The sequence below is a fragment of the Streptacidiphilus sp. MAP12-16 genome (assembly GCF_041262165.1).
In the GTDB taxonomy this organism is placed as follows: domain Bacteria; phylum Actinomycetota; class Actinomycetes; order Streptomycetales; family Streptomycetaceae; genus Streptacidiphilus.
Genome location: NZ_JBGCBY010000012.1, coordinates 1 through 55,457 on the forward strand (window position 1 = coordinate 1; position 55,457 = coordinate 55,457).

A 55,457-nucleotide genomic window follows, 5' to 3' on the forward strand; every position below is an offset into this window, starting at 1 on the left:
ACCCCGAGGGGGTCCCGTTTCACGTGCTGCACGCTCCCCGGGGGGCGACCCCCGGACCCCCGGTGGGAAACCCCGAGGGGGTCCCGTTTCACGTGCTGCACGCTCCCCGGGGGGCGACCCCCGGACCCCCGGTGGGAAACCCCGAGGGGGTCCCGTTTCACGTGAAACGGGACCCCCTCGGGTGTGCGGAACACACCCGCAGGGTGTCACCTCGGCTCAGCGCCAAGCGTTCAGCGCTCGACCTCGCCGCGGATGAACTTCTCGACGTTGTCGCGGGCCTCGTCGTCGAAGAACTGCACCGGCGGGGACTTCATCAGGTAGGAGGACGCGGAGAGGATCGGTCCACCGATACCGCGGTCCTTGGCGATCTTCGCCGCCCGCACCGCGTCGATGATGACGCCGGCGGAGTTCGGGGAGTCCCAGACCTCGAGCTTGTACTCCAGGTTCAGCGGGACGTCGCCGAAGGCACGACCCTCGAGGCGCACATACGCCCACTTGCGGTCGTCCAGCCAGGCGACGTAGTCCGAGGGGCCGATGTGGACGTTCTTGGCGCCCAGGTCGCGGTCGACGATCTGGGAGGTGACGGCCTGGGTCTTGGAGATCTTCTTGGACTCCAGCCGGTCACGCTCGAGCATGTTCTTGAAGTCCATGTTGCCGCCGACGTTCAGCTGCATGGTGCGCTCCAGCAGGACACCACGGTCCTCGAAGAGCTTCGCCATCACGCGGTGCGTGATCGTCGCGCCGACCTGGGACTTGATGTCGTCACCGATGATCGGCACGCCGGCCTCGGTGAACTTGTCCGCCCACTCCTTGGTGCCGGCGATGAACACCGGGAGGGCGTTGACGAAGGCGACCTTGGCATCGATGGCGCACTGGGCGTAGAACCTGGCCGCGTCCTCGGAGCCGACCGGCAGGTAGCAGACCAGAACGTCGATCTTGCGGTCCTTCAGAACCTGGACGACGTCGACCGGCTCCTCGGAGGACTGCTCGATGGTCTCCAGGTAGTACTTGCCCAGACCGTCGAGGGTCGGGCCGCGCTGGACCATGACGCCGGTCGGCGGCACGTCGCAGATCTTGATGGTGTTGTTCTCGCTGGCGCCGATGGCGTGCGCGAGGTCCTGGCCGACCTTCTTGGCGTCGACGTCGAACGCGGCGTGGAACTCCACGTCGCGGACGTGATACTCACCGAACTGCACGTGCATGAGACCGGGCACGCGGCTGTTCGGGTCGGCGTCCTTGTAGTACTCGACGCCCTGGACAAGCGAGGCGGCACAGTTGCCCACACCCACGATGGCTACGCGAACCGAACTCATTCCGGCTGCTCCCTGTTGTGATCGTGAGGGCCGCGTGGTGAACGCGACTCCTCAGCTGGTTGCTTCAGCGGACGGTCCGGACCGGTGCGGCGTGGTCCGTCCTTGGATACGTCCTTGCGGAACGTCAATGCGTTTGCTGGGCAGTCCCCCTGCCGCCCGCGTGCGTGATCCGCGCCTGCTGTTGGAGCCGGCGGGGTCGCGCGAGGGTCAGCGCTCCGAGGAGGAGCGCCCCGGGCGGTGGGGTGGCTGTGCGGTGATGTCCGCGGGCCGGTCCCTGCCGTCCGAAGTCTGTGAGGTGGGAGTGAGGATGGGGCCGGAGCCTGAGCCGGGTGGTTCGCCCGGCGGCCCGGCGTCTCTGGCTCCTGCGTCGGAGCTGCGTCCGGTGCGATTGGCGCGCTCGGTCTCGATCAGCTCGTTGAGCCAACGGACCTCGCGCTCCACTGACTCCAGGCCGTGGCGCTGGAGTTCGAGGGTGTAACCGTCGAGCCGTTCCCGGGTGCGTGCCAGCGAGGTGCGCATGCGTTCCATCCGCTCCTCGAGCCTGCTGCGGCGCCCTTCCAGGACGCGCATCCGCACCGCCCGGTCGGTCTGGCCGAAGAAGGCGAAGTGCACCCCGAAGTGCTCGTCCTCCCAGGCGTCCGGGCCGGAGTCGGCGAGCAACTCCTCGAAGCGCTGCTTGCCCTCGGGAGTGAGCCGGTAGACGATCTTGGATCGCTTGCCGTTGAGCGCCGTGGCCGGAATGTACTCGGTGTCGGGATTGTCCTCGACCAGGAAACCCTGGGCGACCAGCCCCTTGAGGCAGGGGTAGAGCGTCCCGTAGGAGAAGGCACGGAAGGAACCAAGCAACACGTTGAGGCGTTTACGCAGTTCGTAGCCGTGCATGGGGGCGTCGTGGAGCAGGCCGAGGACGGCGAACTCAAGGATGCCGGAGCGTCTGCTCATGCTGTGCCGCCTCCTCTCGCTGCCGTCGCTATGCCGTCTCGATGTATCGAGTCGATACATCGAGACGATATGCCGCAAGCGGCTCACTAGCAAGGGGCGACTCGGTGAACGTGATCACAACCGGTTCCAGAGCCTGCCTTTCGTAAGTATCTGCGGGCAGTATGTCCGGATTGGTAGGTGACGCCCGGTTGGCTACCTACTACTGCTGCGTACTCTGTCGCCTATGCAGAATGCCGGGAACCGATGTGGCGCCTGGGACGTCCTCGTCCACGGTGCAGTGCGGCCTCTCCGGCCGGTGCCCCGGGGGACTCGCGCACAGGCCGAAAGACCTGTCGCGGATCGGAAGTGGACCACCGCCTTCAGGCCTAGCGGCCTGTCCGAGGAGCAGCTGGAAGCATGAGCGAACATCGGCGCAAGCAGTCGAACCCGGGAGGAACGTCCCCCGATCGTGGTGCGGGGCAGCCGCCGCCGCGCCCCCAGGGCGGTCCGCCGCCGCGCCGTACCGCGCGTCCGCAGGGACAGAACCAGACCACGGCGCAGCCCAGGATGACCCGCGCCGAGATGCGCAAGGCCGCCCAGTCCAAGGGCCGCCGTGGCGCCGGTGCCGCCAACGGTATGGAGGGCGGTCCGCCCGGCGGCGGTCGGGGCGGCAAGGGGCCGGCCGGGCCGAGCGGACCCCCGCCGAAGCGTTTCATCGACTACCCGCGCTGGGGCAAGGGCGGCGTCCGGCGCTGGTTGCCGTCGTTCAAGCAGATCCTGAGCGGCTGCCTGATGATGTTCGCCGCGGTCGTGGGTCTCGTCGGCTACGCGTACGCGACGACCACGGTGCCGCCGGTCAACCCCAGTACCCAGCAGCAGAACAACATCTTCTACTGGGCCGACGGCAAGACGATCATGGCGACGACCGGCACCGTGAACCGGCAGAACGTGCACCTCACGGATGTGCCAGTGGCGGTCCAGGAGGACTTCCAGGCAGCCGAGGACGAGACTTTCCGGACCAACTCGGGCGTCGACCCGATGAGCATCCTGCGCGCCGTGCGGAACATGGTGACGGGTGGCGCGGTGCAGTCGGGGTCGACCATCACCCAGCAGTGGGTGAAGAACAGCATCCTGGCGAACAGCAGCCAGACCGCGACCCGTAAGTTCAGCGAGATCATGATCTCGGTGAAGATCGGCCAGGGCTACTACACCAAGGACCAGGTCCTCGAGGGGTACCTCAACAGCAACTACTACGGGCGCGGCGCCAACGGCATCGAGGCCGCGGCGGAGGCCTACTACGGGGTCCATGCCCAGCAGTTGACCGTCTCCGAGGGCGCCTTCATCGCAGCGACCGTCAACCAGCCCAGCTTCTACCAGCAGATCGACACCGATCCCAATGTGAAGCCCCAGGCGATCGCCCGCTGGACCTACGTGCTCAACCGGATGGTCCACAACAACTGGATGACCGCGGCCGACCGGGCTCAGTACACCCCCGACAAGTTCCCCATGCCCATTGTGTGGAACCAGAACGCGTCGCTGAACGGTCAGGTCGGCTACCTCGTCGAGACCGCCCAGAACTACGTCGAGAGCCACACCAATCCCAAGGTGACGGACGCGGAGTTCGCCAAGGGGGGCTTCCGGGTCTACACGACCTTCGACAAGAAGAAGATCGCCGACATGTCCGCGGCCGTGGACAAGATGCAGAAGGATCACCTCGATCCCAAGAAGCGTCCCAAGACGGACACCTTCATCCAGACCGGTGCGGCCTCCATCGACCCGTCGACCGGGGCGGTGGTCGCGCTCTACGGTGGCCCGGGCATGGACAAGGGCCACTTCGTCAACAACGCCAACACCTCCGGCGTGCCGGTGGGATCGACCTTCAAGCCGATCGTGATGGCCGCCGCGCTGCAGAACGGCGCGATACTCACCCCAGGCGCCCAGTCCTCGCCGATCACGCCGGACAGCAAGTTCAACGGCGACAACGGGATCACCATCAAGAACCAGCAGGGCAATCTGCTGACGGACGCGGCGGATCCCACCGGGATCCTGCACCAGCAGAACGACGACAACACCAAGCGGGGCTTCATCACCCTGCGCACCGCGATGGACGACTCCGTCAACACGCCCTACGTGCAGTTGGGTGAGGACGTCGGTTACTCCAACGTCGAGAAGATGGCCACCGACCTGGGCCTCGACCACACGATCCTCACGCACGACACGGCCGGCTTCTACATCGGCACGTCCACTCCGAGTGCGATCCGGATGGCGAACGTCTATGCCACTTTCGCCAGCGGCGGCATCTACCACGACCCCTACTCGGTCGCCAAGCTCGACTACAGCGGAGCCGATCAACAGCCGGTGCTGAGCAAGCCGCTGATGAAGCCGGTCATGACCCCCTCGACCGCGAACACGATCAACAGCATGCTGCAGGACGTCATCAAGAACGGCACCGCAACTCCCGCGCAGGTGATCAACCGTCCCGCGGCCGGCAAGACCGGTACCACCGACGAGTACAAGTCCGCGTGGTTCATCGGATACACGCCGCAGCTCGCGACCGCGGTCACCATGTTCCGGGAGGACCCGGCCCACCCGACGCTGGTCAGCATGTCCGGCGCCGGTGGCTACCCCAAGTTCTTCGGTCGCGCGCTTCCGCTCCAGGTGTGGGTGAACTACATGTCCCAGGCCCTGAACGGACTGCCGGCCACGAGCTTCCCGCCCGCCCCCACCCTGGGGACCGGCTCCAACGAGTCGGGCGCACCGTCGCCCTCCGCGTCGGCCAGCGCGAGCGCAAGCAGCTCGGCGTCGGCGTCGCGGTCCGCGGCACCGTCGACGAGTCCGTCGGCGCCGCCGTCCAACAGTCCTTCGACCTCTCCCTCGGCGACGGACACCTGCCTCCTGTTCGCCTGCATCACGCCGAGCAGCTCGCCCACCGACACCGGCTCGGCATCGCCGAGCTCCAGTCGCACCAAGCGCGCAACCCCGACGTGGACCCCCTGATCCGACGTTCCTGAACCGACGATCGCCCGGCCCCGGTGCAACGCACCGGGGCCGGCGTCATGTGCGGCGCACAGCCGGCGCCGGCCCGGCGTCCGGCCCGCAGCCGGCCCGAAGCGGACAGTTAGCCCGTTCCGGGCGCTGGGTCCGGTCGAACTGCCGGGTGCCCGGTCCAGGAAAGGGAACGTGCGGCAGGATGTCCGGCATGACGTCGAGCGAGCGTGACGAGGCAGCGGCGCCCGAGCCGGACCGTACTCCCGGGGAGGGCACCCTGACGCTGCCCACGCCGCCGCCCGAGGACACCGTCGTCGTCCCCGCCGACGAGGACCCGGTCGCCGCCGCGAGCAGCGAGCTGCTAGGCGGTGCGCCCGGACGCCGCGCGCTGCTGGGGGTCAGCTGGTGGACGGCCGCCCGCGTGCTGGCCGTGTGCACGATCGTGGTCTTCGCCCTCGGCATGGTGCAGAAGATCCCCTGCTACAACAGCGGTTGGTTCTACGGCGCCACCGCGCAGTACGACCACGCTTGCTACAGCGACATCCCGCACCTCTTCACCCTGCGCGGCTTCTCCATCGGGAACGTCCCCTACCTGGACAAGCTCCCCGGCGCGACCGACCCGCACATGCAGTACCTGGAGTACCCGGTCGTCACCGGCCTGTTCATGTGGGTCGCGGGCTGGCTGACGCCGTCGAGCGGTGGCGACGTCCACCGCGAGCAGGCGTTCTGGCTGATCAACTCCGGCATGCTGATGGTGTGTGCGGTGGTGGCCGTGATCGCGCTGATGCGCACGCACCGCCGCCGCCCCTGGGACGCGCTGCTGTTCGCGCTGGCGCCGGTGCTCGCCCTGGACTCCACCATCAACTGGGACCTGCTGGCCGTCGCCCTCACCGCCGTGGGAATGGCCTGCTGGGCCAACCGCCGCGCCCCCTGGGCGGGCGCCTTCCTCGGCCTGGCCGTCGCCGCGAAGCTCTACCCGGTGTTCCTGCTCGGCCCGCTGCTGCTGCTCTGCTGGCGCGCCGGGCGGATGCGCGAGTTCGGCCAGGCCCTGGCCGGCGCGATCGTCGCCTGGCTGGTCGTGGACCTGCCGTTCATGCTGCTGAACTTCAGCGGATGGGCGACGTTCTACTCGTTCAGCCAGACGCGGGGGATCGACTACGGGTCGTTCTGGCTCATCCTCTCCCAGAACGGCCTGATCAACCTGTCGGTCTCGACGGTCAACACGGTGATCGCGCTGCTGCTCGCCGTGTGCTGCCTGGGCATCGCCTGGCTGGCCCTCGCCGCGCAGCGCCGCCCACGGCTCGCCCAGCTTGCCTTCCTGGTCGTCGCCGCGTTCGTCCTCACCAACAAGGTCTACTCGCCCCAGTACGTGCTGTGGCTGACCCCACTGGCCGCACTCGCCCGACCGCGCTGGCGGGACTTCCTGGTGTGGCAGAGCTGCGAGGTCATCTACTTCCTGGCGATCTGGTACAACTTCGCCTACACCTCCAGCACCAACCAGAAGGGGCTGCCCACGGACTGGTACCACGCGGCGATCGCCGTCCACATTCTGGGGACGCTCTACCTGTGTGTAATCGTCATCCGCGACGTGCTGCTGCCGGAGTTCGACGTGGTGCGCTGGGACGGAAGTGATGATCCGTCAGGAGGCGTATTGGACATGGCAGATGACGCTTTCGTCATCGGTGGAAAGTCCTACGACTCGCCCATGTACGCGGACGTGACGCCCAGTTGAGCCCTGTGGACAAGTGCCGCCGGGCCTGTGGATAACCCGCTGTCCACCGGCCCGCTCCACTGGGCCCCAACTCGACTCGAACGGACTTGAGTTGGGCGGGCGCGCGGCTGAGTCGACGGGCCGTCAGGTCCGAACTTCTGCGTGCGTGCGGGCCTGTCGGTCAGCCCCGGTCGGCGATGCGGTCGAACAGCGTGGTGGTGTGACGGAGCGTCGCCTTCAGCTCCTCGCCCACCTGCGGGGGCTGGACCTCGCCGGGGAGCCAGAGCAGGGAGACCTGCATGTGCGGGGGTTCGGCAAAGGCGACCTTCGCGCCGTTCCAGCTGAACGGCGAGGCGGTGCGGTTGAGGGTCGCCAGGCCGGCCCGGGCGAGGTTCTTGGCGCGGGGGGTGAGGCCGGTGAGGTACTTGGGGGCCTCCAGGCCCACACCGTGGGCCGTGCCGCCCGCCACCACGAGAAGGTGGCCGTCGCCCGCCGCGCGGTGCTGGCGGTAGCCGTAGCGCTCGCCCTTGGCCAGCGGGTGCGCCTCCATCACGGTGCCGCGGCACTCGATCACCCCGTGGTCGCCGAGCCACAGCTGCGTGCCGATCCGGGGCCGGAAGTGGATGTCCGGGTAGCGCTGCGAGAGCTCGGCGACCTCCGGTGCCCTCAGGTGGCTGACGAACATCCGCCGCACCGGCAGGCCGGCGGCGCGGAGCTGATCGACCCACTGCGCGGTCTCCCCGAGCGGGTCGACGCCCTCCGGCCGGTCCATGGGCAGGTGGACGGCGAAGCCCTCGACCCGGACGTCGTCGATGGCCATGCGCAGCTTGGGCAGGTCCTCGGGGGAGACCCCGTGCCGGCGCATGCTGGTCATGCACTCGATGATCACGCGTCCGCCGACCAGTCCCCGGACGCCCTCGATGGTGCCGACGGTGCGGATGACGCGCTGCGGCAGCGGCACCGTGTCCTCGCGGATGCGGTACGGGGTGAGGACGATCAGGTCGCGGCCGAAGTAGTCCTTCAGCTCGGCCGCCTCGTACGGGGTGCCGACGGCGAGGACGTCCGCGCCGAGGCGGGTGGCCTCCTCGGCGAGGCGGACGTTGCGGAATCCGTAGCCGTTGCCCTTGGCGACCGGGACCAGGCCGGGGAAGGACTCCACGACGGAGCGCTGGTGGGCACGCCAGCGGGGGGTGTCCACGTACAGGGTGAGCGCCATGAGGTGGGAGTGCCTTCCGTACCGGTTCGGGCGGGGACTGACTCGGCGGTGCGACGGGGTGTCAGCGCCGATTCATGTACATGTCGAGGGCCTTGTGCAGCAGCTTGTTGAGCGGGAAGTCCCACTCGCCCAGGTACTCGGCGGCCTGCCCGCCCGTGCCGACCTTGAAGCGGATGAGGCCGAACAGGTGATCGCTCTCGTCGAGGGTGTCGCTGATGCCGCGCAGGTCGTAGACGGTGGCGCCGAGCGCATAGGCGTCGCGCAGCATCCGCCACTGGATGGCGTTGTTGGGCTGCACCTCGCGCTTGTGGACGGTGGAGGCTCCGTAGGAGTACCACACGTGCTCGCCGACCGTGATCATGGTTGTTCCGGCCAGCGCGTCGCCCTCGTGGTAGGCGAGGTAGAGGCGCATCCGCTGCGGGTCCTCGTCGGTGAGGGCCTTCCACTGGCGCTGGAAGTAGGACAGCGGGCGCGGGATGAAGTGGTCGCGCTCCGCGGTCTCCAGGTAGAGCTGATGGAACACCGGCAGGTCGTCGTAGCCGCCCTGGACGATCTCGACCCCGGCCTTCTCGGCCTTCTTGATGTTGCGGCGCCAGAGCTGGTTGAAGCCCTTGAGCACGTCGTCGAGGGAACGGTTGGCCAGCGGCACCTGGTAGACGTACCGGGGCTGGACGTCGCCGAAGCCGGCGCCGCCGTCCTCGCCCTGCTGCCAGCCCATGCGGCGGAGCCGGTCGGCGGTGTCGATGGCGCGGGGCTCGTACCAGTCGGCCTCGACGTCGCGCAGACGCTTGGCCTCCTTGCCGGCGATGGCGTTCTTGATGGTCTCGGCCTGCCAGCGGCGGATTATCACCGGCGGGCCCATCTTCACGGTGAAGGCGCCCTGCGACTTGAGGTGGTCAAGCATCGGCTGCAGCCAGCGGTCGAGGCTGGGGTCGAACCAGTCGATGACCGGGCCCTCGGGGAGGTAGGCGAGGTAGCGCTTGACCTTGGGGATCTGCCGGTACAGCACGAGGCCCGCGCCGACGACGGCTCCGCGGTCGTCGAACCAGCCGATGCTCTCGGAGCGCCACTCAGCCTTGACGTCGCCCCAGGAGGGCACCTGCATGTGGCTTGCGGAGGGCAGGCTCCTGATGAAGGCCAGGTGCTCCTCCCGGCTGATGGTCCTCAGGCGCAGGCTCATGGTGGGGGTGCTCCTCGGGCTTCAGTTCGCGTCAGCGCGAAGCCTACTGCCCAGGTGGAGCACCCCCATAGGGAAGCTGGCCGGTGGATGTCCGGAAAGGGGTTCGGCAGGGGGCCTCAGGGGCGTCAGTAAGTGATCAGGCCACCGAAGAGCCCACCGTGGGCCAGGCCGATGCCGAAGCCGACCGCGCAGGCGCCGCCCGCGATGATCAGGACGAACCGCTCGGCGGTGGTGGCGGAGATGTACTGGCCCCAGCCGGCGGTGAAGATGCCGACCAGGCCGGTCCACGACGCGAGCAGGTGCAGCCCGCGGAACATGCAGGTCGAGATGGCGATGGCGCCCAGGACCACGGTGATGGCGGCCAGGGTGTCCTGGAGCGGATGGGCCTTCCCGTCGCTGTTGCGCTGGATGACGGAGGACAGCGGCGTCTTGTGATGGGCCGCTGTCTGAGCCCCGGGCTGTGCCTCGGAGGGACCGATCGATTGGGCCATGTAACCCGCCTCCTTGGGGAGGTGTCGGCGCACGCGGGCCGCTCACGGCGGTCGCGCGTGGCGCGGGTGGGCCGTCGGCCGGGTGGTGGCCGTGCGGCCACGGGCTGCCGGTGGCGCACTGTAGTGCACCCCGTACCCGATGTGTACAGATTGCGGCGATTGGGGGGTGGATTACAAGACCCCATTCGGGTGCCTGTAGGCTGGACCGTCTGCACCGGTGTGGCGCGGCTTGTTTGCCGCGACCTGTGCGCTGATCCTGATGGGTCCCGTCGGTTTCCGAGGGGCTTCCCGCCCAGTGTCGTAGCGGTTCTCCGCTCGTTGTCAGTGCCGACCACTACTGTTGCGACGCGTTCAAAAACCCTCCTGCCACGGAAAGACCGTGGCCGCTGAGTCCAGAGGAGGTGGGTTCCACATGCGTCATTACGAGGTCATGGTGATCCTCGACCCTGAGGTCGAGGAGCGCGCTGTCTCCCCCCTGATCGAGAACTTCCTCAATGTCGTCCGCACCGGCGGCGGCAATGTGGAGAAGGTCGACACCTGGGGCCGTCGTCGTCTGTCGTACGAGATCAACAAGAAGTCCGAGGGCATCTACTCGGTGATCGACCTCAAGGCTGAGCCTGCGGTCGTCAAGGAGCTCGACCGGCAGCTCAACCTGAGCGAGCAGGTCCTCCGCACCAAGGTGCTCCGCCCGGACACCCACTGAGGCATCCCCAAGCGCCTGCTCCTTGAGGCGCTGCACTGCTCGGCCGTCCGTACGGCCGCTGCGGTGAGCACTGCTTGAACGGAACCGCTCCCACCGAGAGGTCGAACACCACCATGGCAGGCGAGACCGTCATCACCCTCGTCGGCAACCTCGTCGACGACCCCGAGCTGCGTTTCACGCCGTCGGGTGCGGCCGTCGCGAAGTTCCGCATCGCGTCAACCCCCCGCACCTTCGACCGTCAGACGAACGAGTGGAAGGACGGCGAGAGCCTCTTCCTCACGTGCAACGTCTGGCGTCAGCCGGCTGAGAACTGCGCAGAGTCGTTGCAGCGCGGTATGCGCGTCATCGTCCAGGGTCGTCTGCGTCAGCGCACGTACGAGACCAAAGAGGGCGAGAAGCGGACCGTCTTCGAGGTCGAGGTCGACGAGGTCGGCCCGTCGCTGCGCTCCGCCACCGCGAAGGTCACCAAGGCCCAGCGGTCCGGCGGTCAGGGCGGCCCGGGCGGCGGCTTCGGCGGCAACGGCGGCGGTGGCTTCGGCGGCGGCGGCCAGCAGGGCGGCTCCGGCGGCGGCTGGGGCGGAAGCTCCGGCGGTGGCCAGTCCGCTCCGTCCGACGACCCCTGGGCGTCCAGCGCCCCGGCGAGCGGCGGACAGCAGGGCGGCTCCGGCGGCGGCTGGGGTGCCCCGGCCGGCGGTGGCGGCTTCTCGGAAGAGCCCCCGTTCTAGGCAGTGTGCTGGGCCGACCCCTCCGGGGCGAGGCCCGCTCAGACTTGATCCCGTGCGACCCGGTTGCTGCGTGAGCAACGGCCGGATCGTGAACACCAGTTGGAGTACATGATGGCGAAGCCGCCTGTACGCAAGCCTAAGAAGAAGGTTTGCGTGTTCTGCAAGGACAAGATCACCTACGTCGACTACAAGGACACGAACTTGCTCCGCAAGTTCATCTCCGACCGTGGGAAGATCCGCGCTCGCCGGGTCACCGGCAACTGCACCCAGCACCAGCGCGACGTGGCCACGGCTGTGAAGAACAGCCGCGAGGTCGCTCTGCTGCCCTACACCTCGACCGCTCGCTGAATAGGAGGGTGACCGAACCATGAAGATCATCCTCACGAACGAGGTCTCCGGCCTCGGTACCGCCGGCGACATCGTCGAGGTCAAGGACGGTTACGCCCGCAACTACCTGGTCCCGCGTGGCTTCGCCATCCGCTGGACCAAGGGCGGGCAGAAGGATGTGGACGCGATCCGTCGCGCCCGCAAGATCCACGAGATCCAGACCCTGGAGCAGGCCAACGAGGTCAAGGCCAAGCTTGAGGCCGTCTCCGTGAAGCTCGCCGTGCGTGCGGGCGACGCGGGTCGTCTCTTCGGCTCCGTGACCCCGAGCGACGTCGTCGCGGCCATCCAGGCCGTGGACGGACCGCTGGTCGACAAGCGCCGGGTCGAGATCGGCTCGCCGATCAAGACCACCGGTGCCCACCAGGTCACTGTCAAGCTGCACTCCGACGTGGTCGCCAAGATCAACGTCAACGTCGTCGCTGCCTGACGCGCTCTGAGGTGAGGCCGGACCCCTGCAGGGGTCCGGCCTTTCCGCGTGCTCAGGGGCGGATCTCATTCGAGGGAGCCCGGCGATGACCATCCAGGTCACCAAGGCGGGACTACCGGGGTTGCCCCCGGACCGCCTCAGGCCCGTACCGCGCCGGTGACCAGCCAGGCCCCGGTCCGGGCGCGCAGGCCGAGGAAGAGCAGCCGGACGACCATGCACAGCGCGATCGCTCCCCAGAGGGCGACCAGGCTGCCGCTGCCGATGGTGAGAGCGACGGGCGCGTAGGCGGCGAGAGTGGCGAGCATGGCCCAGGCCAGATACGGACCGTCGCCCGCGCCCATCAGCACGCCGTCCAGGACGAAGACCACGCCGCAGACGGGCTGGGTGGCGGCGGCGATGACCAGGACGGCGTCGAGCTGGTGCTGGACGGCGGGGTCGGCGGTGAACAGCGGGAGGTACAGCGGACGGGCGAGCAGCAGGAGCGCGCCCAGGACGATGCCGGTGCCGATCCCCCACTCGACCATGCGCCGGGTCGCGGCGCGGGCGCCCATGGCGTCGCTCGCGCCCAGGCAGCGGCCGATGATGGCCTGCCCGGCGATGGCGATGGCGTCCAGGGCGAAGGCCAGGAAGGTCCACAGGGACATGACGACCTGCTGGGACGCCATGGCGGTGTTGCCCAGCCGGGCCGCGACGGCGGTGGCGATGAGCAGGACCGCGCGCAGGCTGAGGGTGCGGACGAGCAGCGGCGCCCCGGCGGTGGCGCAGGCACGGATGCCGGCCAGGTCAGGGCTCAGGCTCGCGCCGGTACGGCGGGCGCCGCGGACGACGACGGTGAGGTAGGCGGCGGCCATGCCCCACTGGGCGAGGACGGTGCCCAGGGCCGAACCGGCGATGCCGAGGCCCGCACCGTAGACGAGGCCGATGTTCATGAGCAGGTTGGCGCCGAATCCGGCGACGGCCACGACCAGCGGGGTGCGGGTGTCCTGGAGGCCGCGCAGGACGCCGGTGGCGGCGAGGACGATCAGCATGGCGGGGATGCCGAGCGCGCTGATCCGCAAGTAGTCGACGGCGTAGGGGGTGGCGGTGGGCGACGCGCCGAAGAGGTGCACCAGCCCCGGCGCCAGGGTGGTCGCGGCGGCGACGACGGGTACGGAGAGGATCGAGGCGAGCCAGATGCCGTCGATGCCCTGCTGGACGGCCGCGCGCCGGTCACCCGAACCGACCCTGCGCGCCACGGCGGCGGTCGTCGCATAGGCGAGGAAGACGAAGACGTTGACGAGAGTGGCGAGGAGGGCGGCGGCGACGCCGAGTCCGGCGAGCTGGGCCGTGCCGAGGTGTCCGACGATCGCGGAGTCGGCCATCAGGAAGAGCGGTTCGGCGATGAGGGCGCCGAAGGCGGGCAGGGCGAGGGCGAGGATCTCCCGGTCGTTCCTGGTGCGGCGGCCGGGAGCGGGAGGCGCGTCCAGGCGGCGGGGAGAGGTCGGTCGCATGGTCCTACCGTAGTCATCCACAGGTAATGACTGCAACGGCATACTGCCTATTACTGGCAAGCGCTCCGTGTAGCTGGGCGTACACCCCTTGTTGTGATCTTTGCTCCATGTGGGAAGTTTTTCCCGTGCACAGGGAGTGGATGGCATCACTGCAGGTCAGCGTGTTGACGCCGGGAAGATCGTCAGGTTATCCACAGCTTGTCCCCCGCGCCGTGCACAGCTTGGGGCCAGTTCTCCACAGCCCACGGCCCGTCATCCACATGGCCTGTGGATAACCATCTTGGCCGATGGGCTGTTCCGCCCTTAGCGTGGGCGCTCTGCCGACGCGCCGCACCCGCGCGCACGTGCCCCGTGTCAGTGGGGTGCCGTATAGAAGATGGTGACGCGCACGTCCGTCCCGGACGCCCGCGCGGGAACGAAAAGCAGGGCTCGGCACAACGGGAGGCGCGGTATGGGCGAGGTACGCGAGAGGGCCTCCGGAGGCGGTTCCCGGTGACCGACGTGCCCTACGACGACCACGGCGAGCTAGACGTTCTCCCGCCCGACGAGGAGTGGCCTCCGCCTCCCTCGGACGGCCCGGGCGACCGCCTGCCGGTCAGCCGCAACCGCGGTGGGGGTGGCGGTGGGGGTGGTGGCAACCAGGCCGATCGTTCCTCCTACGCCAACGCGGGCGGCGACCGCAAGGACCGCAAGGGCGACACCCGCGGTTACGACGGTGGCGGCGACTCGTCCTACGAGCGCGTCCCGCCGCAGGACCTCGCCGCCGAGCAGTCCGTCCTCGGCGGGATGCTGCTCTCCAAGGACGCCATCGCCGACGTCGTCGAGGTGCTCAAGCCCGCCGACTACTACCGCCCCGCGCACGAGCTGATCCACAGCGCCATCCTCGACCTCTACGCGCGCGGCGAACCGGCCGACCCGATCACCGTCGCCAGCGAACTGGTCAAACGCGGCGAGATCACCCGCGTCGGCGGCCCCTCCTACCTGCACACCCTCGTCAACTCCGTGCCCACGGCAGCCAACGCCGAGTACTACGCGGAGATCGTCCACGAGCGCGCGGTGCTGCGCCGGCTGGTAGAGGCCGGTACCCGGATCGCGCAGATGGGATACGCCGCCGAGGGCGACGTCGACGAGATCGTCAACGCAGCCCAGGCCGAGATCTACGCCGTGACCGAGCAGCGCACCAACGAGGACTACGCGCCGCTGGGCGACATCATGGAGGGCGCCCTCGACGAGATCGAGTCCATCGGCTCCCGCAGCGGCCAGATGTCCGGCGTCCCCACCGGCTTCGCCGACCTCGACTCCCTCACCAACGGCCTCCACCCCGGCCAGATGATCGTCGTCGCGGCCCGACCCGCCATGGGAAAGTCGACATTGGCGCTTGACTTCGCCCGGTCCTGCTCGGTGAAGCACAAGATCCCGAGCGTTTTCTTCTCTCTCGAGATGGGGCGCAACGAGATCGCGATGCGCCTGCTGTCCGCGGAGGCGCGGGTCGCGCTGCACCACATGCGCTCGGGGAACATGACGGACGAGGACTGGACCCGGCTGGCGCGGCGGATGCCGGAGCTCAACGACTCGCCGCTCTACATCGACGACTCCCCGAACCTGTCGATGATGGAGATCCGCGCCAAGTGCCGCCGCCTCAAGCAGCGGAACGACCTGCGCCTGGTCGTCATCGACTACCTCCAGCTGATGACGACGGGCGGCTCACGCCGCCCGGAGAGCCGACAGCAGGAGGTCTCCGAGATGTCCCGAAACCTCAAGCTCCTGGCGAAGGAGCTGGAGCTCCCGGTGATCGCGCTGTCCCAGCTCAACCGTGGCCCTGAACAGCGAACGGACAAGAGACCCATGGTCTCGGACCTCCGCGAAAGTGGATCTATCGAACAAGATGCCGACATGGTCATCCTGTTGCATCGAGAGGACGCCTACGAGAAGGAATCACCCCGGGCCGGCGAGGCCGATCTGATCGTGGCCAAGCACCGTAACGGGCCTACGGCGACGATCACGGTCGCATTCCAGGGTCACTACTCACGCTTCGTCGACATGGCCCAGAGCTGAGGGGCGGCTGTTGCAGGTGTCATGCCGTCATGCGCGGGGCTTCGCGCGGACGTGCATGCGCTCCCCCTGTCTCCCGAAGAGGCTGAGCACCTCGACCGGCCGCCCGTCCGCGCTGCTGAACCAGTGGGGCAGCCGGGTGTCGAACTCTGCGGCCTCGCCCGGGCCGAGAACCAGATCGTGCTCGGCGAGGACGAGCCGCAACCGGCCGTCCAGCACATACAGCCACTCGTAGCCCTCGTGTGTCCGGAGATCCGGCTCGGCACCCCGGTCGGGGATGATCATCTTGTACGCCTGGAGGGGGCCCGGGCTCCGGGTCAGGGGTATGAACGTACCGCCGCTCGTCATGGTGTGCGGTGCCAGCCGTACTCGGGGATCCCCCACTTCGGGCGCGCCGACGAGGTCGTCGAGGGGCACGTGGTACGCACCGGCGAGGGGCAGCAGCAGTTCCAGGCTCGGGCGGCGCTGTCCGGACTCCAGCCGGGAAAGGGTGCTCTTGGAGATGCCGGTCGCCTCGGAGAGCGCGGCCAGGGTCATGCCGCTCTTGGTGCGCAGCCGTCTGAGCCGGGGGGCGACCTCGTCGAGGACGGCTTGGTAGGCCGGTGGTTTGTCCATGCGGGCATTTGACCTCGCTGTCCCGGAATTGGCAACAGAAGTTGCCACGGCCGCCCGGCGGGTACACGCTCCTCGGCATGAGCCCACACAGCGATTCCGGCCACGGACACGGCCACGGCCACGGCCATGCAAACCACAGCACCGACATCGACTGGGAGGTCATGGCCACCCAGCTGGAGAACAGCGGCGAACTGCAACTCCCGGTCCTCCGCCGGACGGTGGCCCGCCTGAGGGAGCTGCTCGGCCCGGACAAGGAGGTCCGGCGCATCCTCGACATCGGCAGCGGGCCGGGCGTGATGACCTGCGTGTTCGCCGAGGCCTTCGCGGACGCCGAGGCGGTCGCGGTGGACGGCACACCGGGGCTGCTGGACCGCACCCTGGCTCGCGCCGAGCGGCTCGGCCTCGGCGGCAGGGTGGCCGTCCGGCACGCGGAGCTGCCCGAGGGTCTGGACGGCGGTGACGAGCACGGGGAAGGCGGCGTCGGCACGGCGGATCTGGTCTGGAGCAGCAGGGCCGTGCACCACCTCGGCGATCAGCAGGGCGCGTTGAACGCGCTCGCCGCTGTGCTGAGGCCCGGCGGGCTGCTCGCCGTGGCGGAGGGCGGCCTGCCGATGCGCTTCCTCCCACGCGACATCGGCATCGGCAGGCCGGGCCTCCAGGCCCGGCTCGACGTGGTCCAGGAGCACTGGTTCGAGATCATGCGAGCCGAGCTGCCCGGCAGCACCACCCTGGTCGAGGACTGGCCCGCGATGCTCAGCCGCGCCGGACTCACCCGCGTGGGCAGCTTCACTTCCCTCCTCGACCTGCAGGCACCTCTGGGCGAGACGGCCCGCGCCTACCTGCACACCCATCTGACCCGGCTGCGGGAGTCGATGAGCGAGTCCCTGGACGTCGAGGACCGCAAGACACTCGACGTGCTGCTCGATCCCGGAGCACCGGAGGGCATCCTGCGGCGGCCCGACGCCTTCCTCCTCTCCGCCACCACGGTCTTCACGGGCGTGCGTTCGGCTCAGTGACCGTGCCGAACAGGGGCGCCGGAGGGCTACGTCGACGGAGTCGGCCGTGGACTCGCTGAGCGGCGCCGCCCGGTTCTCACTGGCGCCGCGGACTCCTGCGTAGCAGATGTGAAGATCTGCTGAGAACCCTGGTCCAGCCAGAAGCGCAGGTGTAGGTATAGATCTGTGTTTGAACAGACCATGCCAAAGTCGTCGACCCCCGCACCCGCGCCCCCGACCCTCTGGCGCCACAGGGCGTTCCTGCTCCTCTGGACCGGGGGCGCCGTCAGCGATCTTGGCTCCGCTGTCTCCACACTGGTCCTGCCGCTCCTCGCGGTGCAGACCCTGAACGCTACAACCTTCCAGGTCGCGATGATCGGGCTGATGCGCCGACTGCCGTTCCTGGTACTGGCGCTCCCGGCCGGCGTGCTGGTGGACCGGATCCGCCGTCGTGGCCTGATGGTCTGGTGCGACCTGGGGCGGATGCTCGCGCTGGGATCGATACCGGTGGTCTCCCTGTTCGGACACGTCGTCCTCTGGCAGCTCTACGCCGCCGTGCTGACCGCCGCCATCCTCAGCGTCTTCTTCGACGTCGCCGACCAGAGCTACCTGCCGAGCTTGCTGACGCGGGAACAACTCGTTGACGGAAACGGCAAGCTGAGGGCAACCGAGACCTTCGCGGACTCGGTCGGCCCCACCGTCGGCGCCGCCCTGAGCGGGGTGATCGGCGCAGCCCGTACGGTTGCCGCTGACTCGGTCTCCTACGCGGTGAGCGCGCTCACCCTGGCCCTCATCCGCGTCCACGAACCCCGGCGCGAGCCCGGACAGGACGCGCCGCGGGTCGGCTTCCGGGAGGCGATGCGGGAGGGGCTGCGCTTTGTTCTGGGTGACGCCGTTCTCCGCAAGATCGCCGCGTGCACGGCCACGGCCAACCTGGCGATCTCCATGGTCGTTTCGATCGAGGTGCTGTTCCTGGTGCGGACGCTCCACGCGACGCCCACCGTGGCCGGCATCGTCCTGGGCCTGGGCACGCTCGGCGGATTCGCGGGCAGCCTGGTCGCCCGCCGCCTGGCGCAGAGGATCGGGACAGCGCGGATCATGTGGGTCGCGCTGCTGCTGCCCGCTCCGCTCACCTTCCTCATGCCGCTCTCCGGATCGGGGTGGGGCGCGCTGGCCTACGCCGCGGGCTGGGCGGCCTTCAACGCGGGCGGCGCCGTCTACAACACCGCACAGGTCTCCTACCGGCAGTCGGTGTGCCCGCCTGAGCTGTTGGGACGGATGAACGCCTCGATCCGCTGGCTCATCTGGAGCACGACTCCGGTGGGCGCGCTGCTGGGCGGTGTCCTCGGCACCGGCCTCGGGCTGCGTACCACCCTGTGGATCGGAGCCGCGGTCATGGCCCTCACCGGCTTCTGGCTCCTGTTCTCGCCATTGCGCGGGATGCGCGACATCCCGCTGCCCGCGCAGGCGGAGGCCGGGACGGCGGCGTAGGGCCCGGCGATACTGTGGGGGCATGTACCAGGAGCGGGCGGCGCTGGTGGTGCCGGGAGCGGTGCTGTGGGCTCGGGAACGGACGCGAGCCGCCGAGGTGGTCCGGGTGCTCCCGGACGGCTGCATGGACCTGATCTGGACCGAGGGCGGGCTGCTGGTGGCCGGCCCCGACACAGCGGCGCAGCTGGTGCGGGGCCGGGCGGGCGACCGTCACGTCGGGCTCCGGTTCGCACCCGGGACGGCGACGGACGTACTCGGCGTTCCGGCGCACGAGCTCCGGGACCGCAGGGTGCCGCTGGGAGAGCTGTGGCCGGAACGGACTGCGCGGCTGCTCGCGGAGCGGGTCGGCGAGGCCGTGGAGAGCGGCGGCCGTGGCCGGGGCGCGGCGCTTGAAGCGGTCGCCGTCGCACGGCTGCGCGAGGCCCCGCCGCCACCGGACCGCGTGCGGGAGGCGGTAGTGGGCGGTCTGCGGCGCGGTTGCCGGATCGCGGACCTGGCAGGGGAGGTGGGGCTGAGCGAGCGTCAGTTGCGGCGGCGCTGCCTGGACGCCTTCGGGTACGGGCCGAAGACCCTGGCGCGGGTGCTGCGCCTGGAGCGGGCGTTGGCGGCGGCGCGGGGCGGCCTGCCGTTCGCGCTGGTCGCGGCGCTGGCGGGGTATGCCGACCAGGCGCACCTCGCTCGGGAGGTGCGGGCTCTGGCCGGCGTACCGCTGGGGGAGCTGCTGCTGGAGTCGCCGGGGGCGTCGGGTGCGGTGCCGGGCGGGCAGCCGGGTGCGGTGCCGGGCGCGCAGCCGGCTCAGGCGGGCAGCGGCGCGAAGAGGTCGACGGCGTTGCCGTCGGGGTCGTGGACGATGGCGTAGCGCATGCCCCAGAAGGCGTCCCAGGGCTCCTTGTGGCCCGGGTAGCCCGCCTGGACCAGGTCGGCGTACACCTTGTCGACCTCGGCGGGGTCGCCGCAGTCGAACGCGAGCGCGGTGCGGTGGCCGCCCTGCGGCGGCGTCCAGCCGGGATCGAAGGAGCGGATCACGTCGACGGTGTCCCAGGCGAGGCGGAAGCCGCCGGGGAGGGTGGTATCGACGTGGGGTTCGCCGTCGGCCTCGGCGGGGAGGTCGATCCCGAGGCGACGGTAGAAGGCGAGCGAGGCGGCCATGTCGGCGACGACCAGGCCGAGCAGATCGAGTCGAGGAGTCATGCCGCCACGCTAGGCGCTGGTCGAGCCGCCGGTCTTGAACGAATCGGACGCTTACCGGACCGGGACGCTTGCGGGCCCGTGACGCCTGCGGGCCCGGGACGCCTACGGCTCCGGGATGTCGTCGGGGCCCGGCGGACCGGGCCGGATCCGGGCCCCGACGACATCCCGTCAGGCGCGGGCGTACTGCTTGGTTCGGGCCCATTCCACGTCGAGGGCGGTCGCGGCGTGCCGGGGCCAGTACGGGTCGCGGAGGAGCTGGCGGCCGAGGAGGACGGCGTCGGCCTGGCCGGCGGCGAGGATCTCGTCGGCCTGGTGCGGCTCGGTGATGAGGCCGACGGCGCCGACCGGGAGGCCGGTCTGGTCGCGGACGGCGGTCGCGAAGGGGACCTGGTAGCCAGGGGCGACCGGGATGGCGGCGTCGGGGATGTTGCCGCCGCTGGAGACGTCGAGCAGGTCGACGCCGTGGGCCTGGAGTTCCTTGGCCAGGCGGACCGTGTCCTCGCCGGTCCAGCCGACCCGCTCGTCCGCCGTGTCCCCGGCCAGCCAGTCGGTGGCCGAGGTGCGGAAGAAGACGGGCAGGTCGTCCGGCCAGACGGAGCGGATCGCGTCGACGACCTCGAGGGCGAAGCGCATCCGGTTCTCCAGCGAGCCACCGTAGGCGTCGGTGCGGGTGTTGGACTGCGGGGAGAGGAACTCGTGGATGAGATAGCCGTGCGCACCGTGGACCTCGACGACCTTGAAGCCGGCGGAGAGGGCGCGGCGGGCCGCGTCGGCGAACTGCTGGACGACGGTGGCTATCTGGTCGGTGGTCAGCTCGGCGGGGATCGGGTTGCCGGCGAAGGGGACGGCGCTGGGTGCGAGGGTCTGCCAGCCGCCCCGCTCCTGCGGGACGGCGGAGCCGCCGTCCGTCCAGGGGGAGTTGGTGGACGCCTTGCGTCCGGCGTGGGCCAGCTGGATGCCGGGGACGGTGCCGACGGACTCCAGGAAGGCGGTGATCCGGCGGAACGTCTGCTGCTGGCGGTCGTTCCACAGGCCCAGATCGAGGGCGCTGATCCGGCCCTCGGGACTTACCGCGGTGGCCTCGACCAGGATCAGACCGGCGCCGCCGACCGCGCGGGAGGCGAGGTGCTGGAAGTGCCAGTCCTGCGGAGCGCCGGTGTCGGGCCCCGCCGAGTCCGCAGAGTACTGGCACATCGGCGCCATCCAGACGCGGTTGGGGATGGTCAGCCCGCGCAGGGTCAGTGCCTCGAACAGCTTGCTCATCGGGAGTCCTCGTCGGAAGTCGGGCCTACTGTGCCGCGCACCACGGTAGGCAGCGTGAGAAATAATTGCAAGTGCATGCGTCTGCGGGGGCTGGAGCCGGTGTGACGTCCGGTCACCCGTTCGCGCGGAGGGGGGCGCGGGGCCGGGCGGGGGCGCGGATGCTGGGGTGGTGGTCACCAGCGGGGTGGTCATCAGCGGGGTGCTCGCGGGCAGTGGCAGCGGACGGGCAGTGGCAGCGGAGGAGCGGGGCGATGGCCGAGAGCGAGGGCAGGCGCGAGAGCCGGCGCAGGGGGCGGCGCGAGGACAAGGAGCGGGCGCAGGCCGAGAAGCGCGCGCAGGAGCCGGCGGCGGAGCCGGGCGGTCCTGAGCAGGTCTCGGCACAGTCGGCCGAGCAGGCTCGGGCAGCGGGTGGCGCCGCGGCGGTCGAGGTGGATGTCTTCACCGGCCCCGAGGCGGCGTTCTTCGCGACCTCCGCCCTGGTCTACGGCCCCACCGAGGCCCTCCTGGTCGACACCCAGCTGACCCGCAGCGCCGGGCGCGAGCTGGCCGAGTGGGTCGCGGGCAAGGCGCGGAGGCTGACCGCGGTACTGATCACCCACCCGCACCCCGACCACTACTTCGGTACCGAGGAGATCCTGCGCCTGTTCCCCGGCACACCCGTGTACGCCGTCCCCGAGGTGATCGACGGGATCGTCGAGACGGGCCTGGCCAAGGTCGCCCAGTGGCAGCCCGTCTTCGGCGACGACGTGACCTCGTTCCCGATCGTGCCGGGCCCGCTGCCCGGCCGGCGGTTGCGGGTGGACGGCGCCGAGTTGGACGTGCTGGCGCTCGGCCAGGGCGACTGCGCCGCCAGCAGCGTCGTGAACGTCACCGGCGCGGACACGGTGATCGCCGGTGACCTGGTCTACAACGGCACCCACCTGTGGACCGCCGAGACCACACCCGGGCAGCGCGCCGACTGGCTGGCGAACCTGGAGGTGCTGCGCGGCCTCGGAGCGACCCGGGTGATCGCCGGGCACCGGGCGCCGGGGCACGACGACGAGGCGCAGCGGGTGCTCGACTTCACGGCCGGCTACCTGCGGGAGTTCGACGCCCGGCTTGCGGAGCATCCGCACGACGCGGCGGCGCTGGTGCAGGCCGTGAACGAGACATACGCCGAGTTGACGCTGCCCATGATGCTCGAGCTGGGAGCGGCCGAGAACTGCCGAGTGCGCGGATGAGACCGGTCGGTCCGAGCTGGCGTTGACGTCAGGGTCAACGTCTACCGTCGTGGTGTGGGACCGGCGGAAGGGGTTCGGGATGCGGATCGGTGAGTTGGCGCAGCGCGCGGGGACGACCACGCGCACGTTGCGGTACTACGAGTCCCGTGGCCTGCTGCCGGCCCGGCGTGCGGGGAACGGCTACCGCTCGTACGGCGAGGAGGATCTGCGGCTGCTGCGGCAGATCAGGCTGCTCCAGGATTTCGGCTTCGAACTGGAGGAGACCCGGCCGTTCGTCGACTGCCTGCGGGCCGGACATCCCTCGGGGGACTCGTGCCCGGCCTCGCTGGCGGTGTACCGGCGCAAGCTCGCCGAGATCGACGAGTGCCTGGAGCGGCTGCAGGCCGTGCGCGAGCAGGTGAGCGGACAGTTGCTGCGGGCTCAGGTCGAGGCGACGGCCGGGAATCCCGGTGAGCCGCTGTGCGAACTGAAGCCGGAATCCGCGGACTGACGTTCCTGAACGACGACGACAATGACGACAGAGGGTAAGGGGAGCGGGAGATGGTGCAGGTCGAGGGTGTTCTGACGGTGACGGACGAGACGTTCGCGTCCGAAGTTCTGGGTTCCGACATTCCGGTTCTGGTCGATTTCACGGCGGATTGGTGCGCGCCGTGCCGGATGATCGCGCCGGTGCTGGCGGAGGTGGCCGGGGAGCAGCAGGGTCGGTTGAAGGTGGCGACGTTGGACGTGGACACCAACCCGGCGACCCAGGCCGCGTACGGAGTGCTCTCCATGCCCACGTTGATGGTCTTTCAGGCGGGTGAGCCGGTGAAGTCGCTGGTGGGGGCCCGTCCCAAGCGTCGGCTGCTGCAGGAGCTCGCCGACCTGGTCTGAGGGCGGCGAGGGAGGGCGCGGGCGCGCGACGGGTGCCGGAGCGAGGCCTGAGCCGCGGCATGGCAACGCCGAGGGGCGTGCGGGGCGTGAGTGCGCGGCGGACGGTAGCGCGTTTGTGTCTCGCGCGCCCCATTCTTCTCACTATTTATGGGATGAGCTGTTTGCTCATGCCACGCTGCGGTTGGCAGGAGGTCTGCCCGCCGCCGCCGCACGAATCGTCGCTGTCGGACTGCGCTGATACGACGGGAGAAGAAACCGAAAGGTGTCGATCGGAAGCGCTCTCAATCGAAACGGCCTGTCGCGTATCAGGCAGTCGAAACAATCCCTGCCGCCGTCCGGACAGCCCGGAAAGCGCCGCGCCGGAAAAGGCGCGCCGCCGGACGAGCCCCCGGAGGCGGTCGAAGCCCCGGTGCCTGAGGTGGTCGCCGCACCCGAGCAGCCCCCGCCGGCGGAACCGGAGCCCGCGCCCCAGTCGGAGGCGGTAACACGTGTGGAGGCCGCGCCCCTCCGCCCCGCCTTCGCCCCCATGATCACCGACGCGCCGGGCCTGAACTGGGCCGGCCCCGGCGACGCCTGGAGCAGGGCCTGGGCGGTCCAGCAGCCGCAGGCGTCCACGACGCCGATGCAGCCGGTCGCAGTGCCACCGATGCCCACGACCCCGCCATCGGCCCGGCCGCCCACGGCCCCGCCGCCGGTCCTGCTGCCCAACACGGCGGTGGCGGTGCTGCCACTGTCCGCGCGCGCGGCCTCCGCCGCGTCGGCCTCGCCCGCCGTGCCGCCCGCCGCCGCGAGCTCCGGCGCGGGTGCAGGCCCGAGCGCAGCTCCGAGCTCCGCCGCGAGCGCAGGCCCGACCGCCGAGGACATCGCCCTGGTGCGCCGCAGCCTCAGCGTCCTGGAGCCGGTAGCCGACCGGGCGACCGCGCACTTCTACGCCGTCCTCTTCCTCCGCCACCCCGAACTGCGGGCGCTGTTCCCCGCCGCCATGGACCTGCAGCGCGACCGGCTGTTCCGGGCGCTGCTGGCGGCCGGGCAGGCTGCCGACAAGCCGGCGGTCCTGACCGAGTACCTGGACCGGCTGGCCCGTGGGCACCGCAAGTACGGGGTGCGCGACGAGCACTACGCCCCGGTGGGAGAAGCGTTGCTGGCAGCGCTGGAACGTTACTGCGGACGTTACTGGGACCAGCCCACCGAGCTCGCCTGGCGCCGCATCTACCGGGCGATCTCCCAGGTGATGATCGGCTCCGCGGTCCAGGACTCCCGCACCGCGCCGCCCTGGTGGCAGGCCGAGGTCCTCTCCGTCGACCACTGGGCCGCCGACATCGCCGTGGTCAACCTGCGCACCGACCAGCCGTACCCCTATCGGGCCGGGCAGTACACGACCCTGGAGGTACCGCTGTGGCCCCGGGTCTGGCGCCACTACTCGCTGGCCTGCGCGCCGCGTCCGGACGGACTGATCACGCTCCAGGTCAAGGCCGTACCCGCGGGCTGGGTCAGCAACGCTCTGGTGAACCGAACCCAGCCGGGGGACGTCCTCCGACTGGGGCCGCCCGCCGGGACGATGGTTGTGGACCACGACAGCGACGCGCCGCTGCTGTGCGTCGGCGGTGGCACCGGAATCGCGCCGATGGTGGCCCTCGTCGAGGAGATCGCCGCCCATGGGCGCCCCCGCACGGTCGAGGTCTTCTACGGGACGCGCCGGGCGGCGGACCTCTACGCCCGGGAGCAGCTACTCGAACTGACGCGCCGTCATCCATGGCTGTCGGTTCGGACCGTGGTGTCCGAGGGAGCGCCGGTCGAGGTGGGCCTGTCCGGTTCGCTGCCCTCTGTGGTGGGCCGATTCGGACCCTGGGAGGAGTACGAGGCGTTCGTCAGCGGGCCGGCCGCGATGATCCGGCGCGCCTCGGCCACGCTGCTCGGTGCGGGCGTGCCGGGCGAGCGTATCCACCACGACCTGCCGGACCAGCTCTAGCGGGACCGCGGGACGGCAGCACAGCGGGACGGCGGGAGGCTGGACTCGGGAGGTGGGGGTCAGGCGGTGGGGGTCAGGCGCAGCCCAGGTCGTCGGCGAGCAGCGCGCCGATCCCTTCGATGTTCGCCGCGAGATACGCGCGCAGCGCCGGCGGCACCACGTTCACCGAGGTCACGCCCTCGCGGGTGAAGGGCAGCCGGACGATCTCGTACTCGCCGTTGGGTTCGTCCATCTCCGGGCCGTGGCGCAGCGAAGCGTCCATGGACTCCAGCCGGCAGACGAAGAAGTGCTGCACCTTGACGCCGTGCGGATGTGCCAGGGTGCCGTCGTCGTGGTGGCTGTAGGGGACGGTGTCCACGAAGGCGGGGACGACGTCCGCGGCCTTGCCGCCGAGCTCCTCGGAGAGTTCCCGGTGCAGGGCGTCGACCACGGTGGGGTCGGTGGGCTCCATGCAGCCGCCGGGAGTGATCCAGTACGGCGGTCGCCCCGGCTTGGTCCGCTTGATCAGCACGAGCTCACGACCGCGCGGCCCGTCGTCGAGGAGGATGGCGCGGGCGGTGCGTTTGACCACGGGGCGCGTCACTGGGGGTGTCACCGATGCCACCCGGGATGTTGGCTGCGGGTTCCGACGGTCCCCAGGACCCATGGATGCCTCCGTGCTGTGCCACGTGCCGAGAGTGCTGCCGGGCAGTCTTCCGAGCGATCCGGCGAGCGAGCTGTTCCCAGCAGTGTGCCGCGCGGAACCGGGTGTGAAACCAGTTGCCTTCCGCGGCGACGGGCCCTCCCGCAGCACGGGCCTGCCAAGGGCCGTGCTACGGAAGGGCGGGCGGCTGAAGCTGCGGGCGCGGGAGTCAGTCCTCGTCCTGGAAAACCAGGTGCAGCGCCCAGGCGACGATGCTGACGATCAGCGAGCCCAGCAGCGCCGGGACGAAGCCGTTCACATGGAAGTCCAGGTTGAGCTTGCCCGAGGCCCAGGACGTGAGCCAGAGCATCAGGGCGTTGATCACGAAGGTGATCAGCCCGAGCGTCAGGAGGAACAACGGCAGCGAGAACAGCTTGACGATCGGCTTGATGGCGAAGTTCACCACGCCGAAGATCAGGGCCACCAGGACCACGGTCAGTGTCTGGTGCTGCCAGTCTGCCGAAGTGAGGCTTATGCCTTGGACAATCGATGCGGCGACCCAGATGGCCGCCGCGTTGATCAGGGTCTTGACCACGAAGCGCAACATGCTGTGATCGTCGCAGGCGTCCGGGGTGCGGCGAAAGTCCTCCCGACGCTCTCCGCGGAGCTGGTACCGACTCGGGACAGATCATCCACGGATCATCCACAGACGCGGGACTGGTTGAATACGGGGCAACCGACCGCAGGGAGGGTGGGATCCGATGCAGGTATTCCGGATGGACGACCTGGACGCCGAGCGTGCCGCCAACAAGGGCGCGTACCTGCGCTTTCTCAACGAGCGCACGATGTCCGTGGGTCTGTACGCACTGGATCAGGGCGCGTCGGACCCGCAGAACCCGCACAAGCAGGACGAGGTCTACGTCGTGGTCAGCGGGCGGGCGTACCTCACCGTGGGCGACGAGACCACGACCGTCGGTCGGGGCAGCGTCGTCTACGTGCCGGCGGGCATGCCGCACCGCTTCCACCACATCAGCGAGGACCTCCGCGTGCTCGTCGTCTTCTCGCCGCCGGAGAGCTGACTGTTGACCACCTTCAGCGCGCAGCTCTGGGCGTCCGGAGACGAGGTCTACCAGGCGATCCTGGAGCACCCGTTCCTGCAGGGCCTCACCGACGGCACCCTCCCCCGCGCCGCCTTCCGCCACTTCGTCGTCCAGGACTCGCACTACCTCCGGGACTACGCCCGCGCGCTCGCGCTCTGCGCCGCCAAGGCGCCCACCGAGGAGGACGTGCGCGCCTTCGCCGACGACGCCGTGGGCGCGCTGGCGGCGGAGCAGGGAATGCACGCCGAGTTCATGCGCGACCTGGCCGACCCGGCGCCGGGGGCCCTCGACGCCGCCGCCGACGTCGCTGCCGAGGTCGACGCCGAGGTCGACGCCGACGTTCTGCCGACCACCCGCGCGTACACCAGCTACCTGCTCGCCACCGTCTACGGCGGCTCCTTCGCCGAGGGGCTCGCTGCCGTGCTCCCCTGCTACTGGATCTACGCCCGGGTCGGCGAGGAACTGCTCGCCAAGTCGTCCCCGGATCCGCTCTACGCCCGCTGGATCGCGACCTACGGTGACGAGGCGTTCCAGTCCGTCGTCCGCCGCGTCCTCGCCCTCACCGACCGCATCGGCGACGAGCTCTCCCCTGCCGAGCGGCAGCGCGCCGTCCAGCACTTCGCCACCACCTCCCGCTACGAGTGGATGTTCTGGGACGCCGCCTGGCGGGCCGAAACCTGGCCGGTCTGAGGGACATCCCCGAGGCACGCCTCCGGGGAGATCCCGGCCCCGCTGATCGGGGTCTTATCCGGGACTTCTCAGGGGCACCAACTGTCCATCGCCGCCCTGCGCGGCCGTACGATCGAGACACAGGAACGAACAGGCGGGCCCGGTGGCCCCGAGGCCCCGGGACACCCCGTGGGGGAGGACGGACAACATGAGCGAGATCTGGAAGACGCTTCCCGGGTGGCTCCGCAACATCGTGGTCCCCGTCATTCTGCTGATCGTCGCGCTGTCGCTGGCATCGGCGATCGTGGGCGCGGTGTTCGGCGTCATCGGCTGGATCATCGGCTGGATCATCCGGGCGCTGTTCGTGGTCGCGCTGGGCGCGGTCGTGGTGATCCTGGTCAAGAAGGCATCACGCTGACAGGCAGCACCGGCAGGCGGTTCTGAGAGACCGCGCAGCGCAGCGGGCCCCGTACCGAGACCGGTACGGGGCCCGCTGCGCTGGACGACGCCAGGGTCAGCCGGTACGTCCCTCGGGCCCGTCCGACTGGACCGGGATCTGCTCCGACTTCGGCGTGCTGCCGTTCAGCGAAGGAGCTGCCGGCGACTGCTCCTTCATCTGACCGAGCAGCTGGCGGGCCAGACCAAGACCCGTACCGCCCATGGTCAACGCCTTGGCGAACATCTCACCCATGCCCTCAGCCCCGTTGAGCAGCACCATGTGCTCCACGTTGCCGAACGCCGACGCGCCGGCCCGGACGATCTCCGGCCAGTTCTCGGCCAACTGCTGTGCGACCACGGCCTCCTGGTTCTCGGCCAGGGCCGCGGCGCGCGCCTTGATCGCCTCGGCCTCGGCCAGACCCAGCGCCTTCGCCGCCTCGGCCTGCGCCAGGCCCTGGGCCTGGACCGCCGCTGCCTGTGCCAGGCCGCGTGCCTTGGCGGCGGCAGCCTCGGCCTCACCGGAGGCCCGGGTCGCGTCGGCCTGCGCCAGCGCGTGCGCCTTGGTCGCCTCGGCGTCGGCCAGCGCCGCCGTCTTCACCCGAGTCGCCTCGGCGGCGGCCCTCAACTCGGTCTCCTGCGCCTGCGCCTGCGCGGCGGAGATCCGCGCGTCACGCTCCGCCTCGGCGACGGTACGGGTCTGGTAGGCGGCGGCGTCGGCGGGCTTGCGCACGTCGATCTGCAGCTGCTGCTCGCGGCGCTGGGCCTCAAGCTCGGCCACGCGCGTCTCCTGGACCACGACCTCCTGCCGGGCCGCAGCCTCGGCGAGCGGCCCTGCCTGCTGCGACTGCGCCGTGGCCTTCTCCATCTCGGCGCGGTAACCAGCCTGCAGGATCTCGCTGTTGCGGGTGGACTCGGCCTTGCGGGCGTTGGCCTCCTGCTCTGCCTGGGTCGCCGCCCGGTCGGCCTCGGCCTGCGCGATACGGGCGTCCCGCTGGACGGCCGCGGCGTGCGGTGCGGCGAGGTTCTTGATGTAACCGGTCGGGTCGAGGATCTCCTGGATCTGCAGTGAGTCGATGATCAGACCCAGCTTCTCCATCTCGGACCCGGAGGCCGCGCGGGTCTCGCCGGTGAGGCGCTCCCGGTCGCGGATCATGTTCTCGACGGTCAGACCGCCGACGATGGACCGCAGATGACCGGCGAACACGTTGTGCACCCGGCTCCCCATCATCTTCTGCTGGTCCAGGAAGCGGCGGGCGGCATTGGCGATCGACGCCTGGTCGTCGCCGACCTTGAAGATCACCACTCCCTTGACCCGCACCGGGATGCCCTGGCTGGTCACGCACTCGACGTCCAGGTCGGCCTCGTTGAGGTCGAGCGAGAGCCTGCGGACGACCTGCAGCCCCGGGGTGACGAGGGTGCCGCGCCCGGTGACGATCCGGAAGCCCATCCCGTCGTCGACACCCGCGGTCTTGTGCTTGGAGCCGGAGATGACCAGGGCCTCGTTGGGCTCGGCCACCCGCCACATCATCTTGAACAACACAACCAGGACAACCAGGGCGACGACGACCGCCCCTGCCACTACGCCGACAAACATCGGCACATTCCCCCTTCTGCGTCACCGTGCCCGTGGCTGCGCGATTGTGCAGGGTTGCGCGGGCTGATACGGCGACCGAACGGAAGTGTGCACCCGTCTGTCGGAGGAGGGAAAGGCGGGGTGGTTCTCTTTACGAGAAGTTGGTGCCCGGAAGGTATTCGGTGCGCGACAGGGCGCGACCAGGTCCTCAGGAGTAGACCTGCGCCACATACACGGTCCGGGGCGGGTGGTACTCCTGGACGACCACGACCGCGCCGGTCGGTATCCGCTCCCCCGCCACGGCGGGGTAGGCGAGGAACGCCTCCGAACCACCCCGGATCGCGATGACCACCTCGCCCACCAGGCCCGGCCCGACCGTCCCGGTGACCCGCCCCTGCCTGCCGACCATCGCTGCCCCCGCGCTTCCTCGTGTCTCCCCGCTGCCCCCACGCGTCTAGCCAACTCGGACCTTACCCGCGTGCAACCTGTTCGACCTCGCGGAGGTGAGTACGGACGGGGAGTGCTTCTCCCGGGAAGCCTGACGAAGCGTCTGCGAAGGAAAGAGGGTTGGGTCGATGTTCGCTCGTGCGGCATCACGAAGGTCCGTGCTGAGGCCGCTGTCGGTCGCGGTGGTGACGGCGGCGGCGCTGACCGTCCCGGTCGCCGCGTACGCCGCGCTGGACAGCGGAGGGTCCGTCCGGCCGGCGCGGACCACAGCGGCCGTGGCGGCCGTGGTGGCGGCGCGGCCGACGGCTGCCGTCGCGAGTCCGCGCGCCGCCGTCCCGAGCCGGCGTTCCGCACCGCCGGTGCTGGTGGTGAAGCCGGGGCAGCGGGTGAACCTCGGCCACGGCCTGTGGACCGAACTCACCGCGACCGGAGTCTGCGACGGTGACCAGCACGGTCCCTACGGCGCCTGCAAGAGCGTGACGGACGGCAACCAGGCCCCCGACTCGGTCAGCCTGCAGACCTACGGGGACCGCACCGGGACGCTCTACCGCCCGCTGTACATCGGCAGCGGAAAGCCGGTCCGGATGACCGTCAAGGCCGGCCGGCGGACGTACGAACTGCGCGTCGTGACGCTCGCCGGCAGGCCCGGATACGCGATCGGCTACGGCTGGGGCGCGCCCGACCCCGCCAAGCCCGGGAAGCCTCCGTTCGGCGATGTCGTCGTGACGGTGTACGGCGCGTCCGGTACGGTCCTTGCCCGGCTCTGACGCGCCGTCCTTGGTCCGCCCCGAGGTCCAGCGGCGCTCGGGGCGGGCAGCGGAGGGCGCGGTGGCCGAAACCGACTGGGACGAACTGGACTTCGAGGCCTTCGCCTCGCTGCGTTGGCAGCGCCTGGTGCGCACCGCCTACCTGCTGACCGGGGACCACCACGAGGCCGAGGACCTGGTGCAGGCGACCCTGGCGAAGGTGTTCCCCGGATGGTCCAGAATCAGGCGGTTGGACTCGCCCGACGGCTACGTCCACCGCGCCCTGGTCAACAACAACCTCAGCCGGTACCGGCGGCGCCGGGTGCTGCACCTGCTGACGCCGCTGCTCCCGGAACGCGCCCAGCAGTCGGAGGACGGCCAGGTCGAGCAGCGCTCGCTGCTGCTGCAAGCGCTCGCGGCACTGCCCCCGCGGCAACGCGCGGTGGTGGTGCTCCGCTACTGGGAGGACCTGAGCGAGCAGCAGGTCGCCGACGTGCTGGGCTGCTCGCCCGGCAACGTCAAGAGCCAGGCCAGCAGGGGCCTGCAGAAGCTCCGTGCCCACCCGGCGCTGGCGGCCTACGCCGTACCGGTCGACGTCGAACGAGGGGAGGACCGATGAGCGACGAGGAGATGCTGCGACGCGCACTGCAGGACGAGGCCACCGGCCTCGAACCGTCGCCGTGGTCCGCCCGGGCGGGAGAGGTACGGGGACGGGTCCGGCGGCGGCGTCGGCGGATCCGGCGGGCGGTGGGGCTGGGGCTCGTGCTGCCGGCGGCCCTGGCGGCCGCCGTCGTGGGAGTGCTGCTGTGGGGGAGCGGCGGGGGCGGACCGGTCACCCGGGTCGCGCCGATGACGGCCCCGACGGTGACGGCGACTCGGACGCAGCACAGCGCAAAGCCTACGGCGTCGCTCGCGGCCTCGCCGACGGGCGCCTGGCCGTCCGTGCGGGTGGTGCAGTCCGGCCGGACGGTCGATTTTGGCCACGGGATGTGGATGACGCTGACGGCCGGTCAGCGTTGCGCAGGCCTGGGGCAGCCGGGTGGTTCCACCTGCAAGAGCGTGACGGACGGCAACCAGGGGCCCGGTACGGTGAGTCAGCAGATCATGGGCGACCAGTCGGGCACGATGTACACGCCGCTGTACATCGGCTCGGGTCAGGTGGCGCGGATGACGGTCGAGGTCGGCGGCACCACCTACCGTGCGACGGTGGTGACCCTCCCGGGACGGCCCGGCTATGCGACGGGTTACGTGTGGGGGCCGCCGATCTCGGGAGGGCTGGCCGGGATCAGCCCGAAGATCACGGTCTACGACGCGCAGGGGCAGGTGCTGGCAGTCTCCTGACGCCGAACCGGCTCGGGAGACCGGTGGCTGAGGAGACTGGTGGTTCGGGAGACCTACGGCTCGGGCGGTCTGCGGCTCGGTCTGTCGGGCGTGGAGCGCGTCAGCGCCGGTGGCGGTGCCGGGCCCGACCGTCGGCCGCCTCGCTGCTCACGCGCGGGCGGGGAAGTGTCCTCTCCGGCCGCCGCCCGTCGCGGGACGCGACGAGCGCGGCAAGGCCCGTCGTCAGCGGCACCGAGGCGATCAGACCGATGCTGCCGACCAGCGTACGGACGATCTCCTCGGCGACGATCTCGCTGGTGGCGACCGTCCAGACACCCCGGTTGGCGATCGAGAACAGCAGCATCAGCGGCAGGGCCGCGCCCGCGTAGGCCATCACCAGGGTGTTGACGGTCGAGGCGATGTGGTCGCGGCCGATCCGGATGCCCGCCCGGTACAGCGCCCGCGCACCCATGGACGGGTCGGCGGCGCGGAGTTCCCAGACCGAGGACGCCTGGGTGACGGTGACGTCGTTGAGCACGCCCAGCGAGCCGATGATCACCCCGGCGAGCAGCAGCCCAGGCAGCTTGATCCCGGCATACAGGGAGTGGACCAGCGCCGTCTCGTCGGAGGTGTTCCCGGTGAGGTGGGTGAGACCGATGAACTCCTTCCCCAGGAAGCCGATCAGCGCCAGCGAGGTCAGCGTTCCGATCACCGCCACCGAGGTGCGGGCCGACAGCCCGTGGCAGAGGTACAGCGCGATCAGCATGATCGCGCCGCCGCCGACCACGGCCACCGTCAGCGGGTCCTCGCCCTTGAGGATCGCGGGCAGCACGAACAGCGACAGCACGGCGAAGCTGATCGTCAGCGCGACCAGCGCGGCGAGGCCGCGGAGCCGGCCGACCAGGACCACAGCGAGGGCGAAGACCCCCGCGAGCACGGCCAACGGCAGGGTGCGGTCGGCGTCGCCGATCGAGTACTGGAGCGAGGCCGGCGCCGTCGGCGAGTAGTCCAGGACGACCTTCTCGCCCGCGCTGTAGACGGCGGTCTGGTCCGGGGTCAGCGTCTGCTGGACCGACTTCCCGCTGTCCTTGCCACTGGTGACCAGCACTGTCACCAGCGTGCAGGCGCCCTGGCCTGCCTGGCCGCTCGGAGCTGCCTGGGCGGCCGGGTCGCTGGTGGCTCCCCCACCGCAGACCACCGTCTTCGTCCCGGTCACCGTCCCGCTCACGGTCGGCTGGTCGAAGCCGATGCCGGTCGAGGCGTGCGCGGGCAGCCTGCCCGGCCAGAGCAGCACCATTCCGGCCACCACCGCCACGGCGAACGGCACCAGTACCGCGGCGATGATCCAGCGCAGCCGCCGGGACGCCGGAGTCGCTGGTCCATGGTCGTGGCTGTGCCCGTGGCCATGGTGGAGCGAGTCGTGGCCGAGCTCGTCATGCCGGGTGCTGGTTCCAGCCACGGGAGGGGGTCCTTCCGGTACGCGCGGAGTGAACCGTACCCGACGACCCCGGCATCCGCCGAGGACCCACGGAGATCCCGGCCGCCGGACGTCCACTGGTCAACCCGTGCCCGCGCTCGCTACGGTGTCGGCATCTCGATTGCAGACGCGGGAGCTCGGAGCACCGGGCTGAGAGGGCGCTGACCGCCGTACACGGATGAGTACGGCAGCTGCTTGCGCCGACCGCACGAACCTGACCGGGTAATGCCGGCGTAGGGAGAAGTGGGTCTCATGACCATGCACGAAGCAGCGCAGCAGTCTGTCCCCGACAGCGCCCCCAGCTCCACCCCCAGCACCGCCCCCTCCAGCACGGGTACCGGATACCCGACGCCTGCCTGGCGCAAGGCGTACCGCAGCGGCTCACGCCCCGACCTGCGCGTTCCCTACCGGGAGGTCCAGCTCAGCAACGGCCGAACCGTCCCGCTGTACGACACTTCCGGCCCGTACACCGACCCGGCGTACGTGGCCGACGTCCGGCGCGGGCTGCCGCCGCTGCGCGAGGGCTGGATCAGCCAGCGCGGTGACGTCGAGGAGTACCACGGGCGCGAGGGACGGCCCGAGGACGATGGGCTCAAGCACACCTCGCCGCGCGGCGGCCTGGCCAACCTGGACGCGGTCTTCCCCGGCCGCCCGCGCCGCCCCCGGCGTGGCCGCGACGGCGCGCCGGTGACCCAGCTCGCCTACGCGCGGCGCGGAACGGTCACCGCCGAGATGGAGTTCGCGGCGCTCCGGGAGGGGATGGATCCGGAGGTGGTCCGCGCGGAGATCGCCGCCGGGCGCGCTGTCCTGCCGGTGAACGTGAACCACCCCGAGGTCGAGCCGATGCTGATCGGCAGCCGCTTCCTGGTGAAGATCAACGCCAACATCGGCAACTCGGCGGTCACCTCCTCCATCGAGGAGGAGGTCGAGAAGATGTCCTGGGCCACGCGTTGGGGAGCGGACACCGTCATGGACCTCTCCACCGGCCGCAACATCCACACCACCCGCGAGTGGATCCTGCGCAACTCGCCGGTGCCGATCGGCACCGTCCCGCTCTACCAGGCACTGGAGAAGGTCGACGGGAAGGCGGAGGAGCTGTCCTGGGAGGTCTACCGGGACACCGTCATCGAGCAGTGCGAGCAGGGCGTCGACTACATGACCGTGCACGCGGGCGTGCTGCTGCGCTACGTGCCGCTGACGGCCCGTCGCAAGACCGGCATCGTTTCGCGCGGCGGCTCGATCATGGCCGCCTGGTGTCTGGCGCACCATCAGGAGAACTTCCTCTACACCAACTTCGAGGAACTCTGCGACATCCTGCGCGCGTACGACGTCACCTACTCGCTGGGTGACGGGCTGCGCCCGGGGTCGATCGCGGACGCCAACGACGAGGCGCAGTTCGCCGAGCTGACGACGCTCGGAGAGCTGGGCAGGATCGCGCGGTCGAGGGACGTGCAGGTGATGATCGAGGGCCCGGGACATGTCCCGATGCACAAGATCAAGGAGAACATGGACCTGCAGAAGGAGATCTGCGACGAGGCCCCCTTCTACACGCTCGGCCCGCTGACCACGGACGTCGCACCCGGCTACGACCACATCACCTCGGGCATCGGCGCAGCGATGATCGCCTGGTGGGGCACGGCGATGCTCTGCTACGTCACCCCCAAGGAACACCTGGGCCTGCCCAACCGGGACGACGTCAAGACCGGCGTGATCACCTACAAGATCGCCGCCCACGCCGCCGACCTTGCCAAGGGCCACCCGAGCGCCCAGGACTGGGACGACGCCCTCTCGGACGCCCGCTTCGAGTTCCGCTGGGAGGACCAGTTCAACCTGGCCCTCGACCCGGAGACCGCCCGCGAGTTCCACGATGAGACGCTCCCGGCCGAGCCCGCGAAGACGGCGCATTTCTGCTCCATGTGCGGACCGAAGTTCTGCAGCATGAAGATTTCCAGAACCATAGCCGAGCGTTTTGGTGGCGAGATGGGCCTGAACAGCGACGATGATGTTGAGGCGGGGATGCGCGCCAAGTCTGCGGAGTTCGCAGCTTCCGGCAATCGTGTCTACCTGTCCCTTGCGGACTGATCTACACAGACGAGTCGGCACCCGGGATGAGCCGCGGGTGCCGATCTCGTATTCGGGGACTCCCCCGGTTGTTCAAGCGGCGAGCAAGGTGCGGGCACGCTCGTTGAAGTCGGCGACGGAGAGTGCTGCCCGAAGGGGATCATCCTGCGACGGTCCTGGACGGCCTCGATGCAGCGAGGGGACTTCACGGACCGATGAAGTCACAAGCTGGGGCGCGTCACGCCCAAGATGGCAGGCCCGACGCCAGGCGGCGCTCAGTTGGGAAGGGCTCCCAACTGCCGGAGCATTCCCAGATCGTCGCGGATCGCCCACCGCTCGGCGATCCGGCCGTCCGCGATCCGATATGCGAAGGCCACGTCCCGCGCGTAGTTCCCGCTCTGGGCTGGGAACCCGAAGAGGTTCCCTCCCTTCCAATGCCCGCTTCGGACCCCGAACTGCACCACCAGGTCACCCTCGGCGACCACATACGACGAGTCAAAGTGGTCGTTCTCGAAGAGCTGGGCCATCGTTGTCAGAAACTCGCGGGTACCAGCGAGCCCGGCCGGCCGCCCCGGGGCCAACGCGTGATTGACCATGTCCGGCGTGCACAGCTCGTCCAGCCGCTCCACGTCCCTGGCGGCCACAAGCTCCTCGAACCGCTTCACCACCCGCTTGTTGTCCTCGATGCCCATGGCTCCTACTTCTGCCGCGAAGGTGTCGTCCAGCAGCCGACCACTTTTGAGGGCGTCACGCCAGAGAGGCTGGTCCATCCGGAGGAGAGCGAGGTTGGTGCTCGCCCTCCAACGCCAAAGAGCGCGCGGAAGAATGCACGCCACAGACCGATGAATGTCACGCCCTTGCGGCGCTGACGGAAGCCGAACAGCAGCATGCGATGTCCTGCCGCCGCCCGTCAATTAGCCAGTAACGACGTTGAATGCTGGGAACACCTTCGGCTGCGGAGCGGTAACTCCGAGGTCCTGCAGGATCGGGACGATGATCTCGCCGAATTTGGCGAAGGATTCCTCAGAGTCCCAGACGTCCGCCACGTACCAACCGGTCGGACTGGGGCCTGAGATGTGGGCGATAAGGCCAGGAACCGGCCAGTCCGAGCTAGCCTTGACCAGGCCGCGTCCCTTGTTCAGTTTGTTCGTCGCTGCTTCGTACTGGGCCTGGGTCATGCCGGGAAGGTCAAACACAGCGATGATCGCCATGATCACTCCGTCTCGTTGAGGGTTCTGTGGGTCATCCCAGTTGACCGTCTCGACCAGCCGACCGCGCGGTGAGGAGTGCCGTCCGGGGGAACGGCACCGTCGCAACACCTGGAGCCGGGCGCGGCGCGCTGGGAGCCGGCAGCTACCCGGCACCGCGGGAGCCCCAGTCGCGGAAGCCGGGGCTTCCGCGGCCTTGGCTCTCTGGTCGGTGCCGGTGGCGGACAGGGCTCCGGTGCGGGTGACGAACTGCTCCACGTCACGGCGGTGCGGGCCTGGCGGTCGCGCACATAGCTGCCCCGGCCCTGCTGCACGTCAATGAGGCCCTCGGTGCGCAGTGGTGAAGCAGCAGATACACACGAGCTCGCTGTCCTCGTCAATGTTGCCGCAGCATCACTCGAATGCCTCGCTCTCAATCCGCGATCGCGCGAATCGGCATGCCTACGGTGTTATTGGCATATTCCGGGCGCATGGCTCTCCGGCGAGAGCGGACACTGAAAGGTCTTTTTTCTCGCGAAATTCTTCCTGTGCGCCTCGGGGACTAGTGCCTATTGGCAACAGAACTCGATCCACCGAACTCTCCTGAAGGAGTTAAGGCGCCTTGACGAAAGCAATCCGCGCTGCCGCGCCCCATCGGCGCGCAATCAATGCCTGGGCCGCTTCGGTCCTCACGCTTACCCTCGCTGTCAGCTGGACAAGCCTGAGTCAGATCGGCGCGCACGCGATCGGCGTAGCTGTTCCACTCGGAACGGCGAGCAGCTTCGCGGTCCTCGGAGGCCAGTCGGTCACGAACACCGGACCTTCCACGATCAACGGGGATGTCGGCGTGAGCCCCGGTACCTCCGTCACCGGCTTCCCCCCCGGTACGGTGAACGGAGTCACGCACTCCGCGGATTCCGTTGCGCTTCAGGCTCAGTCGGATCTGACCACCGCGTACAACAATGCTGCGGGTCAGGCATCGGATGCGAGCGTCACGGGCGACCTCGGGGGCCGGACACTGTCGCCAGGCGTCTACACCGCTTCGTCCTCAATCGGACTCACGGGCACGCTGACGCTTGACGCGCACGGCGACCCGAACGCCGTCTTCATCTTCCAGATCGGGTCGACCCTGACGACGGCCTCCGCCAGCCAGGTGCTTCTGGTCAATGGCGCCGCGCCGTGCAACGTCTTCTGGAAGGTGGGCAGCTCCGCGACGATCGGGACCAACTCCATCTTCGTGGGCAACATCCTGGCCCTCACGTCGATCTCGGCGACCACCGGGGCGACCATCGACGGCCGGGCACTGGCCCGAAACGGGTCGGTCACGCTGGACACCAACACCATCACCCGCGAGACCTGTGCGACCGGCAGCACCAGCGGTGGCACGACGGCGGGCACGACGGGTGGGACGACGGCGGGCACGACTGCTGGAACGACGGCGGGTACGACGGGTGGGACGACGGCGGGCACGACCGCTGGAACGACGGCGGGTACGACGGGTGGGACGACGGCGGGCACGACCGCTGGAACGACGGCGGGCACGACGGGTGGGACGACGGCGGGCACGACCGCTGGAACGACGGCGGGCACGACAGGTGGGACGACGGCGGGCACGACGGCGGGCACGACGGGTGGGACGACCGCGGGCACGACCGCTGGCACGACGGCCGGAACGACGGGCGGGACGACGGGCGGGACGACCGCAGGCACGACCGCTGGCACGACGGCCGGAACGACGGGCGGGACGACCGCAGGCACGACCGCTGGCACGACCGCAGGCACGACCGCAGGCACGACGGGTGGGACGACCGCGGGCACGACCGCTGGAACGACGGCCGGGACGACCGGTGGTCCGTCAGTTGGAGGAGGCCACCATCACCACCACCACGGTGGTCATCACCACCATCACGGTGGAGGTCGGCCTCCCGTTGGCCCGGTGGGAGCTGGACTCGGTGGCAGCATCTCCGGACCGGACGTGACCGATATCACCGTCGGTGCGTCTCTGTTGGGCCTGGCGACCCTCGGCGCGGGTGTCCTCTTCGCCCGCCGACGTGGCGCGGGTGACTCCCGCTCCTGACGTCCGATCTGACAAGCCTGTGGCCGGCCGCCCCTTGGGACGGAGCGTTGTCCCAAGGGGCGGCCGCAGGTTGAACGCGGGAGCGTGCTGCTGACGCCCCCGCACATCTCGCAAGCGACGCTCAGCGGGTCGGAGCGGCGCGCCGGCAGACCCACAAAGAGGACGAGATGAGCAGGAGCGACACCGACCACGACCGCGCGAGGAAGGGATTTTCGGCGGAAGGGGATGGAGGGCCAGTACCAGGCCTGCCCTCGCCTGGACCCATGTCCCAGCCCTCGGAGGTGAAGGAAGCAGCCGACGGCGAGGACACGGGCTCGCCTCCGCCGCTGTCCCGACCGGCGAGGCTGGTGGTCGCCCTCGCGGTCGCTGCGTGTGTCACGACAGCCATCGTGCACGTGTGTCTGGTGTTTCTGTACGTCGCGCCCTCCAACACTGTGTCCCAGCGATACGCGCAGCAGATCAACGCGTGGATCTATCCCTATTTCGAGCAGAACTGGCAGTTGTTCGCCCCGGACCCGCAGTACGCCCAGCCGCAGATCTCGGCGCGGGTGGCCACAACGTCTCCCAACGGTGCCCGGAAGGTCGGAGATTGGGTCGACCTGACTGCCGTTGACGTCGCCGAAGTGAGGGACAACCCCTTCCCCAGCCACACAGCCCAGAACATGTTGCGACGGGCATGGGCCGCCTATGCCGACGCCCACGGCACTGGCGGCTCGTCCGACTCGGAGCGCGCCCGCATGCTTCAGGCATACCTCCTCAACATCGCCACCGAGCGCGTGGCCGATCAGAGCAACCGTGCTTTCGACGCCGTTCAGTTGCGCGTCGTGGTCAATCCGATCGCGCCCGAGGCGCGTGCCGCTGGAGGGGCTCCTCCCGTCGCGGCCTCCAATATCAGGTATCTCCCGTGGTGGCAGGTGACGTCTCTTGATGACTGACCAGGAACTCGACGTGCGTTCCCCCCGAGGAACGGTGCCCAGCGCGGTGCCTCCGTTTCCGGCCCCTGTCTCTCGGGTGATCACTTTCCTGACCGAACGAGCGATGTCGCTCCACGCGGCTGCCGTGCTGCGGATCGGCTACGGGATGCTGTACCTGGCGTTCCTGCTACGTGAGTTCCCGCACCGAGACGAGATCTGGGGGCCCGGGTCGCCCTGGACCCCGGACCTCGCGCGCGAACTGTTCGGCAGCACCGGCTGGTTCAGCATCCTCACCTTGTCCGACCGGCCCGCCTATTTCGAGGCCTGCTACGCACTGGCACTGGTCACCTCCGCCTTGTTCATGCTGGGCTGGCGCACACGGGCGGTATCCGTTCTGTTCGCGCTCGTGGTGACGTCCTTTCACGGCCGGGACATCTTCATGACGGACGGAGGGGACAACCTCATCGTCCTGATGGCCGAGTACCTCATGTTCACGGCCTGCGGTCGGCGTTGGTCCTTGGACGCCCGCCGGGACTCCCGCCGCGCGGTCGGGTCACCGAACCGCCGAGTGCCACCGTCCGCAGGGCAGCAGGCTGTCCTGGTCCGGCAGCGACTGAGCGCGCTGGTGCACAACTGCGGCATGTTCGTCATTGCGGCCGAGGTCTGTTTCCTCTACGGATCCGCCGGCCTGTACAAGGTGCAGGGATACCTGTGGCGCAACGGCACAGCGCTGCACTACGTCCTCGGGCTCGACCTGTTTCGGCCCTGGCCCGAGCTCTCCCACCTGGCCGACCAGCATCCGATCCTCGTTGCGATCGTCGGGTACATGACGGTGCTGGTCCAGGTGGCCTTTCCGTTCGTCCTCTTCAGCAGGCTCAAGTACGTGGTCCTGGGCCTGCTGATCGGCATGCACCTCGGGATCGCCGTCTTCCTGGGGCTTCCGGTGTTCTCCGGCGCGATGATCATTGCTGACGCCGTGTTCCTGCCGGACCGTGTCCTCCTGTCCCTCGAACGGGGCGGGTGGAAATTCGGCGGAAGGATCTTGCGCGGCATCATGCCGACACGTGAGGAACCCTCCCGTTCGACCTCGATTCCTCGGCCAGGGCTTCCAGAGGAGATGACCCACCGAAGCCCGATGTAGACCGCTGTCCCTCAGCCGCCCGACTCTGTGGCCCGGAGGATTTCCGGGGAGTCCGGGCGGTGGGCGCAGGTCTTGTCGGCGGGAGCGGAGCGCGGGAGTCCGGACGGTGGATATTCGGGCGGGGCACGGTCCGGGGCCGCCTACCCTGGGGGCATGAAGATTGGAATTGTGGGTGCCACGGGCCAGGTCGGCGGGGTTCTGCGACGGATCCTCGAGGAGCGGGACTTCCCGGTGACGGAGCTGCGGCTGTTCGCCTCGGCGCGGTCGGCGGGGAAGCAGCTGCCGTGGAAGGACGGGACGGTGACGGTGGAGGACGCGGACACCGCCGACTACAACGGCCTGGAGATCGTCATCTTCTCCGCCGGGAAGACGGCCGCGCTCGCGCTCGCGCCCAAGGTCGCCGCCGCCGGCGCCGTGGTGATCGACAACTCCTCCGGGTGGCGCTCGAACCCGCAGGTCCCGCTCGTGGTGTCCGAGGTCAACCCGCACGCGATCGCGGACCGCCCGCTCGGCATCATCGCCAACCCCAACTGCACCACCATGGCGGCCATGCCGGTGCTGCGTCCGCTTCACGACGAGGCGGAGCTCACCGCGTTGGTCGTCGCCACGTACCAGGCGGTGTCCGGCAGCGGGCTCAGTGGCGTCGCCGAGCTGCAGGGCCAGATCGACGCGGTCGGGCCGAAGGCCAGCGAGCTCACCCACGATGGTGCGGCGGTGGAGTTCCCCGAGCCCAAGCAGTACCTGCGTCCGATCGCGTTCAACGTGCTGCCGCTCGCCGGGTCGATCGTGGACGACGGCCTGAACGAGACCGACGAGGAGCAGAAGCTCCGCAACGAGAGCCGGAAGATCCTCGAGATCCCGGAGCTCAAGGTGTCCGGGACCTGCGTCCGGGTTCCCGTGTTCAGCGGCCACTCGCTGCAGATCAACGCCCGCTTCGCGCGGCCGATCAGCCCCGAGCGGGCCCGCGAGCTGCTCGCGGACGCCCCCGGCGTCGAGCTGTCCGAGATCCCGACACCGCTCCAGGCGGCCGGCCGGGATCCCTCCTACGTGGGACGTATCCGCGCGGACGAGACCGTGGAGCACGGGATCTCGCTGTTCGTGTCCAGCGACAACCTGCGCAAGGGCGCCGCCCTGAACGCCGTGCAGATCGCCGAGTTGGTCGCCGCCGAGCTGAGCGCCACGGCGACGGGCTGACCGCACCCGACCAGCCGCCCCCCGAACACTCGCAGCTACCGCTGCTCCTCCTCGACGTCCGGACGGGCCGAGCCGTCCGCCTCGTCGGCGTTGGGGAGGAAGCGGGAGTGGTTGCGCGGCGGGGGCACCGGCGCGCGCGGAGGCTTCGGCGCCGCCGGAGCGTCGGGAGCCTGCCTGGGGCCGCCGAAGGCGGGACTGGCGAACTCGGGGCTGGAGTAGCCAGGACTACTGAAGTGCGGCTCGGTTTCCTCGGAGGGTTCCACGTCCTCGCCTCGTTCGTTGGTGAGGCGCTCGGGTCCGAGGTGGGAGTAGCCGGGGCTGGTGAAGTGCGGCTCGCCGCCGGCGGAGGGCCCCTCGTCTTCGCCGAGCCCGTTGGTGAGGCGCTCGGGCCCCAGGTCGGGGTAACCGGGTTCGCTGGTGTGGAACGCCGCCCGCTCCCCCTCCGCCATCTCCTCGCCGCGCTCGTTGGTGAGCCGCTCCGGACCGGGGCTGGTGAAGCCGGGGCTGGTGAAACCCAGCCGGGGGCGGGTGCGGACCAGGCTCACCCCGCTCGGGCGCGGCCCCGGAGGCCGGGGGACGGTGCCCAGCTGGGCGAGCAGGTACGGCAGCAGACCCCGGTCCCGCAGTGCGCTGTGCCAGGTGTCTCTGGCCTTGGCCAGTTCCGCGTACAGCTCGGGGTTGCGCCCTTCCGGTGGCGCCGCCGCGTCGCGGGCGGCGGTGAGCAGCAGGCCGATGATGTCGACGGCGATCGACGCCGCGCAGACCACGGCGGCGACCAGCCCGGCGGTCACCAGCGGCTGCCCGAGAGCGACGGATTCCGCGCGCAGGCCGTAGCCGAGCAGCAGCAGCACCAGGGCGCTGAGCCCGGACAGGATCGGCAGCAGTACGGCGATCAGGGCCATCCAGCCGGCGCGCTCGGCGGCGACCAGGGGGCTCTCCGGCTCCTGCCACTGCGCGGGGTCGTCACCGCCGAGGCGCTCCCAGTCGGGGACCGGGGTGGTGCGGCGGGCCTGCTCGCGCAACTCGACGAAGTACGTGTACTCCTCCGCCGCCTCGGCGGAGACGGTGTTGAAGTCGCGCATGGCGCGGGTGTGCAGCTGTTCGGCGTTGGGGCCGGTGGGTGCGCGGCGCAGGGCCGAGCGGACCTGGTCGTTGTGGAGTAGTTCCTCCAGGATCCGTTCGTAGTCGAGTTTGTCCTCGGCCTGCAGGTACGGAGCACTGTCCATCGTTTCCACTCTCATCCCCCGAACGCCCCGTCAGCTGCCGGGTGACGCAGCGCATCATCCGGTGCGGCCCGTTGAGCGGTTCGGGTCGCGGGCCCTGGGCGGATACCTACGATGGTAAGGGGCAGCTCCGACAGGGTGACAGTCTGTTTCCGGAATTTCAGGGACAGGTGGGGCACATGTTGCCTCTGGCACATGCCACTGGCCCGCTCCGGGCACGGAAGGTGACGTCCGTTCAGCCGATGCCCCGTCAGCCGAGCAGCAGCCGATGCTCCGTCAGGCGAGCGGCAGCCGGGCGATCAGCAGCCGGCCCTCACCCTCCATGGTGACGCCGCCGTCCATGGCGACGGCGAGCTCGTCCGCGTACACGTGCGGACCGGTGACGCGGTGGGCAGGGCGGCCGTCCTCGGCGGAGGTGTCGCCGAGCAGGTAGGGGATGGGGCTGTGGCCGTGGACGATGCGGTGGCCGCCGAAGGCGTCCAGGAGTTCGTGGGCGGCGCGTGGGCCGTCGTCGCCCCGGAAGGCGAAGCGCTTGGTCATCCGCCGGAAGCAGTCCCACCACTCGTCGCCGTCACCGCGCTGCAGCACGTCGTGGATGGCGTCGTTGACGGCGTCCACCGAGTCGCCGAACTCCAGGTAGGCGGTGGTGTCGGAGTGGACCAGCAGGTGGTCGTCCTCGACCGCCATGGCGGGGAGCCGGGAGAGCCAGGCGACGTGGTGGTCCTCCAGCCGGTCCATGTCGCTGGGCTGGCCGCCGTTGAGCCGCCAGGCGGCGAGGAAGGATGCGGTACCCGCGCTGGACTGGACGGCCTCGTCGCCGTATCGGTCCGCGCCGAGCAGCAGCAGTTCGTGGTTGCCCATCAGCGCGCGGCAGTAGCCACCGGAGGCCGCGGCTTCGGCGGCGAGCTGCATCACCAGGTCGATCACGCCGATGCCGTCGGGACCGCGGTCGGTGAAGTCGCCGAGGAACCAGACCCGGGCGCGGCCCGCCGCCCAGTGGCCCTCGGCGTCGATGAGGCCCTCCCCGTGCAGTCCGTCGAGCAGTTCCTGCAGGTAGCCGTGGATGTCGCCGACGACGTAGAGCGGGCCGTCGCGGAAGCCGTCCTCGTCCTCGTCCGGCAGGACGGCCTCGACCAGCGTCGGAGCGTGGCCGAGCGGATGCGGGTGGTGCGTGGCGACGGCCGACAGGGGGGCGCCGAGTTCGAGGGTCGGCGGGTCGTGCGGCGCGGCCGAGACCGCGTAGCCGGGGCCCTGGGGCGGAGGGGGCGCAAGGGGCGGAGGAGCGAAGGGGGGCGCGGGCGGGCGTTGGGGCGGGGCGAAGAAGTCGTACGTCGTGGACCCGTCGCCCTGCATGATCGCCCCGTCGGGGTGCGCAGGCGTACGGGGGCCTGGGTCCGGCAGGTCAGGCCGGGCGTAGGGGTCCACCGATGTCATTTGCCCATCATAGGAAGCTGCTCTTCGCGGCGTACGCACCTGGGGCGGATCAATCCCACGAGGCGGGTGGGACGATGCGCCGATGGTGCCTGTTTGGGATGGTTTCCGATGGTCGTATGCGGACAGCTCGGAGCTCCTGGGGCCTCCCCTGACCCTCAGTTCGCCCCCGGAACCCAGTCTCCCCCGGAACCCCGGTCTCCCCCCCGACCCTCAGTCCTCGCCGGGAACGCGGGGAGCGCTGACGGTGGTGCGGGTAGGGCGCCGCTGCGAGGAGCGGCGGACGATCAGCTCGGTTGGCATCAGTTGCCCCTCGGGGGTGTCGCCGGCACCGGTGAAGGCTCCGACTCCCTCGATGGCGTCGATGAGCAGGTTGACGACGGTAGTGCCGATGCGCTGGGGCTTCAGGGACAGGGTGGTGATGGGCGGCTCGGTGGTGGCGTAGACGTCGCTCTCGCTGCAGCAGACCAGCAGCAGGTCCTCGGGGACACGAAGGCCGTAGCGGCGCGCGGCGGCGAGCAGGTCGGTGCCGTTGGGGTCGAACAAGCCGTAGACCGCGTCGGGGCGGTCGGGCCGGGCGAGCAGTCGGTCGGCGGCGACGGCGCCGGCGCACGGGTCGTGCGCCGGGTACGCCTCGTACACGGGTTGCTGGCCCACGCGGTGGCACCAGCCGAGGTACGCCTCGGTGCTGAGGCGGGTATAGGTGTCGGTGCTGGTGCCGGTGAGCAGGCCGATCCGGCGCGCCCCCGCCTCGGCGAGGTGCTCCAGGATCTCCAGGACGGCACTGGTGTGGTCGTTGTCCACCCAGGCGGTGACCGGGCAGTTGCCCGGTTTGCCGTCGCTGACCACCGGCAGGCCCTGCCGGTAGAGCTCGGCGACCATGGGGTCATGGTCGGCGGGGTCGATCACCACAGTGCCGTCCAGGGCGACGTTGCCCCAGACGTCGTGCCGGGAGGCGGCGGGCAGGACTACCAGGGCGTAGCCGCGGGTGAGCGCGGCGGAGGTGGCGGCTCGGGCCATCTCGGCGAAGTAGGCGAACTCGGTGAAGGTGAAGGGTTCCTGGCCGTAGGTGGTGACCGTGAGGCCGATCAGGCCGGAGCGCCCGGTGCGTAGGGTGCGCGCGGCGGCGGATGGGCGGTAGCCGAGTCGCTCGGCGACCTCCCTGACCTTGCTGCGGGTCTCGTCGGGGAGTCTGCCCTTGCCGTTGAGGGCGTCCGAGACCGTGGTGATGGACACTCCCGCGGCGGCGGCGACGTCCCTGATGCCGGCGCGCTCCATCCGCCGGGCGTGGGTGGACCGCCGGCCGCTCTGGTTGGCTGCTGCTGCTGTCATGTCCGACCGATCGTAGGGCTCAGCAGTGTCGGTAGGAGACGGTCTGAGGGGGTTCGTCGCAGATACGTTTCTCCATGAGCATTTGTGCTCTTTACCCGTACTGCGATGACCATTTGGTTGGCATTGCCTGCGTTTCGTCCACGCACCGCTCCTGCCGCCGAAGAAGCGTGCTTGGGAAGCGGGTGGAACATGTCACTCGCACGGGTGAGATATCGCCGATCGGCTCGTATGGTGATCTCGACCGAGTGCATGGCGAAGAAACGCGAAGGAAGACCACGGTGAGCGAGACTCCACTGCCGCAGCAGGGCCCCCGCCTGCGGGAAGCCCTCCGGGGCATCCCCGCGTACAAGCCCGGCAAGCCGGCGCAGGGCGCCGACGGCGCGCCTGCGTACAAGCTCTCGTCCAACGAGAACCCGTATCCGCCGCTGCCCGGCGTGCTCGACGCCGCCGTCACCGCCGCCGACAGCTTCAACCGCTACCCGGACATGGGCTGCGGCGCGCTGATCGCGGAGCTCGCCGAGCACTTCGGCGTCCCCGAGGCCCACATCGCCACCGGCACCGGTTCGGTCGGCGTCGCCCAGTCGCTGATCCAGGCCACCGCCGGCCCCGGCGACGAGGTGGTGTACGCGTGGCGCTCGTTCGAGGCGTACCCGATCATCACCCAGATCAGCGGCGCGACCTCGGTCCGGGTCCCGCTGACCGACGGCGACGTGCACGACCTGGACGCCATGCTCGCGGCGGTCACCGAGCGCACCCGGCTGATCTTCGTCTGCAACCCGAACAACCCCACTGGGACAGCCGTCCGCCGGGCCGAGCTCGAACGCTTCTTGGACGCGGTGCCCGGCGACGTCCTGATCGTCCTGGACGAGGCCTACCGCGAGTTCGTGCGCGACGCCGACGTGCCTGACGGGATCGAGCTCTACCGGGACCGCCCGAACGTGTGCGTGCTGCGGACCTTCTCCAAGGCCTACGGCCTGGCCGGGCTGCGGGTCGGCTTCGCGATCGCGCACGAGCCGGTGGCCGCCGCACTGCGGCAGACCGCGGTGCCGTTCGGCGTCAGCCAGATCGCCCAGGACGCGGCCGTCGCCTCGCTGCGCGCGGAGGACGAGTTGCTGGTGCGCGTGGCCGGGCTGGTCGAGGAGCGCGGCAGGGTCGCCGGTGCGCTGGCGGCACAGGGCTGGACGGTGCCCGACTCGCAGGCCAACTTCGTCTGGCTGCGGCTCGGCGAGCGGACCATGGACTTCGCCGCGGCCTGCGAGGCGGCGGGCGTGGTGGTCCGGCCCTTCGCGGGCGAGGGCGTCCGGGTGACCATCGGCGAGACCCAGGCCAACGACCTGTTCCTGCAGGCGGCGGAGCTGTTCCGCAAGCAGGTCTGAGCGGCGCGGGGACAGCCGCACGGAAGCGGGTCGGCGGTAGCGCCGACCCGCTTTCGTGCGCTCAGGCGCTCGGGCTGGCCGAGGCTCCGGGGGAGCGGGTGCCGCGCGTGGGGAGCAGCGCCTTGCAGATCGTGTACGCGGCGGCGGTCTTGGGGTCCGCGGTGTTCAGGGCGCGCAGGCCGCCGTTCGCGGGGAGCGTCACGCCGTGGTCCTTCATGCAGCTGGTGAAGGCGGCGAGGGCGGTGCTGTTGAAGTTGCCGCCGCCGCGGCCTCCGCTGGGACGCAGCGAGGCGCACGCCTTCATCGCGGCCTGCGTGGCCGGGTCGGCCGAGGCACCGGCTCCGCCGAAGCCGCCGAAGCCGCCGAAGCCGCCACCGTAACCACCGCCGCCGCCCGCACCGCCGCTGGGCCGGTCCGTCGGACGTCCGCTGGGCCTGCCGGTGGGCAGAGTGACTCCGTGCTGGCTGAGGCACTGGCGGTACGCCGAGAACTGCGCACCGCCCGAGGAGGAGGACGAGGGTTGGGCCGCCGACGTCTTGGCAGTCGCCGAGGAGCAGCCGGACAGGAGCAGCGCGCCGAGGCTGAGGACTCCGGCTGCGGCTAGGGCACGAGGGTGGAGGGCGGTCATGACGCTAGACCGAACCGCACCGGGGTGGAGGATGCCTGGGCGAAAGCTGGCAACTTCCTGGTAGTTGTCGATCGCCGGAGGTGTCGGACCTGGAGTCGAGTGGACCTTATGCCCGCTTTCGTCCGTGTTTCACGGGCCCGGAACCGATTGCCGCGCTCGGTGAACTCCCAGATCTCTCCCAGAGGTTGGCCGGGGGATCGGGCCAGTCTGTGCGCCATGAAGGTGCTCCCACGACGGCGCAGGGCCGTCCTGTTGAACTCCGTACTCGGCCTGGTTCTGATCACCGGCGCGGGTGCCGCGTACGCGACAGTGAACAGCAGTAGCAGTAGCGCGGCCCCGAGCTCCGCACGGACCGCGACGGTGCAGCAGGGAACGGTACTGGCGACGGTCTCCGGCTCGGGTGCGCTGACCTCCCCGACCGACGCGGGTGCCAGCTTCACCACCGGTGGGACGCTCACCGAGGTGGACGTCTCCGCAGGTCAGAAGGTGACCGCGGGCCAGGTCCTGGCCAAGGTGGATCCGACCACGGCGAACGAGACGCTGACCGCGGCGAATGCGTCGCTGGCGTCCGCGCAGGCCAACCTGACCAATGTCGAGAGCGGTCAGAGCTCGACCGGCAGCAGCAGTAGCAACAGCAACGGGGGCGGCACCACCACGAGCTCCACCGGCGGCAGCGGCACGGGTGGCAGCACAGCCGGCAGCACCGGTGGCAGCACCGGTGGCACCGGCCGGAGCGGGGGCACCGGTGGCACTCCCTCCACCAGCCCGAAGCCCACGCCGACGCCGACCGCGACGGCGTCCGCCACCCCCACTCCGAGCCCAAGCTCCACCCGGACCCACAAGGCCGCCACGGCGACGGTCAGCGCCCAGGACGCCGCCTACGTCCAGGCCGCGGCGACCGCCGGCGCCACCCCCACCGTGAACCCGGCCCAGCTCGCCTCGGCCGAGCAGCAGGTCACCACGGCCCAGAACGCCGTCGACGCGGCGCAGCGCGCCGTGACGGGCACCGTGCTGAGGGCCCCGGTCAGCGGCACCGTCGCCTCGGTCGCCGGAAAGGTCGGCCAGACCGTCTCCGGCACGGGCAGCAGTGGCTCGGGCAGCGGTGGCTCGGGCAGCGGGGCCAGCAGCTCGTCGTCCACGACGTCCTCGACCACCCCGACCGGCTTCGTCGTGATCACCAACCCCACGGGCATGGAGGTCGCCGCGGACTTCTCCGAGGCGGACGCGCTGAAGCTGCAGGCCGGCCAGGCCGCCACGGTCACGCTCAACGCGCAGAGCAGCACCGTGCTCAACGCCAAGCTGCTGTCGATCAGTTCGCTGCCGGTCAGCAGTTCCGGCAGCGGGTCCTCGGGCAGCGCGGTGCAGTACGCGGCGCTGCTGTCCATCACCAGCGACACCTCCACCCTCCGCACCGGGCTGAGCGCCAGCGTGCAGGTGGTGACGGGTGAGGCGTCCAACGCCTTGTTCGTGCCGACGGCGGCGATCACCGGCACCGGGGCCAACAGCACCGTGATCATCGTTCAGTCGGACGGTTCCACCCGGCGCCAGAGCGTCACTGTGGGAGTCCAGGGCGACACCGACGTGCAGATCACCAGCGGGGTGACCCTGGGCCAGAAGGTCCAGCTGACGGTGGTCGCCACCAGCGGCTCGGGTGGCTTCCCTGGCGGTGGCTTCCCCGGTGGCGGCGGCGGTCGCACCCGTACCGGCACCGGCGGCGCGGCAGCCGGTCTCACCAGCGGCGGAGGTGGACGCGGATGAGGCGCCGCAGACAGGCAGCGCAGGATCCGCCTGCGCCCGAGCCGCGCGGTCCGGTCCCGATCCTGGCCGTGCGCGGCCTGGTCAAGACCTACGGCCACGGAGACGCCGCAGTGCACGCGCTCGCGGGTCCGCTGGACGCGCAGGGCCGCGAGCAGGGCATCGATCTGACGATCTTCCAGGGCGACTTCGTCGCGATCATGGGGAGTTCCGGTTCCGGCAAGTCGACGCTGATGAACATCCTCGGGTGCCTGGACGCGCCCACCTCCGGGCGCTACCTGCTCGACGGGATCGACGTCGGGGGACTGGACGAGCACCAGCTGTCGCTGGTGCGAAACCGCAAGATCGGGTTCATCTTCCAGTCCTTCAACCTGGTTCCGCGCACCACCGCCGTGGCTCAGGTCGAGCTTCCGCTCGCCTACGCGGGCGTGAAGTCGGCCGAGCGGCGCCGCCGCGCGATGGCGGCGCTGACCCTGGTCGGCCTCGCCGACCGGGCCGACCACCGTCCCCAGGAGCTGTCCGGCGGCCAGCAGCAGCGCGTGGCCGTGGCCCGCGCGCTGGTGACCGCCCCGGCGATGCTGCTGGCGGACGAGCCGACCGGAAACCTGGACAGCCGCAGCACCGACGACGTCCTGGCCATCGTGGACCGGCTCAACGCCGCGGGCCGCACCATCGTCGTCATCACCCACGAGGACGAGGTGGCCCGCCACGCCAAGCGCGTGGTGCGGCTCGTCGACGGCAGGGTCCACTCCGACGTCCGGCAGGCGCCGCTCGAAGGACTTCCGCCCGCGCTGCTGGACCCCGAGGACTTCGCCGTCCACTCGCTGCATATCCAGAACGAGCAGAACGTCCTGACGGGAGGCTCGCGGTGAACCCGTTCCAGACGCTGCGCTTCGCCTTCGGCGGCCTCGCTGCCAACAAGGTGCGCTCCGGCCTCACCATGCTGGGCATCCTGATCGGTGTCGCGGCGGTGATCCTGCTGCTCGCGGTCGGCAACGGCTCCTCGCAGGCGGTGAAGAACTCGATCGAGGCGCTGGGCACCAACGCCCTCACCGTCAGCTCGGGGGCCGGCTCCAGCACCTCCACCGCGACCAGCACCAAGCCGCTCACCGTCGCCGACGCCCGCGCGCTCGCCGACACCACCCAGGCCCCGGACATCAAGGGCATCGCCCCGGAGGTCACCACCTCGCAGACGGCGCTCTACCAGGGCACCTCGCACACCGTCAGCTCGGTGATCGGCACCTACCCGGCGTACTTCGAGGCGTCCAACAGCAAGGTCACCAAGGGCGACTACTTCAGCAACGACGACGTCCTCAACTCCCGCAAGGTCGCCGTCATCGGATCCACCACCGCCACCGACCTGTTCGGCACGGACAGCCCGATCGGCAAGGTGATCACCATCGGCGGAACCCCGTTCACCGTCGTCGGCGAGCTCGCCACCAAGGGCGGCACCGGTTTCCAGGACCCGGACGACGTGGTCATCGCGCCGCTGCCGACCGTGCAGAACGCCTTCACCGGCTTCGGCTCGCTCAACCAGATCCTGATCGAGGCCACTTCGGCGGACGCCACCACCAACGCCCAGAGCGAGATCACCCAGATCCTGATGGGACAGCACGGCATCACCAGCGCCTCCGCCGTGGACTTCCGGATCAGCAGCCAGACCTCGCTGCTCTCCACCCGCAGTTCCACCACGCAGACCTTCACCGTGCTGCTGGGCGCGGTCGCGGCCATCTCACTGCTGGTCGGCGGGATCGGGATCACCAACATCATGCTGGTCACCGTCACCGAACGGACCCGGGAGATCGGCATCCGCAAGGCCATCGGCGCGCCCAAGGGCGTCATCCTGGGACAGTTCCTGGCCGAGTCGACCCTGCTCTCCCTGGTCGGCGGCGGGCTCGGCGTGGCCGCCGCGCTGATCGGGGCGCACTTCACCATCGTCGGCATCAAACCCGTGGTGATCCCGGCCTCGGTGTACGGGGCGTTCGGCATCGCCGTCGCCATCGGACTGTTCTTCGGCAGCTATCCGGCCAGCCGTGCGGCGAGCCTGCGCCCGATCGAGGCGCTGCGCCATGAGTGACCGTCAGAATCCCGAGAGGACAACCCCCATGGCCGGACCACACAGTGATCTCGTCAAGGCTGATCTCGTCAAGGCTGAACTCGTCGAGGCCGATCTCGTCACGGCGGACGACTCGTTCGTCCCCGGCCTGCGCGAGGAGCCGACACGGGAGCTGGACCTGCTGGACGACCGCGACCCGAGCCCGGAGGAGATCCTCGCCGAGGCTCCGGACGCGCGTGACATCGGCGCAGAACTCGCCGCGCCGCCGCGCCGCAAGCTGCCCTGGTTGACCCTGCTGCTCTGCGGCGGGGTGATCGCGGCGGCCGCCTTCGCCGGCGGAGCCATGGTCGAGAAGAACAACCTGTCCGGCAGCACCGCGACCGCGCGCACGAGTGCCGGCGGGTTCACCCGCGGCGGCGCCGGACTCGGCGGCGGCACCGGGGCCCGAACCGGCACCGGGTCGGGCGCCACCATCGGTACCGTCAAGCTCGTCGACGGCAACACCGTCTACGTGACCGACACCTCGGGCAACATCGTCAAGGTCACCACCGGCAGCTCCACCACGGTCAGCATCGCCAAGAGCGGCAAGGTCGGCGACCTGCAGCCGGGGCAGACGGTGACCGTTCGGGGCACCACCAACGCCTCCGGCGACGTCGCCGCGACCACGGTCACCGAGGGCGGCATCAGCCTCGGCGGCGGGGGCTTCGGCGGTGGCGGCTTCGGCGCCGGCAGCGCGCCGGCGAACGGCGGCTGACCAGCGCGTTCATCCGACCCTCATAGAGGCACCGTACGGTGCCCGGCGAGACCCGCGTGCCGGGGGCGTCACCGCTCCCGGCACGCACAGCAACCGACCGTCCCACCCGTCAGGGGCCGCACATGGACAGCACCGAAGCCAGCCTGCTGGTCGTCGACGACGAGCCGAACATCCGCGAGCTGCTCTCCGCCTCGCTGCGCTTCGCAGGCTTCACGGTCTCCTCCGCGGCCTCCGGCGCCGAGGCCGTCGCCGCCGTGGCCAAGCACCGCCCCGACCTGGTGCTGCTCGACGTGATGCTGCCCGACATGGACGGCTTCGCGGTCGTCCGCCGGCTCCGCGACGAGCCGGGCAGCCCGGCCGGACGAGGGGGCGAACGCGACCGCATCCCGGTGATCTTCCTCACCGCCAAGGACGGCGTCGACGACAAGATCAGCGGCCTGACCGCCGGAGGTGACGACTACGTCACCAAGCCTTTCAGCCTCGAAGAGCTGATCGCCCGCATCCGCGCGATCCTGCGTCGCACCGGCGGCCCGGCCGACGCCGGCCGCCTGGTCGTCGCCGACCTGGAGCTGGACCCGGTCGGCCACCAGGTCGTCCGGGCCGGACGGCCGGTCGCTCTGTCGCCCACCGAGTTCAAGCTGCTCGAGTACCTGATGAGCAACACCGGACGGGTCGTGTCCAAGATGCAGATCCTGGACCACGTCTGGGCCTACGACTTCGGCGGGGACCTCAGCATCGTCGAGTCCTATATCTCCTACCTGCGCCGCAAGGTCGACTCGGGAAACGACGGCAGCGCCAAATTGATCCACACGGTCCGCGGAATCGGCTATGTCATTCGTCGCCCGCCTGCGTAGCCGCCTACTCCGGGAGCTGCGCGGCGGCCTCTCCCTGCGCGGACGACTCCTGGTTCTGGCCGTCGCCCTGCTCGCTCTGGGCCTCGCGGTCAGCGACACCCTGGTCCTCGGCACGGTCCGGGTGCAGATGGTGAAGCGGGTGGACGACCAGCTGAGGCGGGCGGCCGCGCCCATGCAGCGGCACCTCGTGGTCGGACAGGCGCCGGAGCACATGGGGATGCCGCGCGGCGGCGCGCTGCCCAGCCAGTTCGTGGTCGCGTTCCGGCAGTCCGACGGCTCCTACACCCCGCTCCAACGCCAGCCGGTGTCCGCGAGCGACCCGCAGCCCAGCCTGCCGCCGCTCACCGACGCGGAGGCCGCCGCTCGCGTGGACAAGCCCTTCACCGTTCCCAGCGACCACGGCGGCGGCACCTGGCGGGTCCTCTACCTGCACATGGACTCGACCAGCTCCGTCGTCCTCGTCGTCGCCTCCTCGATGGACGACACCAACGCCACCCTCGCCAAGCTCGGCGACGGCTTCCTCGCCATCGGCGGCGCGGTGCTCATGCTGCTCGCTCTGGCCGGCTGGTTCGCCGTGCGCGCCGGCCTCAGACCACTCGAACGGATAGAAACCACCGCCACCGAGATCGCCGCAGGCCACCCCCTCTCGCACCGGATGCCCGAGGGCGCCCAGCACACCGAGGTCGGCCGCCTCGCCGGCTCCCTCAACACCATGCTGGAGCAGATCGAGTCGGCCTTCGCCGCCCGCGCCGCCTCCGAGGACCGGATGCGCCGCTTCGTCGCGGACGCCAGCCACGAGCTGCGCACTCCCCTCGCGGGCATCCGCGGCTTCGCCGAGCTCTACCGGATGGGCGCGCTCAGCGAGGACGCCGACATCAAACGCACCATGGCCCGAATCGAGAGCGAGGCCATCCGGATGGGCGGCCTGGTCGAGGACCTGCTGACGCTGGCACGCCTCGACGAGCAGCGTCCGCTCGAACTCGCCCCGATGGACCTGCGTACCCTCGCCGCCGACGCACTGCACGACACCACCGCCCTGGACCCCTCCCGCCCGGTCGCGTTGACCGGCCCCGGCGGCGACTGCGGCCCCGCCGCCGCGCTCGTCCTCGGCGACGAGGCGCGGCTGCGCCAGGTGGTGACCAACCTCGTCGGCAACGCGGTGAAGCACACCCCGCCCGGCAGCCCGGTCCGCATCGGCGTCGGAACCATGGACGGCCACGGCGTGATCGAGGTCGCCGACCACGGCCCCGGCCTGACCCCGGACCAGGCGGCCCGGGTCTTCGAGCGCTTCTACCGGGTCGACTCCTCCCGCAGCCGCCAGGACGGCGGCGGAGCAGGTCTCGGGCTCGCCATCGTGTCCGCCCTGACGACCGCTCACCACGGCGAGGTCCAACTGCTCACCGCTCCCGGCGCGGGTACGGTGTTCCGCATCCGCATCCCCGCGGCGCACTGAGGGGTACCCCCCGTGTAGATCGTCCCTACCTATGGGCGATAATACTTTGTGAATGTGTTCACGTTCACAAGAGCGCTCAGCCTGAAGGAGGCACGACGTGGAGCTCGCCCTGGCCCACGAGACGATGGCGCGCTGGCAGTTCGGCATCACCACCGTCTACCACTTCCTCTTCGTCCCGCTGACCATCAGCCTCTCCGTGCTCACCGCGGGACTCCAGACCGCCTGGGTGCGCACCGGCAAGATCCGGTACTTCAAGGCGACCAAGTTCTGGGGCAAGCTCTTCCTGATCAACATCGCCATGGGTGTGGTCACCGGCATCGTCCAGGAGTTCCAGTTCGGGATGAACTGGTCCGACTACTCCAGGTTCGTCGGCGACATCTTCGGCGCGCCCCTCGCCATGGAAGCGCT

Annotated in this window: 54 protein-coding genes, 1 pseudogene and 1 riboswitch (1 of these 56 running past the window's edge); of the genes and pseudogenes, 34 read left to right on the top strand and 21 right to left on the bottom strand. The window is 70.1% G+C overall.

The features are described 5' to 3' along the window. Positions 1-230 precede the first annotated feature (230 nt). Entirely contained in the window at positions 231-1,313 is a 1,083-nt protein-coding gene (locus ABIA33_RS17535; RefSeq protein ID WP_370082521.1) for an inositol-3-phosphate synthase, read from the bottom strand. Positions 1,314-1,520: 207 nt separating this feature from the next. Next, a complete protein-coding gene (locus ABIA33_RS17540) occupies positions 1,521-2,255 on the bottom strand; it encodes a helix-turn-helix transcriptional regulator (RefSeq protein WP_370082523.1) in 735 nt (244 codons plus the stop codon). A gap of 396 nt (positions 2,256-2,651) precedes the next feature. On the opposite strand from ABIA33_RS17540, the gene ABIA33_RS17545 reads away from it, so the two are divergent. Then, the gene (locus ABIA33_RS17545) at positions 2,652-5,231 is read left to right on the top strand and encodes a transglycosylase domain-containing protein (protein WP_370082525.1); all 2,580 of its coding nucleotides are present in this window, start codon (positions 2,652-2,654) and stop codon (positions 5,229-5,231) included. Between the two features lie 202 nt (positions 5,232-5,433). Continuing rightward, complete coding sequence (locus tag ABIA33_RS17550) at positions 5,434-6,954, top strand: glycosyltransferase family 87 protein (protein ID WP_370082527.1); 1,521 nt, start codon at positions 5,434-5,436, stop codon at positions 6,952-6,954. Positions 6,955-7,114: 160 nt separating this feature from the next. Here the strand turns inward: ABIA33_RS17550 and ABIA33_RS17555 are convergent, their stop codons facing one another. The 3 genes from ABIA33_RS17555 to ABIA33_RS17565 form a co-directional block, all read right to left on the bottom strand. After that, complete coding sequence (locus ABIA33_RS17555) at positions 7,115-8,149, bottom strand: alanine racemase (RefSeq protein WP_370082529.1); 1,035 nt, start codon at positions 8,147-8,149, stop codon at positions 7,115-7,117. Between the two features lie 61 nt (positions 8,150-8,210). Next, positions 8,211-9,329: a lipid II:glycine glycyltransferase FemX gene (locus ABIA33_RS17560; protein WP_370082531.1), complete on the bottom strand. Its 1,119-nt coding sequence runs from the start codon at positions 9,327-9,329 to the stop codon at positions 8,211-8,213. 125 nt (positions 9,330-9,454) lie between these two features. Further along, positions 9,455-9,820, bottom strand: a complete 366-nt coding sequence (locus ABIA33_RS17565) for a hypothetical protein (protein WP_370082533.1) — start codon at positions 9,818-9,820, stop codon at positions 9,455-9,457. Positions 9,821-10,232: 412 nt separating this feature from the next. Between ABIA33_RS17565 and rpsF the strand changes: the two genes are divergently transcribed. The 4 genes from rpsF to rplI all read left to right on the top strand — a co-directional run bounded on the left by rpsF (position 10,233) and on the right by rplI (position 12,062). Then, complete coding sequence (rpsF, locus tag ABIA33_RS17570; protein WP_123498332.1) at positions 10,233-10,523, top strand: 30S ribosomal protein S6; 291 nt, start codon at positions 10,233-10,235, stop codon at positions 10,521-10,523. A gap of 113 nt (positions 10,524-10,636) precedes the next feature. After that, positions 10,637-11,248, top strand: a complete 612-nt coding sequence (locus ABIA33_RS17575) for a single-stranded DNA-binding protein (protein ID WP_370082535.1) — start codon at positions 10,637-10,639, stop codon at positions 11,246-11,248. Between the two features lie 111 nt (positions 11,249-11,359). Then, on the top strand, positions 11,360-11,596 hold the full coding sequence (rpsR, locus tag ABIA33_RS17580; protein ID WP_030254746.1) for a 30S ribosomal protein S18: 237 nt from the start codon (positions 11,360-11,362) through the stop codon (positions 11,594-11,596). 19 nt (positions 11,597-11,615) lie between these two features. Continuing rightward, entirely contained in the window at positions 11,616-12,062 is a 447-nt protein-coding gene (rplI, locus tag ABIA33_RS17585; RefSeq protein ID WP_370082537.1) for a 50S ribosomal protein L9, read from the top strand. A 137-nt stretch (positions 12,063-12,199) separates the two neighbouring features. On the opposite strand, the gene ABIA33_RS17590 is transcribed toward rplI, so the two are convergent. Then, the gene (locus ABIA33_RS17590; RefSeq protein WP_370082539.1) at positions 12,200-13,552 is read right to left on the bottom strand and encodes an MATE family efflux transporter; all 1,353 of its coding nucleotides are present in this window, start codon (positions 13,550-13,552) and stop codon (positions 12,200-12,202) included. Between the two features lie 588 nt (positions 13,553-14,140). On the opposite strand from ABIA33_RS17590, the gene dnaB reads away from it, so the two are divergent. Next, the gene (dnaB, locus tag ABIA33_RS17595) at positions 14,141-15,607 is read left to right on the top strand and encodes a replicative DNA helicase (RefSeq protein WP_370082929.1); all 1,467 of its coding nucleotides are present in this window, start codon (positions 14,141-14,143) and stop codon (positions 15,605-15,607) included. Between the two features lie 27 nt (positions 15,608-15,634). Here the strand turns inward: dnaB and ABIA33_RS17600 are convergent, their stop codons facing one another. Beyond that, positions 15,635-16,219, bottom strand: a complete 585-nt coding sequence (locus ABIA33_RS17600; RefSeq protein ID WP_370082541.1) for a helix-turn-helix domain-containing protein — start codon at positions 16,217-16,219, stop codon at positions 15,635-15,637. A gap of 77 nt (positions 16,220-16,296) precedes the next feature. Here ABIA33_RS17600 and ABIA33_RS17605 point away from each other — a divergent pair, with 77 nt between their 5' ends. From ABIA33_RS17605 to ABIA33_RS17615, 3 genes are all read left to right on the top strand, one after another. Next, positions 16,297-17,235 (top strand): trans-aconitate 2-methyltransferase, encoded by a 939-nt coding sequence (locus ABIA33_RS17605; protein WP_370082543.1) that lies wholly within the window; start codon positions 16,297-16,299, stop codon positions 17,233-17,235. A gap of 180 nt (positions 17,236-17,415) precedes the next feature. Continuing rightward, a complete protein-coding gene (locus ABIA33_RS17610; RefSeq protein WP_370082545.1) occupies positions 17,416-18,705 on the top strand; it encodes an MFS transporter in 1,290 nt (429 codons plus the stop codon). A 22-nt stretch (positions 18,706-18,727) separates the two neighbouring features. Beyond that, complete coding sequence (locus ABIA33_RS17615; protein WP_370082547.1) at positions 18,728-19,564, top strand: helix-turn-helix domain-containing protein; 837 nt, start codon at positions 18,728-18,730, stop codon at positions 19,562-19,564. Here the strand turns inward: ABIA33_RS17615 and ABIA33_RS17620 are convergent. Together ABIA33_RS17620 and ABIA33_RS17625 are read right to left on the bottom strand one after the other, a co-directional pair. Continuing rightward, positions 19,501-19,896, bottom strand: coding sequence for a VOC family protein (locus tag ABIA33_RS17620; protein WP_370082549.1), 396 nt, complete (start codon positions 19,894-19,896; stop codon positions 19,501-19,503). The genes ABIA33_RS17615 and ABIA33_RS17620 overlap by 64 nt on opposite strands. A gap of 168 nt (positions 19,897-20,064) precedes the next feature. Next, positions 20,065-21,159 carry an NADH:flavin oxidoreductase/NADH oxidase gene (locus ABIA33_RS17625; RefSeq protein ID WP_370082551.1) on the bottom strand — a complete coding sequence of 365 codons (1,095 nt, stop codon included), beginning with the start codon at positions 21,157-21,159 and terminating at the stop codon, positions 20,065-20,067. A 251-nt stretch (positions 21,160-21,410) separates the two neighbouring features. On the opposite strand from ABIA33_RS17625, the gene ABIA33_RS17630 reads away from it, so the two are divergent. The 4 genes from ABIA33_RS17630 to ABIA33_RS17645 all read left to right on the top strand — a co-directional run bounded on the left by ABIA33_RS17630 (position 21,411) and on the right by ABIA33_RS17645 (position 25,221). Beyond that, entirely contained in the window at positions 21,411-22,379 is a 969-nt protein-coding gene (locus ABIA33_RS17630) for an MBL fold metallo-hydrolase (protein ID WP_370082553.1), read from the top strand. Positions 22,380-22,458: 79 nt separating this feature from the next. Continuing rightward, positions 22,459-22,869 carry a MerR family transcriptional regulator gene (locus tag ABIA33_RS17635; RefSeq protein WP_370082555.1) on the top strand — a complete coding sequence of 137 codons (411 nt, stop codon included), beginning with the start codon at positions 22,459-22,461 and terminating at the stop codon, positions 22,867-22,869. A 50-nt stretch (positions 22,870-22,919) separates the two neighbouring features. Next, complete coding sequence (trxA, locus tag ABIA33_RS17640; RefSeq protein WP_370082557.1) at positions 22,920-23,252, top strand: thioredoxin; 333 nt, start codon at positions 22,920-22,922, stop codon at positions 23,250-23,252. A gap of 490 nt (positions 23,253-23,742) precedes the next feature. Next, entirely contained in the window at positions 23,743-25,221 is a 1,479-nt protein-coding gene (locus tag ABIA33_RS17645; protein WP_370082559.1) for a globin domain-containing protein, read from the top strand. 73 nt (positions 25,222-25,294) lie between these two features. Here ABIA33_RS17645 and ABIA33_RS17650 read toward each other — a convergent pair whose 3' ends face one another. Both ABIA33_RS17650 and ABIA33_RS17655 read right to left on the bottom strand, forming a co-directional pair. Then, a complete protein-coding gene (locus ABIA33_RS17650; RefSeq protein WP_370082561.1) occupies positions 25,295-25,816 on the bottom strand; it encodes an NUDIX domain-containing protein in 522 nt (173 codons plus the stop codon). Positions 25,817-26,072: 256 nt separating this feature from the next. Continuing rightward, complete coding sequence (locus ABIA33_RS17655) at positions 26,073-26,450, bottom strand: phage holin family protein (RefSeq protein WP_370082563.1); 378 nt, start codon at positions 26,448-26,450, stop codon at positions 26,073-26,075. Between the two features lie 154 nt (positions 26,451-26,604). Here ABIA33_RS17655 and ABIA33_RS17660 point away from each other — a divergent pair, with 154 nt between their 5' ends. The 3 genes from ABIA33_RS17660 (at position 26,605) to ABIA33_RS17670 (ending at position 28,030) form a co-directional block, all read left to right on the top strand. After that, complete coding sequence (locus ABIA33_RS17660; protein ID WP_370082565.1) at positions 26,605-26,922, top strand: cupin domain-containing protein; 318 nt, start codon at positions 26,605-26,607, stop codon at positions 26,920-26,922. Positions 26,923-26,925: 3 nt separating this feature from the next. Next, a complete protein-coding gene (gene tenA / locus ABIA33_RS17665) occupies positions 26,926-27,633 on the top strand; it encodes a thiaminase II (RefSeq protein ID WP_370082567.1) in 708 nt (235 codons plus the stop codon). Between the two features lie 187 nt (positions 27,634-27,820). Then, positions 27,821-28,030, top strand: coding sequence for a hypothetical protein (locus tag ABIA33_RS17670; RefSeq protein WP_370082569.1), 210 nt, complete (start codon positions 27,821-27,823; stop codon positions 28,028-28,030). A 96-nt stretch (positions 28,031-28,126) separates the two neighbouring features. Here ABIA33_RS17670 and ABIA33_RS17675 read toward each other — a convergent pair whose 3' ends face one another. Then, complete coding sequence (locus ABIA33_RS17675; protein ID WP_370082931.1) at positions 28,127-29,644, bottom strand: SPFH domain-containing protein; 1,518 nt, start codon at positions 29,642-29,644, stop codon at positions 28,127-28,129. Positions 29,645-29,831: 187 nt separating this feature from the next. Beyond that, on the bottom strand, positions 29,832-30,032 hold the full coding sequence (locus ABIA33_RS17680; protein ID WP_370082571.1) for a hypothetical protein: 201 nt from the start codon (positions 30,030-30,032) through the stop codon (positions 29,832-29,834). Between the two features lie 196 nt (positions 30,033-30,228). Here ABIA33_RS17680 and ABIA33_RS17685 point away from each other — a divergent pair, with 196 nt between their 5' ends. From ABIA33_RS17685 to ABIA33_RS17695, 3 genes are all read left to right on the top strand, one after another. Continuing rightward, the gene (locus tag ABIA33_RS17685) at positions 30,229-30,837 is read left to right on the top strand and encodes a hypothetical protein (protein ID WP_370082573.1); all 609 of its coding nucleotides are present in this window, start codon (positions 30,229-30,231) and stop codon (positions 30,835-30,837) included. A gap of 61 nt (positions 30,838-30,898) precedes the next feature. Next, positions 30,899-31,435, top strand: a complete 537-nt coding sequence (locus ABIA33_RS17690) for a SigE family RNA polymerase sigma factor (RefSeq protein ID WP_370082575.1) — start codon at positions 30,899-30,901, stop codon at positions 31,433-31,435. Then, positions 31,432-32,157, top strand: a complete 726-nt coding sequence (locus ABIA33_RS17695) for a hypothetical protein (protein WP_370082577.1) — start codon at positions 31,432-31,434, stop codon at positions 32,155-32,157. The genes ABIA33_RS17690 and ABIA33_RS17695 overlap by 4 nt, the downstream gene beginning before the upstream one ends. A gap of 100 nt (positions 32,158-32,257) precedes the next feature. Here ABIA33_RS17695 and ABIA33_RS17700 read toward each other — a convergent pair whose 3' ends face one another. Further along, on the bottom strand, positions 32,258-33,595 hold the full coding sequence (locus tag ABIA33_RS17700; protein ID WP_370082579.1) for a YibE/F family protein: 1,338 nt from the start codon (positions 33,593-33,595) through the stop codon (positions 32,258-32,260). A 137-nt stretch (positions 33,596-33,732) separates the two neighbouring features. Next, positions 33,733-33,871, top strand: a riboswitch (TPP riboswitch). Here ABIA33_RS17700 and thiC point away from each other — a divergent pair. Next, positions 33,866-35,695: a phosphomethylpyrimidine synthase ThiC gene (gene thiC / locus ABIA33_RS17705; protein ID WP_370082581.1), complete on the top strand. Its 1,830-nt coding sequence runs from the start codon at positions 33,866-33,868 to the stop codon at positions 35,693-35,695. Its footprint overlaps the riboswitch before it by 6 nt. A gap of 254 nt (positions 35,696-35,949) precedes the next feature. Here thiC and ABIA33_RS17710 read toward each other — a convergent pair whose 3' ends face one another. Genes ABIA33_RS17710 through ABIA33_RS17720 form a run of 3 tightly spaced genes read right to left on the bottom strand, consistent with a single transcriptional unit; the run spans position 35,950 to position 36,885 of the window. Beyond that, positions 35,950-36,366 (bottom strand): ester cyclase, encoded by a 417-nt coding sequence (locus ABIA33_RS17710; RefSeq protein WP_370082583.1) that lies wholly within the window; start codon positions 36,364-36,366, stop codon positions 35,950-35,952. Positions 36,367-36,371: 5 nt separating this feature from the next. Further along, positions 36,372-36,563: a hypothetical protein gene (locus tag ABIA33_RS17715; protein WP_370082585.1), complete on the bottom strand. Its 192-nt coding sequence runs from the start codon at positions 36,561-36,563 to the stop codon at positions 36,372-36,374. A 25-nt stretch (positions 36,564-36,588) separates the two neighbouring features. Then, the gene (locus ABIA33_RS17720) at positions 36,589-36,885 is read right to left on the bottom strand and encodes a hypothetical protein (RefSeq protein ID WP_370082587.1); all 297 of its coding nucleotides are present in this window, start codon (positions 36,883-36,885) and stop codon (positions 36,589-36,591) included. 823 nt (positions 36,886-37,708) lie between these two features. Here ABIA33_RS17720 and ABIA33_RS17725 point away from each other — a divergent pair. From ABIA33_RS17725 to ABIA33_RS17745, 5 genes and pseudogenes are all read left to right on the top strand, one after another. Next, positions 37,709-38,149, top strand: a pseudogene (locus ABIA33_RS17725) (ice-binding family protein); the annotation flags it as partial. Positions 38,150-38,708: 559 nt separating this feature from the next. Beyond that, entirely contained in the window at positions 38,709-38,840 is a 132-nt protein-coding gene (locus tag ABIA33_RS17730; protein ID WP_370082955.1) for a hypothetical protein, read from the top strand. Between the two features lie 361 nt (positions 38,841-39,201). Next, positions 39,202-39,873: a DUF5819 family protein gene (locus ABIA33_RS17735; protein ID WP_370082589.1), complete on the top strand. Its 672-nt coding sequence runs from the start codon at positions 39,202-39,204 to the stop codon at positions 39,871-39,873. 103 nt (positions 39,874-39,976) lie between these two features. Further along, complete coding sequence (locus tag ABIA33_RS17740; protein ID WP_370082591.1) at positions 39,977-40,993, top strand: HTTM domain-containing protein; 1,017 nt, start codon at positions 39,977-39,979, stop codon at positions 40,991-40,993. Positions 40,994-41,146: 153 nt separating this feature from the next. Further along, positions 41,147-42,187 carry an aspartate-semialdehyde dehydrogenase gene (locus ABIA33_RS17745; protein WP_370082594.1) on the top strand — a complete coding sequence of 347 codons (1,041 nt, stop codon included), beginning with the start codon at positions 41,147-41,149 and terminating at the stop codon, positions 42,185-42,187. Between the two features lie 35 nt (positions 42,188-42,222). Here the strand turns inward: ABIA33_RS17745 and ABIA33_RS17750 are convergent, their stop codons facing one another. The 3 genes from ABIA33_RS17750 to ABIA33_RS17760 form a co-directional block, all read right to left on the bottom strand. Continuing rightward, positions 42,223-43,413 (bottom strand): hypothetical protein, encoded by a 1,191-nt coding sequence (locus ABIA33_RS17750; RefSeq protein WP_370082596.1) that lies wholly within the window; start codon positions 43,411-43,413, stop codon positions 42,223-42,225. Between the two features lie 273 nt (positions 43,414-43,686). Continuing rightward, entirely contained in the window at positions 43,687-44,844 is a 1,158-nt protein-coding gene (locus tag ABIA33_RS17755) for a metallophosphoesterase (protein ID WP_370082598.1), read from the bottom strand. A gap of 210 nt (positions 44,845-45,054) precedes the next feature. After that, the gene (locus tag ABIA33_RS17760) at positions 45,055-46,173 is read right to left on the bottom strand and encodes a LacI family DNA-binding transcriptional regulator (RefSeq protein WP_370082600.1); all 1,119 of its coding nucleotides are present in this window, start codon (positions 46,171-46,173) and stop codon (positions 45,055-45,057) included. 278 nt (positions 46,174-46,451) lie between these two features. Between ABIA33_RS17760 and hisC the strand changes: the two genes are divergently transcribed. Continuing rightward, entirely contained in the window at positions 46,452-47,549 is a 1,098-nt protein-coding gene (hisC, locus tag ABIA33_RS17765) for a histidinol-phosphate transaminase (protein ID WP_370082602.1), read from the top strand. Between the two features lie 61 nt (positions 47,550-47,610). Here the strand turns inward: hisC and ABIA33_RS17770 are convergent, their stop codons facing one another. After that, positions 47,611-48,177 carry a hypothetical protein gene (locus ABIA33_RS17770; protein WP_370082604.1) on the bottom strand — a complete coding sequence of 189 codons (567 nt, stop codon included), beginning with the start codon at positions 48,175-48,177 and terminating at the stop codon, positions 47,611-47,613. Between the two features lie 216 nt (positions 48,178-48,393). Here ABIA33_RS17770 and ABIA33_RS17775 point away from each other — a divergent pair, with 216 nt between their 5' ends. The 7 genes from ABIA33_RS17775 to ABIA33_RS17805 form a co-directional block, all read left to right on the top strand. After that, on the top strand, positions 48,394-49,935 hold the full coding sequence (locus tag ABIA33_RS17775) for an efflux RND transporter periplasmic adaptor subunit (RefSeq protein WP_370082606.1): 1,542 nt from the start codon (positions 48,394-48,396) through the stop codon (positions 49,933-49,935). Further along, complete coding sequence (locus tag ABIA33_RS17780) at positions 49,932-50,804, top strand: ABC transporter ATP-binding protein (protein WP_370082608.1); 873 nt, start codon at positions 49,932-49,934, stop codon at positions 50,802-50,804. The genes ABIA33_RS17775 and ABIA33_RS17780 overlap by 4 nt, the downstream gene beginning before the upstream one ends. Continuing rightward, positions 50,801-52,009 carry an ABC transporter permease gene (locus ABIA33_RS17785; protein ID WP_370082610.1) on the top strand — a complete coding sequence of 403 codons (1,209 nt, stop codon included), beginning with the start codon at positions 50,801-50,803 and terminating at the stop codon, positions 52,007-52,009. Before ABIA33_RS17780 ends, ABIA33_RS17785 begins: the two co-directional genes overlap by 4 nt. Before the next feature lie 28 nt (positions 52,010-52,037). After that, entirely contained in the window at positions 52,038-52,742 is a 705-nt protein-coding gene (locus ABIA33_RS17790) for a hypothetical protein (RefSeq protein WP_370082612.1), read from the top strand. Between the two features lie 122 nt (positions 52,743-52,864). Next, positions 52,865-53,596, top strand: coding sequence for a response regulator transcription factor (locus ABIA33_RS17795; protein WP_370082614.1), 732 nt, complete (start codon positions 52,865-52,867; stop codon positions 53,594-53,596). Further along, positions 53,571-55,049 (top strand): sensor histidine kinase, encoded by a 1,479-nt coding sequence (locus tag ABIA33_RS17800; RefSeq protein WP_370082616.1) that lies wholly within the window; start codon positions 53,571-53,573, stop codon positions 55,047-55,049. Before ABIA33_RS17795 ends, ABIA33_RS17800 begins: the two co-directional genes overlap by 26 nt. Before the next feature lie 97 nt (positions 55,050-55,146). Further along, positions 55,147-55,457 carry the start of a cytochrome ubiquinol oxidase subunit I gene (locus tag ABIA33_RS17805; RefSeq protein ID WP_370082618.1) on the top strand. It continues 1,225 nt past the right edge of the window, so 311 of the gene's 1,536 nt are visible here — the first part of the coding sequence; the start codon lies at positions 55,147-55,149; its stop codon lies off the right edge, out of view.

Coding starts and splice junctions, on each gene's coding strand:
- ABIA33_RS17535 (WP_370082521.1), bottom strand. CDS start 1,313: ATGAGTTCGGTTCGCGTAGCCATCGTGGGTGTGGGCAACTGTGCCGCC.
- ABIA33_RS17540 (WP_370082523.1), bottom strand. CDS start 2,255: ATGAGCAGACGCTCCGGCATCCTTGAGTTCGCCGTCCTCGGCCTGCTC.
- ABIA33_RS17545 (WP_370082525.1), top strand. CDS start 2,652: ATGAGCGAACATCGGCGCAAGCAGTCGAACCCGGGAGGAACGTCCCCC.
- ABIA33_RS17550 (WP_370082527.1), top strand. CDS start 5,434: ATGACGTCGAGCGAGCGTGACGAGGCAGCGGCGCCCGAGCCGGACCGT.
- ABIA33_RS17555 (WP_370082529.1), bottom strand. CDS start 8,149: ATGGCGCTCACCCTGTACGTGGACACCCCCCGCTGGCGTGCCCACCAG.
- ABIA33_RS17560 (WP_370082531.1), bottom strand. CDS start 9,329: ATGAGCCTGCGCCTGAGGACCATCAGCCGGGAGGAGCACCTGGCCTTC.
- ABIA33_RS17565 (WP_370082533.1), bottom strand. CDS start 9,820: ATGGCCCAATCGATCGGTCCCTCCGAGGCACAGCCCGGGGCTCAGACA.
- rpsF (WP_123498332.1), top strand. CDS start 10,233: ATGCGTCATTACGAGGTCATGGTGATCCTCGACCCTGAGGTCGAGGAG.
- ABIA33_RS17575 (WP_370082535.1), top strand. CDS start 10,637: ATGGCAGGCGAGACCGTCATCACCCTCGTCGGCAACCTCGTCGACGAC.
- rpsR (WP_030254746.1), top strand. CDS start 11,360: ATGGCGAAGCCGCCTGTACGCAAGCCTAAGAAGAAGGTTTGCGTGTTC.
- rplI (WP_370082537.1), top strand. CDS start 11,616: ATGAAGATCATCCTCACGAACGAGGTCTCCGGCCTCGGTACCGCCGGC.
- ABIA33_RS17590 (WP_370082539.1), bottom strand. CDS start 13,552: ATGCGACCGACCTCTCCCCGCCGCCTGGACGCGCCTCCCGCTCCCGGC.
- ABIA33_RS17600 (WP_370082541.1), bottom strand. CDS start 16,219: ATGGACAAACCACCGGCCTACCAAGCCGTCCTCGACGAGGTCGCCCCC.
- ABIA33_RS17605 (WP_370082543.1), top strand. CDS start 16,297: ATGAGCCCACACAGCGATTCCGGCCACGGACACGGCCACGGCCACGGC.
- ABIA33_RS17610 (WP_370082545.1), top strand. CDS start 17,416: ATGCCAAAGTCGTCGACCCCCGCACCCGCGCCCCCGACCCTCTGGCGC.
- ABIA33_RS17615 (WP_370082547.1), top strand. CDS start 18,728: ATGTACCAGGAGCGGGCGGCGCTGGTGGTGCCGGGAGCGGTGCTGTGG.
- ABIA33_RS17620 (WP_370082549.1), bottom strand. CDS start 19,896: ATGACTCCTCGACTCGATCTGCTCGGCCTGGTCGTCGCCGACATGGCC.
- ABIA33_RS17625 (WP_370082551.1), bottom strand. CDS start 21,159: ATGAGCAAGCTGTTCGAGGCACTGACCCTGCGCGGGCTGACCATCCCC.
- ABIA33_RS17630 (WP_370082553.1), top strand. CDS start 21,411: ATGGCCGAGAGCGAGGGCAGGCGCGAGAGCCGGCGCAGGGGGCGGCGC.
- ABIA33_RS17635 (WP_370082555.1), top strand. CDS start 22,459: ATGCGGATCGGTGAGTTGGCGCAGCGCGCGGGGACGACCACGCGCACG.
- trxA (WP_370082557.1), top strand. CDS start 22,920: ATGGTGCAGGTCGAGGGTGTTCTGACGGTGACGGACGAGACGTTCGCG.
- ABIA33_RS17655 (WP_370082563.1), bottom strand. CDS start 26,450: ATGTTGCGCTTCGTGGTCAAGACCCTGATCAACGCGGCGGCCATCTGG.
- ABIA33_RS17660 (WP_370082565.1), top strand. CDS start 26,605: ATGCAGGTATTCCGGATGGACGACCTGGACGCCGAGCGTGCCGCCAAC.
- ABIA33_RS17670 (WP_370082569.1), top strand. CDS start 27,821: ATGAGCGAGATCTGGAAGACGCTTCCCGGGTGGCTCCGCAACATCGTG.
- ABIA33_RS17675 (WP_370082931.1), bottom strand. CDS start 29,644: ATGTTTGTCGGCGTAGTGGCAGGGGCGGTCGTCGTCGCCCTGGTTGTC.
- ABIA33_RS17680 (WP_370082571.1), bottom strand. CDS start 30,032: ATGGTCGGCAGGCAGGGGCGGGTCACCGGGACGGTCGGGCCGGGCCTG.
- ABIA33_RS17695 (WP_370082577.1), top strand. CDS start 31,432: ATGAGCGACGAGGAGATGCTGCGACGCGCACTGCAGGACGAGGCCACC.
- thiC (WP_370082581.1), top strand. CDS start 33,866: ATGACCATGCACGAAGCAGCGCAGCAGTCTGTCCCCGACAGCGCCCCC.
- ABIA33_RS17710 (WP_370082583.1), bottom strand. CDS start 36,366: ATGGGCATCGAGGACAACAAGCGGGTGGTGAAGCGGTTCGAGGAGCTT.
- ABIA33_RS17715 (WP_370082585.1), bottom strand. CDS start 36,563: ATGCTGCTGTTCGGCTTCCGTCAGCGCCGCAAGGGCGTGACATTCATC.
- ABIA33_RS17720 (WP_370082587.1), bottom strand. CDS start 36,885: ATGGCGATCATCGCTGTGTTTGACCTTCCCGGCATGACCCAGGCCCAG.
- ABIA33_RS17735 (WP_370082589.1), top strand. CDS start 39,202: ATGTCCCAGCCCTCGGAGGTGAAGGAAGCAGCCGACGGCGAGGACACG.
- ABIA33_RS17740 (WP_370082591.1), top strand. CDS start 39,977: ATGTCGCTCCACGCGGCTGCCGTGCTGCGGATCGGCTACGGGATGCTG.
- ABIA33_RS17745 (WP_370082594.1), top strand. CDS start 41,147: ATGAAGATTGGAATTGTGGGTGCCACGGGCCAGGTCGGCGGGGTTCTG.
- ABIA33_RS17750 (WP_370082596.1), bottom strand. CDS start 43,413: ATGGACAGTGCTCCGTACCTGCAGGCCGAGGACAAACTCGACTACGAA.
- ABIA33_RS17755 (WP_370082598.1), bottom strand. CDS start 44,844: ATGACATCGGTGGACCCCTACGCCCGGCCTGACCTGCCGGACCCAGGC.
- ABIA33_RS17760 (WP_370082600.1), bottom strand. CDS start 46,173: ATGACAGCAGCAGCAGCCAACCAGAGCGGCCGGCGGTCCACCCACGCC.
- ABIA33_RS17770 (WP_370082604.1), bottom strand. CDS start 48,177: ATGACCGCCCTCCACCCTCGTGCCCTAGCCGCAGCCGGAGTCCTCAGC.
- ABIA33_RS17775 (WP_370082606.1), top strand. CDS start 48,394: ATGAAGGTGCTCCCACGACGGCGCAGGGCCGTCCTGTTGAACTCCGTA.
- ABIA33_RS17780 (WP_370082608.1), top strand. CDS start 49,932: ATGAGGCGCCGCAGACAGGCAGCGCAGGATCCGCCTGCGCCCGAGCCG.
- ABIA33_RS17790 (WP_370082612.1), top strand. CDS start 52,038: ATGGCCGGACCACACAGTGATCTCGTCAAGGCTGATCTCGTCAAGGCT.
- ABIA33_RS17795 (WP_370082614.1), top strand. CDS start 52,865: ATGGACAGCACCGAAGCCAGCCTGCTGGTCGTCGACGACGAGCCGAAC.
- ABIA33_RS17800 (WP_370082616.1), top strand. CDS start 53,571: ATGTCATTCGTCGCCCGCCTGCGTAGCCGCCTACTCCGGGAGCTGCGC.